The 54,442-nt window shown below is 72.5% G+C and carries 60 protein-coding genes and 3 pseudogenes (2 of these 63 only partly in view); 33 read left to right on the top strand and 30 right to left on the bottom strand.

Annotated features, from left to right (window positions below):
- On the bottom strand, positions 1-484 hold the 5' portion of the coding sequence (locus tag RCO28_RS15945) for a LysR family transcriptional regulator (protein ID WP_308941780.1). 431 nt of this gene lie to the left of the window's left edge; only the first 484 of its 915 coding nucleotides appear in the window; it begins with the start codon at positions 482-484; its stop codon lies off the left edge, out of view.
- Between the two features lie 73 nt (positions 485-557).
- Here RCO28_RS15945 and RCO28_RS15940 point away from each other — a divergent pair, with 73 nt between their 5' ends.
- Positions 558-1,844, top strand: coding sequence for an MFS transporter (locus RCO28_RS15940; protein WP_308941779.1), 1,287 nt, complete (start codon positions 558-560; stop codon positions 1,842-1,844).
- 108 nt (positions 1,845-1,952) lie between these two features.
- Entirely contained in the window at positions 1,953-2,753 is an 801-nt protein-coding gene (locus RCO28_RS15935; protein WP_308941778.1) for an IclR family transcriptional regulator, read from the top strand.
- 182 nt (positions 2,754-2,935) lie between these two features.
- On the opposite strand, the pseudogene RCO28_RS15930 reads toward RCO28_RS15935, so the two are convergent.
- From RCO28_RS15930 to RCO28_RS15915, 4 genes and pseudogenes are all read right to left on the bottom strand, one after another.
- Positions 2,936-3,553 (bottom strand): annotated as a pseudogene (locus RCO28_RS15930) (MFS transporter); the annotation flags it as partial.
- Between the two features lie 130 nt (positions 3,554-3,683).
- A pseudogene (locus tag RCO28_RS39355) lies at positions 3,684-4,205 on the bottom strand (MFS transporter); the annotation flags it as partial.
- A 480-nt stretch (positions 4,206-4,685) separates the two neighbouring features.
- A complete protein-coding gene (locus tag RCO28_RS15920) occupies positions 4,686-5,312 on the bottom strand; it encodes a histidine phosphatase family protein (protein ID WP_308941776.1) in 627 nt (208 codons plus the stop codon).
- A 32-nt stretch (positions 5,313-5,344) separates the two neighbouring features.
- Positions 5,345-5,743 carry a DUF1801 domain-containing protein gene (locus RCO28_RS15915; protein WP_308941775.1) on the bottom strand — a complete coding sequence of 133 codons (399 nt, stop codon included), beginning with the start codon at positions 5,741-5,743 and terminating at the stop codon, positions 5,345-5,347.
- A 119-nt stretch (positions 5,744-5,862) separates the two neighbouring features.
- Here RCO28_RS15915 and RCO28_RS15910 point away from each other — a divergent pair, with 119 nt between their 5' ends.
- Entirely contained in the window at positions 5,863-6,945 is a 1,083-nt protein-coding gene (locus RCO28_RS15910) for an aminoglycoside phosphotransferase family protein (RefSeq protein ID WP_308941774.1), read from the top strand.
- Between the two features lie 86 nt (positions 6,946-7,031).
- Positions 7,032-7,409: a hypothetical protein gene (locus tag RCO28_RS15905; protein WP_308941773.1), complete on the top strand. Its 378-nt coding sequence runs from the start codon at positions 7,032-7,034 to the stop codon at positions 7,407-7,409.
- Positions 7,410-7,530: 121 nt separating this feature from the next.
- On the opposite strand, the gene RCO28_RS15900 is transcribed toward RCO28_RS15905, so the two are convergent.
- Both RCO28_RS15900 and RCO28_RS15895 read right to left on the bottom strand, forming a co-directional pair.
- A complete protein-coding gene (locus RCO28_RS15900) occupies positions 7,531-7,689 on the bottom strand; it encodes a hypothetical protein (RefSeq protein WP_308941772.1) in 159 nt (52 codons plus the stop codon).
- Between the two features lie 2 nt (positions 7,690-7,691).
- Positions 7,692-7,823 carry a transposase gene (locus tag RCO28_RS15895; RefSeq protein ID WP_308941771.1) on the bottom strand — a complete coding sequence of 44 codons (132 nt, stop codon included), beginning with the start codon at positions 7,821-7,823 and terminating at the stop codon, positions 7,692-7,694.
- A gap of 197 nt (positions 7,824-8,020) precedes the next feature.
- On the opposite strand from RCO28_RS15895, the gene RCO28_RS39350 reads away from it, so the two are divergent.
- The 4 genes and pseudogenes from RCO28_RS39350 to RCO28_RS15880 all read left to right on the top strand — a co-directional run bounded on the left by RCO28_RS39350 (position 8,021) and on the right by RCO28_RS15880 (position 8,959).
- Positions 8,021-8,134: an NmrA family NAD(P)-binding protein gene (locus tag RCO28_RS39350; protein ID WP_374991171.1), complete on the top strand. Its 114-nt coding sequence runs from the start codon at positions 8,021-8,023 to the stop codon at positions 8,132-8,134.
- A gap of 62 nt (positions 8,135-8,196) precedes the next feature.
- Positions 8,197-8,373, top strand: a pseudogene (locus RCO28_RS39345) (NmrA family protein); the annotation flags it as partial.
- A gap of 71 nt (positions 8,374-8,444) precedes the next feature.
- Positions 8,445-8,723 (top strand): hypothetical protein, encoded by a 279-nt coding sequence (locus tag RCO28_RS15885; protein ID WP_308941770.1) that lies wholly within the window; start codon positions 8,445-8,447, stop codon positions 8,721-8,723.
- Between the two features lie 47 nt (positions 8,724-8,770).
- Positions 8,771-8,959, top strand: a complete 189-nt coding sequence (locus tag RCO28_RS15880) for a hypothetical protein (protein WP_308941769.1) — start codon at positions 8,771-8,773, stop codon at positions 8,957-8,959.
- Positions 8,960-8,979: 20 nt separating this feature from the next.
- Here the strand turns inward: RCO28_RS15880 and RCO28_RS15875 are convergent, their stop codons facing one another.
- The 5 genes from RCO28_RS15875 to RCO28_RS15855 form a co-directional block, all read right to left on the bottom strand.
- Positions 8,980-9,915, bottom strand: a complete 936-nt coding sequence (locus RCO28_RS15875) for an aldo/keto reductase (protein WP_308941768.1) — start codon at positions 9,913-9,915, stop codon at positions 8,980-8,982.
- 193 nt (positions 9,916-10,108) lie between these two features.
- A complete protein-coding gene (locus RCO28_RS15870; RefSeq protein ID WP_308941767.1) occupies positions 10,109-11,866 on the bottom strand; it encodes an AMP-binding protein in 1,758 nt (585 codons plus the stop codon).
- Positions 11,867-11,925: 59 nt separating this feature from the next.
- Positions 11,926-12,159 (bottom strand): hypothetical protein, encoded by a 234-nt coding sequence (locus RCO28_RS39340; protein ID WP_374991170.1) that lies wholly within the window; start codon positions 12,157-12,159, stop codon positions 11,926-11,928.
- Positions 12,159-12,923: a crotonase/enoyl-CoA hydratase family protein gene (locus tag RCO28_RS15860; RefSeq protein WP_308941766.1), complete on the bottom strand. Its 765-nt coding sequence runs from the start codon at positions 12,921-12,923 to the stop codon at positions 12,159-12,161. Before RCO28_RS15860 ends, RCO28_RS39340 begins: the two co-directional genes overlap by 1 nt.
- Positions 12,924-13,085: 162 nt before the next feature.
- A complete protein-coding gene (locus RCO28_RS15855; RefSeq protein WP_308941765.1) occupies positions 13,086-13,847 on the bottom strand; it encodes a 3-hydroxyacyl-CoA dehydrogenase in 762 nt (253 codons plus the stop codon).
- A gap of 217 nt (positions 13,848-14,064) precedes the next feature.
- Here RCO28_RS15855 and RCO28_RS15850 point away from each other — a divergent pair, with 217 nt between their 5' ends.
- From RCO28_RS15850 to RCO28_RS15835, 4 genes are all read left to right on the top strand, one after another.
- Positions 14,065-15,099 carry an MBL fold metallo-hydrolase gene (locus RCO28_RS15850; protein ID WP_308941764.1) on the top strand — a complete coding sequence of 345 codons (1,035 nt, stop codon included), beginning with the start codon at positions 14,065-14,067 and terminating at the stop codon, positions 15,097-15,099.
- Between the two features lie 45 nt (positions 15,100-15,144).
- On the top strand, positions 15,145-16,302 hold the full coding sequence (locus RCO28_RS15845) for an acyl-CoA dehydrogenase family protein (protein WP_308941763.1): 1,158 nt from the start codon (positions 15,145-15,147) through the stop codon (positions 16,300-16,302).
- A gap of 366 nt (positions 16,303-16,668) precedes the next feature.
- Positions 16,669-17,850, top strand: a complete 1,182-nt coding sequence (locus tag RCO28_RS15840) for a M20 family metallopeptidase (RefSeq protein WP_308941762.1) — start codon at positions 16,669-16,671, stop codon at positions 17,848-17,850.
- A 106-nt stretch (positions 17,851-17,956) separates the two neighbouring features.
- Entirely contained in the window at positions 17,957-18,571 is a 615-nt protein-coding gene (locus RCO28_RS15835) for a TetR/AcrR family transcriptional regulator (protein ID WP_308941761.1), read from the top strand.
- 93 nt (positions 18,572-18,664) lie between these two features.
- Here the strand turns inward: RCO28_RS15835 and RCO28_RS15830 are convergent, their stop codons facing one another.
- Positions 18,665-19,462 carry an enoyl-CoA hydratase gene (locus RCO28_RS15830; RefSeq protein WP_308941760.1) on the bottom strand — a complete coding sequence of 266 codons (798 nt, stop codon included), beginning with the start codon at positions 19,460-19,462 and terminating at the stop codon, positions 18,665-18,667.
- Positions 19,463-19,707: 245 nt separating this feature from the next.
- Here RCO28_RS15830 and RCO28_RS15825 point away from each other — a divergent pair, with 245 nt between their 5' ends.
- Positions 19,708-22,521 (top strand): SpoIIE family protein phosphatase, encoded by a 2,814-nt coding sequence (locus RCO28_RS15825; protein ID WP_308941759.1) that lies wholly within the window; start codon positions 19,708-19,710, stop codon positions 22,519-22,521.
- Between the two features lie 82 nt (positions 22,522-22,603).
- Here RCO28_RS15825 and RCO28_RS15820 read toward each other — a convergent pair whose 3' ends face one another.
- Positions 22,604-23,074 (bottom strand): SRPBCC family protein, encoded by a 471-nt coding sequence (locus tag RCO28_RS15820; protein WP_308941758.1) that lies wholly within the window; start codon positions 23,072-23,074, stop codon positions 22,604-22,606.
- 49 nt (positions 23,075-23,123) lie between these two features.
- Here RCO28_RS15820 and RCO28_RS15815 point away from each other — a divergent pair, with 49 nt between their 5' ends.
- The gene (locus RCO28_RS15815; protein ID WP_308941757.1) at positions 23,124-23,654 is read left to right on the top strand and encodes a hypothetical protein; all 531 of its coding nucleotides are present in this window, start codon (positions 23,124-23,126) and stop codon (positions 23,652-23,654) included.
- A 153-nt stretch (positions 23,655-23,807) separates the two neighbouring features.
- Here the strand turns inward: RCO28_RS15815 and RCO28_RS15810 are convergent, their stop codons facing one another.
- The 3 genes from RCO28_RS15810 to RCO28_RS15800 all read right to left on the bottom strand — a co-directional run bounded on the left by RCO28_RS15810 (position 23,808) and on the right by RCO28_RS15800 (position 24,815).
- A complete protein-coding gene (locus RCO28_RS15810) occupies positions 23,808-24,098 on the bottom strand; it encodes a hypothetical protein (RefSeq protein WP_308941756.1) in 291 nt (96 codons plus the stop codon).
- A gap of 135 nt (positions 24,099-24,233) precedes the next feature.
- On the bottom strand, positions 24,234-24,422 hold the full coding sequence (locus tag RCO28_RS15805; protein ID WP_308941755.1) for a hypothetical protein: 189 nt from the start codon (positions 24,420-24,422) through the stop codon (positions 24,234-24,236).
- Between the two features lie 66 nt (positions 24,423-24,488).
- A complete protein-coding gene (locus RCO28_RS15800) occupies positions 24,489-24,815 on the bottom strand; it encodes a plasmid stabilization protein (RefSeq protein WP_308941754.1) in 327 nt (108 codons plus the stop codon).
- Between the two features lie 355 nt (positions 24,816-25,170).
- On the opposite strand from RCO28_RS15800, the gene RCO28_RS15795 reads away from it, so the two are divergent.
- Positions 25,171-26,415, top strand: a complete 1,245-nt coding sequence (locus tag RCO28_RS15795) for a cytochrome P450 (protein ID WP_308941753.1) — start codon at positions 25,171-25,173, stop codon at positions 26,413-26,415.
- 87 nt (positions 26,416-26,502) lie between these two features.
- Here RCO28_RS15795 and RCO28_RS15790 read toward each other — a convergent pair whose 3' ends face one another.
- The 6 genes from RCO28_RS15790 to RCO28_RS15765 form a co-directional block, all read right to left on the bottom strand.
- The gene (locus RCO28_RS15790; protein WP_308941752.1) at positions 26,503-26,733 is read right to left on the bottom strand and encodes a hypothetical protein; all 231 of its coding nucleotides are present in this window, start codon (positions 26,731-26,733) and stop codon (positions 26,503-26,505) included.
- Positions 26,734-27,029: 296 nt separating this feature from the next.
- Positions 27,030-27,494 (bottom strand): N-acetyltransferase, encoded by a 465-nt coding sequence (locus RCO28_RS15785; RefSeq protein WP_308941751.1) that lies wholly within the window; start codon positions 27,492-27,494, stop codon positions 27,030-27,032.
- 366 nt (positions 27,495-27,860) lie between these two features.
- Positions 27,861-28,301 carry a tetratricopeptide repeat protein gene (locus RCO28_RS15780; protein ID WP_374991169.1) on the bottom strand — a complete coding sequence of 147 codons (441 nt, stop codon included), beginning with the start codon at positions 28,299-28,301 and terminating at the stop codon, positions 27,861-27,863.
- A gap of 32 nt (positions 28,302-28,333) precedes the next feature.
- Complete coding sequence (locus tag RCO28_RS15775; RefSeq protein WP_308941750.1) at positions 28,334-28,954, bottom strand: CE1759 family FMN reductase; 621 nt, start codon at positions 28,952-28,954, stop codon at positions 28,334-28,336.
- The gene (locus RCO28_RS15770) at positions 28,951-30,099 is read right to left on the bottom strand and encodes an LLM class flavin-dependent oxidoreductase (RefSeq protein ID WP_308941749.1); all 1,149 of its coding nucleotides are present in this window, start codon (positions 30,097-30,099) and stop codon (positions 28,951-28,953) included. Before RCO28_RS15770 ends, RCO28_RS15775 begins: the two co-directional genes overlap by 4 nt.
- Before the next feature lie 128 nt (positions 30,100-30,227).
- Positions 30,228-31,136, bottom strand: coding sequence for a LysR family transcriptional regulator (locus RCO28_RS15765; protein WP_308941748.1), 909 nt, complete (start codon positions 31,134-31,136; stop codon positions 30,228-30,230).
- Between the two features lie 84 nt (positions 31,137-31,220).
- On the opposite strand from RCO28_RS15765, the gene RCO28_RS15760 reads away from it, so the two are divergent.
- Both RCO28_RS15760 and RCO28_RS15755 read left to right on the top strand, forming a co-directional pair.
- The gene (locus RCO28_RS15760) at positions 31,221-31,982 is read left to right on the top strand and encodes a sulfite exporter TauE/SafE family protein (RefSeq protein WP_308941747.1); all 762 of its coding nucleotides are present in this window, start codon (positions 31,221-31,223) and stop codon (positions 31,980-31,982) included.
- 8 nt (positions 31,983-31,990) lie between these two features.
- Positions 31,991-32,461: a hypothetical protein gene (locus RCO28_RS15755; protein ID WP_308941746.1), complete on the top strand. Its 471-nt coding sequence runs from the start codon at positions 31,991-31,993 to the stop codon at positions 32,459-32,461.
- Between the two features lie 61 nt (positions 32,462-32,522).
- On the opposite strand, the gene RCO28_RS15750 is transcribed toward RCO28_RS15755, so the two are convergent.
- The 6 genes from RCO28_RS15750 to RCO28_RS15725 form a co-directional block, all read right to left on the bottom strand.
- Complete coding sequence (locus RCO28_RS15750) at positions 32,523-33,002, bottom strand: GNAT family N-acetyltransferase (RefSeq protein ID WP_308941745.1); 480 nt, start codon at positions 33,000-33,002, stop codon at positions 32,523-32,525.
- Positions 32,999-33,400, bottom strand: a complete 402-nt coding sequence (locus RCO28_RS15745) for a VOC family protein (protein ID WP_308941744.1) — start codon at positions 33,398-33,400, stop codon at positions 32,999-33,001. The genes RCO28_RS15750 and RCO28_RS15745 overlap by 4 nt, the downstream gene beginning before the upstream one ends.
- A 55-nt stretch (positions 33,401-33,455) precedes the next feature.
- Positions 33,456-34,220 (bottom strand): GNAT family N-acetyltransferase, encoded by a 765-nt coding sequence (locus RCO28_RS15740; RefSeq protein WP_308941940.1) that lies wholly within the window; start codon positions 34,218-34,220, stop codon positions 33,456-33,458.
- A 181-nt stretch (positions 34,221-34,401) separates the two neighbouring features.
- The gene (locus RCO28_RS15735; protein ID WP_308941743.1) at positions 34,402-35,157 is read right to left on the bottom strand and encodes a sulfite exporter TauE/SafE family protein; all 756 of its coding nucleotides are present in this window, start codon (positions 35,155-35,157) and stop codon (positions 34,402-34,404) included.
- A 97-nt stretch (positions 35,158-35,254) separates the two neighbouring features.
- On the bottom strand, positions 35,255-36,595 hold the full coding sequence (locus tag RCO28_RS15730) for an enolase C-terminal domain-like protein (RefSeq protein WP_308941939.1): 1,341 nt from the start codon (positions 36,593-36,595) through the stop codon (positions 35,255-35,257).
- A gap of 74 nt (positions 36,596-36,669) precedes the next feature.
- Positions 36,670-38,010 carry a gluconate:H+ symporter gene (locus tag RCO28_RS15725; protein WP_308941742.1) on the bottom strand — a complete coding sequence of 447 codons (1,341 nt, stop codon included), beginning with the start codon at positions 38,008-38,010 and terminating at the stop codon, positions 36,670-36,672.
- 214 nt (positions 38,011-38,224) lie between these two features.
- On the opposite strand from RCO28_RS15725, the gene RCO28_RS15720 reads away from it, so the two are divergent.
- From RCO28_RS15720 to RCO28_RS15700, 5 genes are all read left to right on the top strand, one after another.
- A complete protein-coding gene (locus tag RCO28_RS15720) occupies positions 38,225-39,028 on the top strand; it encodes an IclR family transcriptional regulator (protein ID WP_308941741.1) in 804 nt (267 codons plus the stop codon).
- 370 nt (positions 39,029-39,398) lie between these two features.
- The gene (locus tag RCO28_RS15715) at positions 39,399-40,004 is read left to right on the top strand and encodes an ankyrin repeat domain-containing protein (RefSeq protein WP_308941740.1); all 606 of its coding nucleotides are present in this window, start codon (positions 39,399-39,401) and stop codon (positions 40,002-40,004) included.
- On the top strand, positions 40,001-41,128 hold the full coding sequence (locus RCO28_RS15710; protein WP_308941739.1) for a hypothetical protein: 1,128 nt from the start codon (positions 40,001-40,003) through the stop codon (positions 41,126-41,128). The genes RCO28_RS15715 and RCO28_RS15710 overlap by 4 nt, the downstream gene beginning before the upstream one ends.
- Positions 41,129-41,196: 68 nt before the next feature.
- Positions 41,197-41,508 carry a metalloregulator ArsR/SmtB family transcription factor gene (locus tag RCO28_RS15705; RefSeq protein ID WP_308941738.1) on the top strand — a complete coding sequence of 104 codons (312 nt, stop codon included), beginning with the start codon at positions 41,197-41,199 and terminating at the stop codon, positions 41,506-41,508.
- Complete coding sequence (locus tag RCO28_RS15700; protein WP_308941737.1) at positions 41,505-41,897, top strand: VOC family protein; 393 nt, start codon at positions 41,505-41,507, stop codon at positions 41,895-41,897. Before RCO28_RS15705 ends, RCO28_RS15700 begins: the two co-directional genes overlap by 4 nt.
- A gap of 79 nt (positions 41,898-41,976) precedes the next feature.
- On the opposite strand, the gene RCO28_RS15695 is transcribed toward RCO28_RS15700, so the two are convergent.
- Positions 41,977-42,420 (bottom strand): MarR family transcriptional regulator, encoded by a 444-nt coding sequence (locus RCO28_RS15695; protein WP_308941938.1) that lies wholly within the window; start codon positions 42,418-42,420, stop codon positions 41,977-41,979.
- Between the two features lie 206 nt (positions 42,421-42,626).
- On the opposite strand from RCO28_RS15695, the gene RCO28_RS15690 reads away from it, so the two are divergent.
- The 11 genes from RCO28_RS15690 to RCO28_RS15640 form a co-directional block, all read left to right on the top strand.
- Positions 42,627-43,385: a CoA transferase subunit A gene (locus RCO28_RS15690; RefSeq protein WP_308941736.1), complete on the top strand. Its 759-nt coding sequence runs from the start codon at positions 42,627-42,629 to the stop codon at positions 43,383-43,385.
- On the top strand, positions 43,382-44,029 hold the full coding sequence (locus RCO28_RS15685) for a CoA transferase subunit B (RefSeq protein ID WP_308941735.1): 648 nt from the start codon (positions 43,382-43,384) through the stop codon (positions 44,027-44,029). Before RCO28_RS15690 ends, RCO28_RS15685 begins: the two co-directional genes overlap by 4 nt.
- Positions 44,026-45,252, top strand: a complete 1,227-nt coding sequence (locus RCO28_RS15680; RefSeq protein WP_308941734.1) for a thiolase family protein — start codon at positions 44,026-44,028, stop codon at positions 45,250-45,252. Before RCO28_RS15685 ends, RCO28_RS15680 begins: the two co-directional genes overlap by 4 nt.
- Positions 45,253-45,264: 12 nt before the next feature.
- On the top strand, positions 45,265-46,083 hold the full coding sequence (pcaH, locus tag RCO28_RS15675) for a protocatechuate 3,4-dioxygenase subunit beta (protein ID WP_308941733.1): 819 nt from the start codon (positions 45,265-45,267) through the stop codon (positions 46,081-46,083).
- A gap of 1 nt (position 46,084) precedes the next feature.
- Positions 46,085-46,678, top strand: a complete 594-nt coding sequence (gene pcaG, locus RCO28_RS15670; protein ID WP_308941732.1) for a protocatechuate 3,4-dioxygenase subunit alpha — start codon at positions 46,085-46,087, stop codon at positions 46,676-46,678.
- A complete protein-coding gene (gene pcaB, locus RCO28_RS15665; protein WP_308941731.1) occupies positions 46,675-48,072 on the top strand; it encodes a 3-carboxy-cis,cis-muconate cycloisomerase in 1,398 nt (465 codons plus the stop codon). The genes pcaG and pcaB overlap by 4 nt, the downstream gene beginning before the upstream one ends.
- A gap of 89 nt (positions 48,073-48,161) precedes the next feature.
- Entirely contained in the window at positions 48,162-49,385 is a 1,224-nt protein-coding gene (pcaD, locus tag RCO28_RS15660; protein ID WP_308941730.1) for a 3-oxoadipate enol-lactonase, read from the top strand.
- Between the two features lie 223 nt (positions 49,386-49,608).
- Positions 49,609-50,985 carry an MFS transporter gene (locus tag RCO28_RS15655; protein WP_308941729.1) on the top strand — a complete coding sequence of 459 codons (1,377 nt, stop codon included), beginning with the start codon at positions 49,609-49,611 and terminating at the stop codon, positions 50,983-50,985.
- 155 nt (positions 50,986-51,140) lie between these two features.
- A complete protein-coding gene (locus tag RCO28_RS15650) occupies positions 51,141-52,013 on the top strand; it encodes a shikimate dehydrogenase (protein ID WP_308941728.1) in 873 nt (290 codons plus the stop codon).
- Positions 52,006-53,859: a TIM barrel protein gene (locus tag RCO28_RS15645; RefSeq protein WP_308941727.1), complete on the top strand. Its 1,854-nt coding sequence runs from the start codon at positions 52,006-52,008 to the stop codon at positions 53,857-53,859. Before RCO28_RS15650 ends, RCO28_RS15645 begins: the two co-directional genes overlap by 8 nt.
- Before the next feature lie 74 nt (positions 53,860-53,933).
- Positions 53,934-54,442, top strand: the 5' portion of a protein-coding gene (locus RCO28_RS15640; protein WP_308941726.1) for a TetR/AcrR family transcriptional regulator. It continues 175 nt past the right edge of the window; only the first 509 of its 684 coding nucleotides appear in the window; it begins with the start codon at positions 53,934-53,936; the stop codon falls past the right edge of the window.

Raw genomic sequence — 54,442 nt, 5'->3', positions numbered from 1 at the left:
GGTCGAATCGGCCGTCCGTCATGGGCGGCGAGTCGGCCGTGACGACGAGGAGCGCGAGGTCCGCCTCCTGCGACAGGAGCAGGTCGAAGCAGCGGTCCGGCTCGGCCTCCACGATCCGCACCGTGACATGCGGATGCGCGTCCCGCAGCGCCGCCGCGGCGGGAGGCAGCAGGGTGCTCGCCGCCGTGGAGAAGCCGCAGAGCGTGACCTGGCCGGTGGGCTCGGAAGCGGCGGCGGCCAGCTCGGCGCGCGCCAGCTCCCACTGCTCCTGCAGCCGCTCCGCGTGCCGGAGCAGGATGCGCGCCGCGTTGGTGAGCCGGATGCCCCGGCCCTGGTGGACGAGGAGTTCGGTGCCGAGGTCGGCGGCCAGCTGGCGCAGCTGGTACGAGACGGCGGACGGCGTGTAGTTGAGGGCCTGCGCGGCGGCCGTGACGGTGCCGTGCTCGGCGACCATCTGCAGGATCCGGATCCTGGGATCAATCATGCGAATAGTTTGCACGATCGACCGCGGAATTGTTTGATTCCCCTTGTGTTTTATTCCGTGCACACTGTCCGTCGTGACGGAGTTGAAGGTTTCTTGGGGGCGGGGGCTGCCGACGGAGTCGGCTGACCGGGACCGCGGGGCGGTACGGACCGCCGCACTGCTGCTGATCGTGCTCACGGCGGGCGCCTATCTGCCCAGCCCGCTCTATCCGGACTACCAACGCCTGTTCGGCTACGGCGACTTGACGATGACGCTGCTGTTCGCCACCTTCGCGCTGGTGAGCGGACCGGCGCTGCTCCTGTGCGGCCCGGCGGCCGACACGCTCGGCCCGCGCCCGCTCCTGCGCCTCAGCGTGCTGCTCGCCGCGGCCGGTTCCGCCTGCTTCCTTCTCGCCGACAGCCCCGCGCTCCTCTTCGCGGGGCGTGTCGGCCAGGCCCTCGCCCTGGGCGCGGCGACCGGCGCGGCGCAGGCCCTGATCGTCTGGCACCGCAGTACGGCCGCCAGGATCGGCGGCCCGCTCCTCGTGAGCCTCGCCTTCGCGGGCGGCACGGCCCTCGGCCCGGCGGTCTCCGGCGCCCTGGCCCGGTACGTATCCGGCCCGCTCGTCACCCCGTTCATCCTGCACCTGGCGCTGCTCGCCTGGGTCTGGACCCGCCTCGGCCGCGCCGTCCCCCCGACGGCGACCGGACCCGGCACCCGCCGCCCCCGCCTGGCCCGACCGCGCATCCCCGCCGCGCTGCGCCCGCTCTTCCTCGTCGCCGGGTTCAACGGCTTCCTCGCCTGGGCCGTCGTCGGCATCTACCTCGCCCTCGTACCGGCCCTCCTGGAGCGGAGCCTGCACAGCAACAACCCGGCCCTGTCCGGTGGAGTCCTCGCCGCGGTCCTCGGCTGGTCGCTCATCGCCCAACTCGCCGCGGCCCGTTGGAGCACCTGGACCACGCAGCGCGTCGGCGTCGCCGCGCTCACCGTGAGCCTGCTGCTGCTCGCCGTCACCGGCGCCACGTCCCTGCCCGCCACGATCGGCTCGGCCCTGCTCGCAGGCGCCGGGCACGGCCTCGCGTTCAGCGGAGCCACCGGAGCCGTGGACGCCCGCACTCCCGTCGGTCACCGCGGCGGCGTCGGCTCCGCCCTGCACCTGCTGTTCTACCTGGGCTCCGGCACCCCGGCCGTCGCCGTCGGCCTCATGACCGCCTGTATGCCCCTGACCGCCGCGGTCACCACGCTCAGCTGGACCGCCGCAGCCCTCGGCACGCTCGCCCTGGCCCTCACGTACGGGCTCATCTCCCGTGAGCGGCGGGCGATTCGACCGGACTGTCCGCTCGGCACCCCGGCGCCGGCGAACAGCGTGGCGTGCCCCTGAGGCAGGGCCCGCACCGCTCCCGACGGTCCGTGCGGCCAGGTCAGGGCCTGACTACGTGCTAGTAGGATCGGGGCAATTCTTGACCGGCTGGAAAGGTGTGTGGGCGCGGTGCCCGAGGCAGAGGGACTTACCAACAGGTCGGTCATCAGGGGCGTTCTGCTGCTGCGGGAACTGGCCCGGCACGAGTCGGGTGCGACGGTGACCGAACTCGCCGCCGCCGTGGGGCTCGCGCGGCCCACCGCGTTCCGGCTCCTGAACAGCTTCGAGCAGACCGGTTTCGTCGACCGCGTCGATTCCAAATACACGCTCGGCTGGGAATTCGCCCGGCTCGCCCGGCACGCGGACCCGTACGACGGTCTCGCGAGCCGCATCCAGCCGGCCCTGGACGAACTGGCCCTGGCACTCGGGGAAACGGTGACGCTCTCGGTGCCCACGCCCAGCCATGAACTGGAACTCATCGCCGCCGCCACGGGCTCGCAGGTCGTAGGCGTCTCGGTGGAATCCCTGGTCGGCCAGCACTGGCCTTTGCACGCGAGTTCCACCGGAAAGGTCGTCCTGGCCGAAATGCCGGCGAAGCGGCTCCAGGAAAGGCTTCCGGACGAGCTGGAGGCCTTCACCCCGGACACCATCACCGACCGGAAGGTACTGCTCAAGGAATTGCAGCAGGTCAGGGAGCAGGGCTATTCGGTGATCGACAACGAACTGGAAGAGGGCCTCCTCTCGCTCTCCCGGCCGGTACGGGATTCCGCGGGCGCCCTGGTCGCGATTCTCACCGTGGACGCCCCGCGCTACCGCTTCGGCCGGGACCGCATTCCCGCGACACTGCAGCACATGCAGCAGGCCTCCGAGAAGCTGAAGCAGCTCATGTGGCCGGGTTGGGAATCCTCGGAGTCTCCGGAACTTCCGTAATCTCCGCAATCTCCGCAACCTCTGGAATCTCCCTGTGGTTTTCCCTGAGGTTCTCCCCGCGAGGCTCCGTCTCCCGGGGCGGGGCGGGGCGGGGCGGAGCGGTTCGTTCGCCTTCGGCCGGTGAGGAGACGCAGGGTCCTCGCACCGGCCGAAGGCTCTCGCCGTAGTGGGGCTTCGGGCTCCTACCGGTTCATCCGCTGCGCGTCGCGGGCGGAGCGGTGCGGGGCCGAGGTCTCGCTCAGGGGGCGGCCCATCGTCTCGGGGGCGAGGGCCTGGGAGACCAGGGCGCCGACGACGCACACGCCCGCGGCGATGAGCATGCTCGGTCCCGCGCCGAGGTGCTGCATCGACCAGGGCAGCAGGAACGTACCGAGGGCGGCCCCGACGCGGCTGAACGCGGTGGCGAAGCCGGTGCCGATGCCACGTATCTCGGTGGGGAAGATCTCGCCGGGGTAGACGCCGGTCAGGGCCGTGCACATGGCGTTGGCGAAGGCGAAGACCAGGAAGCAGGCCAGGATCACGGCGGGCGGCGCCGAGGTCCACAGGCCGATGACGACGAGGACGACCGCGCACACCCACTGCTGCGGGATCGTGAGCTTGCGTCGGCCGATCCGCTCGATGAGGAGCAGCGAGGCCAGCACGCCGAGCAGCGCGAGGCCGTTGACGCCGATGGCGCCGCCGAAGCCGTCGCCGAGGCCGTAGTCGGCGAGGACGCTGGCCGCGAAGGTGGCGATGGCGAAGTACGGGGTGACGGCGCAGAACCAGAAGACGGAGATGAACGTGGTCGCCCGCCAGTAGTCCCGCGAGAAGAGCCATGCCGAAGGTGCCCTTGCGGGTGGACTCGGCCGACAGGTCGAGGGCTTCGGCGGGGGATTCGAGGTAGTCGTGGGCGACCTGCTCGGCCTCCTCGGTCCTGCCCTGGTTCATCAGCCAGCGCGGGGACTCCGGAAGGCCGAGGCGGGCCAGGAACAGGATCACCGCGGGCACCGTGCTGGAGCCCAGGACGATCCGCCAGTCCAGGGAGAACGCCGAGGTCATCACGTAGCCGAGGGCGAAGGCCAGCATGAACCCGAGGTACCAGGCGACCTCGGAGAGCGACATCAGCTTGCCGCGCTTGCGGGCAGGGGCGAACTCGGCGAGCAGCGGCCAGCCGACGGAGTAGTCGGCGCCGATCGCGACCCCCATCAGGAGGCGTACGGCGAACAGCTGCCAGGCCGAGTCGACGAAGAACTGGAGGAACGAGCAGACCACGAACATCGCGAGGTCGAGCGTGAAAGTGGGCTTGCGGCCGAACTTGTCGGCGAGCCAGCCGCCGAGCGGCCCGCCGATGAAGATGCCGATGAGGGCGGACGCCCCGATCAGGCCTTGCCAGAGCAGGGACATGTTCAGCTCGGCGGTGGCGGCACCGATGGCCGTGCCGATGATGCCGAGGATGTATCCGTCGATGAACATGCCACCGACGATCACCGCGGTCATCCTGACCATGAATCGCTGTTTGTCGACCGGCGGCCGGGTGCTCTGCGATCGCGTCGCAGCGGGCTCGGGAGTGCTGGTGAGGGTCACACTTCAGTCCTTCCTGAGGTGAGCGGTGCGGGCCTGCTCGCCTGGATGACTGCGACGCGGTGCGCGGACGGAGGGGTGTCCACGCTGGGCGTCGCGGTCGTGCGGGGGGAAGTGGTGCTTGTACGCGGCAGAGGGCACGGCAGGGCGCATTGGTCGGGCACCGTGGGCCGGTCGGCCCGGGAAGAGCGCGTTCGTTAAGTGAGCGCCGCGACCAAAATTTTCGGAAGCGTGACACGATGACCAGGGGGCGTCAAGGCGTCGCGTGGTTGCCGGGTGGCTCTTTACTTGAACGTGACGTTCATTAAGTGGACGCCATGGAACGCGCGACGGTTAGGCTCCCTCACGTCCCCCCACGTCCCCCCACGTCCCTCACGGCATGTGGAACTCGGGAGGAAAGCCAGTCCAGCGCAGCTCGGCGGGCAGGTGTCGCATGTCGTTGGCGAGGAGTACGGAGGCCGGCCGGGCGGGGGCGTAGCGGATGACCGTCAGGGAGCTGTTGCCGTAATGGAGGCCGAGCCAGCGCCACTTCGGCGCGTGCATGGCATCCCGGACGAGCCAGGCGACCAGGAAGTTGTGGGTGACGACCAGCTCGTGCCGGTCCTCCTCGCCCTGTGCCGGTCCGGCAAAAAGTTCCAGCGCCTGTTGGGCCAGGACCGGTCCGCGCTCGCGTTCGTCGTCGGTCGTGTCGGCGAGGAAGCGCAGGTAGAACTCCGCTGATTCCGGGGGGAGTTCATCCTTGGGCGGCAGGTACGGGACGTAGTCGCCGGTGACATCCGAGGTGTACAGAGGCGCGTGCCTCAACTGCTCGCCGACCAGGCGGGCCGTCTCCGCCGCTCTGGGCAGCGGTCCATGATGAACGGCCGCGAAGGGGACGTCCCGGAGGCGTTGCCCCAGCAGCGAGGCCTGCCGACGGCCGCTCTCCGTCAGCGCGCTCTCGTCCGCCGACGCCTCGCCGTGCCGGACGAGATAGAGGTACCGCGTGGCTGTGCCGGTCATGTCGATTCCCCCCGTGCGTGCTTCATGTCCGCCTACCCGTCGGTCAGTTGGGCGCGGCGTCGTGCAGCGGCGGCGCGTACCAGCTCCGCCACGCGTGGATCCTCCGGATCCTCAGGGGCGTGGAGCTTCACATGGCGGGCCTTCTTGCCCGTGCCGGTGAGCAGGCCGTCCGGATCGTGCGCGGTCAGCTCAACTCCCTCGCCGAACTGCAGATTCACATGTCTGGAGTGCAGGACGAGGCCCACCGCGATGCCCTTGTACGTGCCGGGTGCGTAGGTGAAGGCGAGGAGTCGCGCCGGTACGTCGACCTCCTCCACGGCGTCCGGGACCGCGTCCCGGACCACCTCGCGGGCCCGGCGTGCGATCGCGGCCACTTCCGCGCTCGCCGCTTCGAGACAGGACTGCCATGCCTCGGGCACATCGTTCGTCATGCCCCCGACTCTAGGCGGGGCCACTGACAACCGGCCGCGCCAACTGGCCGCCCCCGTCCGTGAGTCACGAGCCACGAACCATGAGTCACGAGCCATGAGCCATGAGCCACCATGAGTTCATGACGCCGCCAACCCCGCTGAACGAACCATTACGGCTCCGAGCCGGCCTCGCCCCCGTCGTGCACACCGACCCCCTGGACAGCAGCCCGCGCTCGCGCGTCTGGCGGGTGGTGACGGTGGCCGGAGACACCGCGGTCGTGAAGCAGCTGGTCGACGCCCCGGAGGCGGACGAACGGTACACGCGCGAGGTGACCGCGCTCCGGCTCGCCGCCCGCGCCGCCCCGCCCGTAGCGCCCGCCCTGCGCGCCACCGACCCGCACGAGCGCGTCCTGGTCCTGGAGGACCTGCGGCACCGGCGCCGCCTCCCCGCCGACTGGACCGTCGACTACGCGGCGGCCCTCGCCCGGCTGCACGCCACCGCCCGCCCGCAGGACACCGGAACCCTGCCGCGGTGGTCAGGCCCGGACGAGCGAGACGTCACCGCCTTCCTCGGGCTCGCCGACGTACTCGACGTCCCCGCCCCGCATGGAGTCCGCGACGAGCTCGACGCGCTCCTCGACCGGCTCGACCGGCTCGACCGCCTCGACCGGGCGCCGGGTCAAGCCCTGCTGCACGGCGACCCGTGCCCCGGCAACGACCTGCACACCGCCGACGGCGTCCGGTTCATCGACTTCGAACAGGCCGCACTGGGCAGCGGCCTGATGGAACTCGCGTACCTGCGGATCGGCTTCCCCACCTGCTGGTGCGTCACCGCGGCCCCCGCCCCGCTCCTCGACCGGGCGGAGTCCGCGTACCGCACAGCCTGGCGCGCGGCGACCGGCACCGATCTCGGCGACGGGCGCGAGGACAGCCCCAAGGCCGGTCTCGTCGACGCCTGCGCGGGGTGGCTGCTCCGCGGGGACGCGCTGGTCGAGAAGGCCCGTCGCGGTACGGGCGACCACCTGGTGCGGATCGCCGACGAGGACTGGGAGTGGGGCACCGCCACCGCGCGGGAACGGCTCGTGCACCGGCTCGGCGTCGTCGCCGGGATGACGGCCGACCGGGCCGATCTGCGCCGACTCGGCCGACTCAGCACGGACCTGCGCCAGCGCATCCGCGCCCGCCGGCCCGACCTGAGGCCGGTCCCCGCACGGCGCCCGTGACGCCCGAACGGCGCAATGGCCCGGCACCCGCCTACGCTGGAGACACAGCCCCTCGTGCGAGCGAGCCCAGCGGCGGGAGGCACGCCATGGCCACGGCTCAGCGCTTCCACATCGACCAGAACGGCCACTCCGTGACGGTCCAGGTCGCCGGTGTCCACGGCGCGGTCGAACTCCTCGTGGACGGCAAGGTTGTCGCGTACCGCCGTGCACTCGGCCGGGAGACCGCCGTGCTCGACGCTGAACTCCCGGACGACCCGCCGCGCCCCTTCCGCATCCTGCTCGCGCCCGTGGCGCACGGGGGCGAGCCGCCCCTGTGCCTCCTGGAGAGCGACCGCACCCGCTACCTGCTGCCGCTCACCCCGCAGCCGGACCGCCGCGACCACGCCCTCGGAGCGGCAGACGCGGTACGGATCCTGCGGCGCCGGATCCGGCGGATGCGGCGGGTGGCGATGCGGCAGCTGTGAGCGGCCCCGGCTCGGCTCGGCTCGGCTGATCAACCCTCGGGCCTGATCAGCCCGCGCTCGTACGAGGGCTCCTCGGCCATGTCTCAGTTGGTGAATTTCGCGCGCCCGCGGCGCCGCCACCTCAGGCGTCGACGCCCTGGACGTACACGCGCCGCTCCGCGCACTCGTGCAGCGCGCGCGTCCACGCCGCGAGCGCCGGGGCGGTGGCCGTCGCCGCACGCAGGTCCCGCCAGAAGCCCGCGCGGGTCCAGCGGCTGAACCAGCGGTGTGCCGTGGGCACGGTCAGCCGAAGGCCGGCGGGAGGAGCTGCCAGGCGCAGCCGCTCGTCAGGACGTACACCACCGCGACGAGCACCTGGCGGCGGTCCGCGGCGGACCTGCCGCTGCCCTGGCTGCGGGGGCGCGGCGCCGACATGAGGGCTCGGCCACCGCCCACAGTTCGTCCGGTACGAGCCGGTCAGCGAGCGCCTCCATGGGGCGAATCCTACGGTCGGAAGCGGTGCCCCGACGGCCGTCAAACGAGACATGAGCCGAGGTGCGCGTACCACCGCGAGCTGCTTAACCTCTGCGCCACGCCGAGGAGTTCGGCGTCCAGAACGAAGGGGCAGAGGCATGACGATCCTGGTCACCGGAGCGACAGGCACGGTCGGACGCATCGTGGTCGACCGCCTGCTCCACGCGGGCCGCAAGGTACGGGCGCTCACCCGCGACCCGGCGGGCGCGTAGCTCCCCGAGGCCGTCGAAGTGGTGGCGGGACCCTCACCGAACCCGGCGCCGCCCTCCACGGCGTGGACGCCCTGTACTTCCTGGCCGGGGCGCTCGACCCCGCCGCGGCGGCCGAGCAGGCCCGCGCCTTCGTGGAGCGGGCGGCCCGCGGCGGTGCCCGGCGCATGGTCACGCCCACCAGCAGCGCCGTCGCGGTCCGGCGGCCCGGCAGCTACGAGATGCTGCTCGCCGCCGAACAGGCCGTCGAGGCCTCGGAGTTGGAGTGGACGCATGTACGGCCGGGGGAGTTCGCCACCAACAAGCTGTCCCCGTGGGCGAGTCGATCCGCACCGAGTCGACGGTACGGAGCGCCTTCCCGGACGCGATCGGCGTACCCGTGCACGAGGCCGACATCGCCGAGGTGGCCGTCGCCGCGCTCCTGGAGGACGGCCACGCCGGGCGCGCCTACTCGCTCAGCGGGCCCGAGGCGCTCACCCACCGCGAGCAGGCGGCGGCCATCGGCACGGGGCCAGGCTGTCTCCTTCGGGCCTTGCCGGGGTCGACCACCTCCGCCGACCGGGTCCGGCCTGACCCGAAGGAAACGGCCTAGGCCGCGAGCTGCGTTTCGAGCCGCTGACGTACGGCCAGGCCCGCGCCATGTACACCACGTCGGGCATCCCGGGGGAGATCGCCGAGTACCTCCTCGGCTACCAGGCCGAGTACGCGGAGGAGCCGCCGCAGGTCGACCCGGACACGGAGCGGGTCCTCGGGCGGCCGGGCCGCACCCTGGCGCGGTGGGCGGCCGATCACGCGGACGAGCTGACGCCGGGTGGCGCGTCCGGCTGAGCCCAGGCGGCCCGGCCTCCTCAGGGCAGCGGCGTTCCTCGGGCCGTGATCCACAGCTCGTACCACTCGTCGTGGGAGAGCCGGGGCTCGCCGGTGGCGTCGCGGCAGGCGCGGATGCGGGCCGGGTTGGCGGTGCCGATGACCGGGACGATGCCGGCCGGGTGGCGGCGGAGCCACCACAGCACGATCGTCTCCGACGTGGTGCCCTTCCGCTCCGCCAGCTCGCGGACCAGAAGGGCCGTCGCCCGGTCGGCCGCCGTCTCGGGGCGGTCGCTGTAACGACCCTGGGCGAGGGCGCCCCAGGCCTGGAGCTGTACGGAGTGCGACCGGCAGTGGTCCAACGTGCCCTCCGGGAAGCCGAGTTGGGCTGCCCCGGGAGTGTTGACCAGAACCTCGGACTCCAGCCAGTCCCTGCGGTGCAGGCTCATCTCCAGCTGATTCACGACCAGCGGGAGATCCAATGGGCCCTGCAGCCGGGCCAGTTGATGTGCACTCATGTTGGACACGCCGAACTGCTTCACCAGACCCTGCCCGTGCAGGGACGTCAGGGCCTCGGCGATGTCCTCCGGGTCGGCGAGCGGGTCGGGGCGGTGCAGCAGCAGCGTGTCCACGTGGTCCGTGCGCAGCCGGGTCAGGCTCTCCTCCACGCACCGCACGATGCTGCTGCCTCGCAGGTCGTACGTGCCGGGCCGGTCACCCTCGGCGAGCCGGATGCCGCACTTGGTCTGCACTGTGATCCTGCCCCGCAGCTCGGGCGCGCGGGCCAGTACCTCCCCGAAGACCGCCTCAGCCTTGCCGTGCCGGTAGATGTCGGCGTGGTCGAACGTGGTGATGCCCGCGTCGAGCGCCGCTTCGACCACGGCGTGCGCGTGCTCCACGTCCGCCGCGCCGTACGGCTCGCGGTCCCAGCTTCCGCCCAGTCCCATGCAGCCGTGGATCAGCCGGTCCTGTGCCATCTCGCCCCGTTCTGCTGCCGGTTGACGGCGCGCGGCCGGGCGGGCCGGACGACGCCGAGGGACGGCTCACGATAGCCAAGGCGTCCTGCACCGGGCTCGCCGGGCTCACCCGGGCTCACCGGGCCGGTCCGGGGCGACCGGGTCGACCTTCGGTCTCCTTGAAATCCCGCCGTAGCTCAACGTCATGCGATCCTCACCGGTCTCCCTTCGTCGTGACCCCGGCCGCCGTCTCGGCGGTCAACTCCCCATGCCGTGCGCGGAGTTCGGTCTTGAGGATCTTGCCCGCGGCGGACACCGGCAGCGCGGGTACGAAGTGCAGCTCCCGCACCCGCTGGTACGGGGCGACGCGCTCGGCCACGTACGCCATCAGCTCCTCGGCGCTCGCCGTGGCCGAGGGGCGGAGCACCACGTACGCGGCGGGGATCTCGCCCGCCTCCGGGTGCGGTACGCCGATGACCGCGGCGGCGGCGACCGCCGGGTGTCCGGCGAGTACGTCCTCCAGGTGCAGGGGATAGACGTTGTAACCCTTGTAGATCAGCATGTCCTTGGCCCGGCCGGACAGGAACAGGAAGCCGCGCTCATCCACCCGGCCCACGTCGCCGGTGCGCAGCCAGCCGTCCCGGAACTGATCCGCGGTCAGGTCGTCGCGGCCGTGGTAGCCGTCGGTGATCTGCGGGCCGCGGGCCCAGACCTCGCCGGTCCCGCCGACGGGCAGTTCCCGCTCGGGGTCGGTGAGGTCGCGGATGCTCAACTCCGTGCCGGGGACGGGGAGTCCGACCGACCCCGGCGGCGTGCCGAGGGCCGGGTCCACCGGGTGCAGGGTGAGGGACATGGTCGCCTCGGTGAGCCCGTACCCCTCGGTGACCAGCGCGTTGGGGAACAGCTCGCCGAGCCGTCGTACGGTCTCCGGGTCGATGGGCGCCGCACCCGAGAGGACGTTGGAGACGGACTCGACGCGGAGCCCCGCGGCGGACGGCGCGGCGAGCAGGGCCCGGTACATCGCCGGGGAGCCGCCCAGCCAGGACACCTGGTGCTCCACGACATCCGCGAGGAACCGCTCGGGGTCGAAGCGCGCGCACAGCACCACCGTCGTGCCGACCAGTGTGTTGCCGACGAGCCCGATCAGGCCCATGGCGTGGAACAGCGGCGCCACCGCGAGTGTGGTCGCCGTGCCGGGCGCGTGGTGGTGGGCCGTGGCGCGCTCCTTGTCCTGCTCGGCGCCGAGCAGCCCGTCGACGAGGACGGTGCGGGCGGCGCCCCGGAACCAGGCGACCTGTGCGACGTTCGCGAGGAGGTTGCGGTGCAGCACACGCACCGCCTTGGAGCGGCCCGTGGTCCCGCCCGTGTACGCGAGGTGGGCCAGGTCGTCCGGGCGGCGCACGACCCGCTCGGCGCGCCCGTACCGGAGCAGTGACTCGGCGGCGAGCACGGTCCGGCCCGCCGGTGGGGGCGGCGCCTCGGCGGTCGGTCCCTCGGCGGTCGGTCCCTGCGCGGCCGGTCCCTCCGCGGTCGGTCCCTGCGCGGTCGGTCCCGCGGCGCCGGGGACGACGACGGTGAGGTGCGGCGCCGGTGCGTCGGCCGCGTATACCGAGGCGAGCGACGCGGGGTGGGCGACCACCGCGCGCGCACCGGAGTCCGCGAGTTGAGCGGCGAGCGCGGCGGGCGGCAGCGCCGGGTTGGCCGGGCTGGCCACGGCGCCCGCGTACAGCGCACCCCAGTAACTCACCGGAAACCAAAGGCAGTTGGGGATCAGAAGCAGGACCGTGTCGCCCGGTGCGATGCCGTGCTCGTGCAGGCCGCGCGCGAACTGCCGTGCCTGCTCGTGCAGTTCGGCGAAGGTGAGGAACTGCTCGCCGTCGCGTACGGCGACTCGGTCGGGGAAGTGATGGGCGGCACCGGCCAGGACGGCGCCCGCGTCGACGGCCGGGAAGGTCAGCGTGGTACCGGTCAAGAGATCACTCCTCGGGTCACTCCTCGGGTCACTCCTCAGATCACTCCTCGGGTCACTGTTCAGGTTGTCTCCCGGATCACTCCTTGCCTGGTCAGACGGTCGAGTTCGGCCCCCGCCAGGCCCGCTTCGGCCAGCACGCTCCGGGTGTCCTCGCCCGTCCCACGCCCGAGCCCGGTGAGTACCATCCCGGCGAGCGGTCCGGGCCCGATGCCGCCGAGCTCCACGATCCGTACGCCGGTGAGCGGTCCCGTACCCCCGGATCGCGGCGGGGGACTGGCGGGACCGGCCGTCATCAGCGGCCCGTCCAGCGCGGTGCGCGCTTCTCGGCGAAGGCGCGCGACCCTTCCCGGGCATCGTCGGAGACGAACACCGGCTCCACCACAACCTTCTGACGCTCCCTCGCCTTCTCGGCCGACCACTGCAGGGACCCGACGACGACCTCCTTGCTGACCCGGACCGCGAGCGGCCCGTTCGCAGCGATGGCGGCGGCCAGCTCCCGCGCTCCGTCCAGGGCGCCGCCGGGCGCGGTGAGCCGGTTGACCAGGCCGTACGCGTGTGCCTGCGAGGCGTCGAGGAAGCCGCCGGTCAGGGCGAGTTCCATGGCGATCTGGTACGGCAGGCGCTGCGGAAGCCGCAGCAGCCCGCCCCCCGCCGCGACCAGTCCGCGCTTCACCTCGGGCAGCCCGAACCGGGCGTCGTCGGCGGCCACGATCAGATCGCAGGCGAGGGCGAGTTCACAGCCACCGGCGAGCGCGTACCCCTCGATCGCCGCGATCAGCGGCTTGCGCGGCGGCGCGTCGGTGAGCCCGCCGAAGCCGCGCCCCTCGACGCTGGGCAGCTCGCCGCGCAGGAAGGCCTTGAGGTCCATCCCGGAGCAGAACGTGCCGCCCGCCCCGGTGAGGATGCCGACGCTCAGGTCGTCACGCCCGTCCAGCTCGTCGAGCGCGGCGGCGACCCCCTCGGCGACGGCGAGGTCGACGGCGTTGCGGGCCTCGGGACGGTCGAGGGTGATGACGGCGACGCTGTCGGAGAAGTCGGTGCGGACCACGTCGGACATGGGGCGACTCCGTAGAGGGTGGGTGGGTGGGTGCGAGGTGCGGAAGGACGGGACCGGTTGGTGGGTCGGCGGATCGGCGGGGCGGCGCGGGCAGGGCGACAACTCGCCGACTTGTCAGCCAAGTTGAGGCACCCCGCGTACACCGCGTACACCAAATACGTCCTACTTCGGCGCCATCCGGATCGCCCCGTCCAAGCGGATGACCTCGCCGTTGAGCATCGGATTGGCCACGATGTGCCCGACCAGGGAGGCGAACTCGTCCGGAGTGCCGAGGCGCGGCGGGTGCGGCACCTGGCGGCCGAGCGAGTCGCGCACCTCCTGCGGGGCCTTCCCGAGCAGCGGGGTGTCGAAGATGCCGGGCGCCACCGTCGACACCCGGATCTGCCGGCCGGCCAGGTCACGCGCGATGGGCAGGGTCATGCCGACGATGCCGCCCTTGGACGCCGAGTACGCGGCCTGCCCGATCTGTCCGTCGAAGGCCGCGATCGAGGCGGTGTTGACGATGACGCCGCGGTCGCCGTCCAGTGGTTCGTTGTCGGCCATCCGCGCCGCGGCCAGGCGGATCACGTTGAACGTGCCGATCAGGTTGACCGTGACCACCTTGGTGAACTGCTCCAGCGGGTACGGGCCGTCCCGGCCGACCGTACGGGCCGAGCCGCCGATCCCCGCGCAGTTGACGACCACGCGCAGCGGGTCCTGCGCCACCGCTGCGTCGACGGCCCGCGTCACGTCCTGCTCGTCGGTCACGTCCCCCGCGACGAACTCGGCCCGTTCGCCCAACTCCTTGGCCACGGACGGGCCTTCGGAGCTCGGCAGGTCGAAGAGGACCACGTGGGCGCCGGACGCCAGGAGCTCGCGTGCGGTGGCCAGACCGAGGCCGGAGGCGCCACCGGTGACCAGAGCCGAAACACCTTCGGTACGCATGGACTTCCCCACTTTCTGCCCGGTCTTCCCGGTGGCGAGAGCCAGTTCTTCGCGGTGAGTGCCTGTGCTTATCGCGGTGGTGAGTACCCCCGGCGGCCCCTGTCGGCGCCGCACCCGATCTGTTAACTTAACGATCGTTCAGCAAATGTCGTCCTCAGGCAACCACAGGCCCCAGAGGGTGTCAACGGGCCGGACGACGCGTACGGAAAGGACGACCGTGACTCTCGAGATCACCGGCACGACGCAGTGGCAGGCCTGGCAGGACCGCGTCCTTCCCCCGGTCGAGCGCGTCCGCGACGGGCTCTGGTCCATCCCCGTCCCGATCCCGGACAACCCGCTGCGCTACGTCCTGGTGTACGCCCTGGAGTCCGGCGACGGCGTCGCCCTCGTCGACGCAGGCTGGCCCGCCGAGACCTCCTGGCAAGCCCTCTGCGACGGCCTCGCGCAGATGGGCACCGCCGTCGAGCACGTCAAGGCCGTCCTCGTCACCCACAACCACGCCGACCACCTGGGCCTCGCCGGCCGGGTCCGCGAGGCCTCCGGCGCGTACGTCGCCCTGCACGCCCTGGACGCCGCCCCGTTGGGCGCCCGCGAGGTGTGGCGTACCGACCTGCTGCACCACCTCACCCGCCACGGCATGCCCGCACCCGAGGCCGCCGGCACCGTGGACGCCCTGAACGTCGACCTGCTCTTCGGCGCACCCGAACCCGATGTACTGCTGCAGGACGAGGAGCGCGTCAGGCTGCCCGACCTGGACCTGACCGTCCTCTGGACCCCCGGCCACAGCCCCGGCCACTCCTGCTTCCACGAGCCGCGCCGCCGCCTGCTGTTCTCCGGCGACCATGTGCTGCCCCGCATCACCCCGGCCGTAGGCGTGTACGCGCGGACCGTCGGCGACCCGCTCGCGGACTTCCTGGCCTCCCTCGACCGGCTCGAACGGTACGAGGTGGAGGAGGTGCTGCCCGCCCACGAGTACCGCTTCCGGCGCCTCGACCAGCGGCTCGTCCAGATGGCCCGGCACCACACCGAACGCCTCGCCGAGACGTACGCGGCCGTGCGCGCGGCCCCGGGCGCCACCGCCTGGGAACTCGCCGCCGAGCTCGAATGGTCGCGCCCCTGGGGGCGGTTCGGCATCCAGCAGCGCCGCTTCGCCCTGGGCGAGACCCTGGCCCATCTCACCCTCCTGCGGGCCAGGCGGGAGATCACCGCGAGCGACAGCGAACCGACACGCTGGCACGTGGCGCTAGCTTAACGATCGTTCGACTCGGTGTCTGACCACTCTCGAGAAGAGGCTGCCGTGCGCCGTTCGGTGTTCGACGAGGATCACGAGGCGTTCCGCGCGACACTGCGGGACTTCATCGCGAAGGAGGTCGTGCCCGTCCACCACGAGTGGGAGGAGCAGGGGCATCCGCCACGGGACTTCTACCGCAGGCTGGGCGACCTCGGTGTGCTCGGCGTCCAGGTGCCCGAGGAGTTCGGCGGCGCCGGGCAGGCCAGCTTCAAGTTCGCGGCCGTCGCCACCGAGGAGACCACCCGCGCCGGGGTGTCCTTCGGCAACTACTCGGTGCACACCAATCTGATCCTGCCGTACCTCATGGCGTACGCGAACGAGGAGCAGAAGCGGCGGTGGCTGCCCGGCTTCGCGAGCGGCGCGCTCATGACCGCGATCGCCATGACCGAACCCGGCACCGGCTCCGACCTCGCCAACATCCGGACCAGCGCCGAGCTCTCGCCGGACGGCACGCACTACGTCCTGAACGGCGCCAAGACGTTCATCACCGGCGGCGTCCTCGCCGACCTCGTGCTCGTCGTCGCCCGCACCACCCCGTACGACCCGGAGAACCGCAGGGCGGGCCTGTCCATCCTCTGTGTGGAGTCCCGCAGCGAGGGGTTCGCGGTCGGGCGGAAGCTGCGGAAGATCGGGCTCAAGGCCTCCGACACCGCCGAGCTGTCCTTCACCGACGTCAAGGTGCCTGCCCGGAACCTGCTCGGCGAGGAGGGCGCGGGCTTCTCGTACCTCTCGCACAACCTGCCGCAGGAGCGACTGACCATCGCGCTCGGCGGGGCCGCGACCGCCGCTGCGGCGCTGCGCTTCGCGACCGGCTACGTGCGCGAGCGCACCGTCTTCGGCAAGCCCGTCGCGCACTTCCAGAACACCAAGTTCGTGCTCGCCGAGTGCGCCACCGAGGTCACGGCCGCCCAGCTCATGGCGGACCGCGCCCTGGAGCTGCACGACGAGGGCGAGCTGACCGTCGCCGACGCGGCCAAGGCCAAGCTGTTCTGCACGGAGACGGCGGGCCGGGTCATCGACAAGTGCCTGCAGCTGCACGGGGGTTACGGGTACATCACCGAGTACCCCATCGCCCGGCTCTACGCCGACACCCGGGTCTCGCGCATCTACGGCGGGACCAGCGAGGTCATGAAGACCATCATCGCCAAGTCCCTCGGCCTCTGAGGGCCGCGCCCGCCCCCTTCTCCTTGTCCGGCATTCGCAGGTCCGACGCCTGAGGAGAGCCCCATGCGTGACGCGGTCATCGCCGAGAGCACCCACATGAAGGACCACGGCATCCGCTACGGACCGCAGTCCACGTACGAGGGCGGCGGCATGGCCAACGCGACGGTCCCGGAGCTGATCTGACGGCTCCTCCGTCGGTGGCGTGCGGTCTGACCAGGCCGTACGTTGGCGAATCGGGCGGTGAGCGGGTACACCTGGGGAAGCGCAGAGGGGTCCCGAGGATCCCCTCCGGCGCCCCGGCCCACGGTTTCCCGATGCGCACCCCCGCACCCGCGCGGCGCGCCCCGCCCTGAGTGGAGGACCCTCATGCCCGCCGCCCCCACCCCGCGCGACCGCGTCGCCGCCCGGATCGACGCGTACAAGGACCGGCTCGTCGAGCTCAGCCACGCGCTGCACGACGACCCGGAGACCGCCTTCGAGGAGGCCCGCGCCGCCGAGCGCGTCGCCACGCTCCTCGAGGAGGCCGGTTTCACCGTGCGGCGCGGCGCCTGCGAACTGCCGACCGCGCTCACTGCCACGTACGGCGTCGGCGACCTGACCATCGGCGTGTGCGCGGAGTACGACGCGCTGCCGGAGCTCGGCCACGCCTGCGGGCACAACGTGATCTGCGCGGCGGGCGTCGGCGCCGCGATCGCGCTCACGGCCGTCGCGGACGAGCTGGGGTTCCGCGTGAAACTCCTCGGCACCCCGGCCGAGGAGGAGGGCGGCGGCAAGGTGCTGATGCTGGAGCGCGGCGCCTTCGACGACGTCACCGTGGCGATGATGGTGCACCCCGAGCCCGGGGACACCGTGGACCCGCGCGGCTCCAGCACCGCCGTCGGCCGCTTCGAGGCCACCTTCACCGGCCGTGCCGCGCACGCCGCGTCCGCGCCCGAGGCCGGGCTCAACGCCGCCGACGCGGCCGTCGTCGCCCAGGTCGCGATCGGTCAGCTCCGCCAGCAGCTCCGCGACGGCGACCGCATCGCCGGGATCGTCCGCAACGGCGGCGAGCGGACCAACATCATCCCGGAGCGCACGGTCCTGGAGTACGAGGTGCGCACCCCCACCGGCGAAGAGCTGCAGACCCTCCGCGAACGCGTCCTCAACTGCTTCCGCGGCGCCGCCCTCGCCACCGGCACCACCCTCGACGTACGCCCCACCCAGCCCGACTACGTGGAGCTGCGGCACGACCCCGCCCTGATGGAGGCGTACGCGCGCAACCTGCGGGCCACCGGCCGTGACGTGCCCGAGCCGGGCCCCGTCCCGCGCGGCACGGGCGCCTCCACCGACATGGGCAACGTCACCCACGCCCTGCCCGCCATCCACCCCGGGATCGGCATCGACGGCGCCGAGGGCACCCCGCACACCCGGCAGTTCGCCGTCGACGCCGCGAGCCCCGCCGCCGACGAGGCCGCCCTGACCGGGGCCCTCGCGATGGCGTGGACGGGCCTCGACCTCGCGGCCGACCCGGACTGGCGAGCCCGCGCCCTGGCCGCACGCCGGGCCTGAGCCCGCGTCCCGGCGCGTCCGACGACAGGAAGCCGACCTTGATAGAACGATCGTTCAGGCGGCTAGGATGCCCGGTGACCGGATCCGAGACATGAGGAGGACACCGGTGCGAGGAACAGGCCGGCAGGCCATCCTGGACGCCGCCCGGGAGGAGTTCGGGGAGCGCGGGTACGCCGCCGTGTCCATCCGCGACATCGCCCGCCGGGCCGGCGTGAGCCTGTCGGCGATGTACCACTACTACACCGGCAAACAGGACCTGCTGCACGCCCTCGTGAACGGCAGCGGCCAGGCCTACTTCGACTCCTGCCGCAAGGAGTTGGAGTCCGCGGGCGACGACCCGGGCGAGCAGCTCGCCGCGGTGGTGCGGGCCACCGTGCGCTACCGCGCGGAGTACCGACTGGAGAGCAGTCTGACGCTCGCCGAGTGGCGCAGCATGTCCGAGGAGCAGGTGGAGGAGTTCCGGGGCCGGCAGTTCGACGGCACGCGGATGTTCAAGGAGATCATCGAGGACGGCGTGGAGCAGGGCGTCTTCCGCACGCCGCACCCCCAGGACGCCCGCCGCGGCGTCATCGCGATGTGCAACGCCGTCGCCCAGTGGTACCGCGAGAGCGGCGAGGAGAGCGTGGCCGACCTCGCCGAGCGCTACGTGGAACTGGCCCTGGTCCTCGTCGAGTACCGCCCGGCGGCCCGCCGCTCCCGCCCGGCCAGGTCATCCTCCTGACATACGGTCAGAAACGGTCAGAACCCTTTCGTACGCAGGGAATTGCGCCGGGAGGGAACGTGGAGGGACGGTGGAGGGGCGCTGGAGGGGCGGTCACTTCACGGCCCACTCGCCCGTGAACTCCGGCTCCCGCTTCTCGTTGAACGCCGCGAGGGCGGCCGGTGCGTCCTGCGTGGCGAAGTTGACGGTCTGGGCGCGCGCCTCGTTCGTGAGGGCGTCGCGCAGAGTGCGGTCGACGCCCTCGTTGAGCAGGGCCTTGTTCTGGGCCTGGGCGACCGGCGGCCCCGCCGCGAGCCGACGCCCCAGGTCCGCGACGAACGCGTCCAGCTCCTCGGCCGCCACCAGCCACGTGACCAGGCCGAGCCGCTCGGCCTCCGCCGCGTCGATCATCTCGGCGAGCAGCGCCAGGCGTTTGGCCTGCTGGAGCCCGACGAGCCGGGGCAGCTGCCAGGACCCGCCGAAGTCGACGGAGAGGCCGCGGCGCGCGAAGATCTGCGAGAACCGGGCCCGGGGCGACGCCACCACCAGATCGCAGCCGAGCGCCAGATTCCACCCGGCCCCGACCGCCACCCCGTCCACCTTCGCGACCGTCGGCTTGGGCAGCTCGTGCAGCAGCAGCGCGATGTCGTTGATCTTCCGCATCCGGTGCAGGGGATGCGGCGGCGCACTCTCCCCGGCCCGGGCGGACAGGTCGGCCCCGGCGCAGAAATCGCCGCCCGCGCCGGTCAGTACGACCGCCCGTACGTCCGGATCCGTGCCCGCGCCGGCCAGCGCCTCCCCGAGCGCGGACCACAGCACGGGGTCCAGGGCGTTCTTCCGCCGAGGGCGGTTCAGGGTCAGCGTCAGGACGCCTTCGGTGCGTTCGCTCAACAGAACGGGCTCGTCGGACACGACCCCCACCCTTCCCAACGCGGCAGAAACGCTCGCAAGTTATCGAACAGTCGTTAAGTAGGTCAACGGCCAGGACCGAAGCGCGCACCCCGGCACCCGCACCAGAGGGAAGGAGGCCGCACGAGGGGGCAGGTCGGGGCCGGGACGCGACGGCCGGGACGGCATACTGCGGTGGCGGGCCGCCAGGCCCGCCACCGGGGTCGCCCACACGTCAATCACCACCGGGGTCGGGAAGACTGGGACACATGGCTATGCACGGATCCGCGCGCCGGGGGTCGAGTCCGCCGGCCCAGCCGCGGGGACAGAACGAGCCGCCGGTACGGGCCTCGGGGTGGCGCCGGCGCCTGCTGAACGCACGGAGCGTCGCCAGTCAGGTCTTCCTGCTGCAGCTCGCGATCGTCGTGATCCTCGTCGTCGCCACGCTGCTCGTCATCGTCGTCCAGGTCCGGAACCAGGCCAACGACCAGGCCCGGGACGAGGTGCTCGTCTCCGGTGAGACGTTCGCCAACGGTCCGGGCATGGTGGCGGCCCTGGAGAGCCCCGACCCCACGGCGGTCCTGCAGCCCCGCGCCGAGGCGGTCCGTGAGCGCTCCGGGCTCGACGCGGTGGTGGTGACCGACACCGACGGCATCCGCCTCACGCACCCCGACCCCGAGCAGATCGGCAAACCGTTCATCGGCACCATCGAGCCCTCGCTCGAAGGACGCACCACCGTCGAGAACGCCGAGGGCCCGATGGTGCCCGGGGGAGACACGGACGTCGTCCAGTCGGTGGTGCCCGTCCTGCGGGCGGACGGCTCGGTCGCCGGGATCGTGTCCACCTCCGTCACCGTCAAGCACGTCAACCGGGACGTGGCGGGCCGCCTGCCCGTGCTGCTCGGCACCGCGGGCGGCGCCCTCATCGTGGCGGCCGGCGGCTCGGGCCTGGTCAGCAGGCGCCTCAAGCGCCAGACACACGGGCTCGGACCCGCCGAGATGACGCGGATGTACGAGCACCACGACGCGGTCCTGCACTCCGTCCGCGAAGGCGTCCTGATCGTCGGCGCCGACGGCCGGCTGCTCCTCGCCAACGACGAGGCCCGCCGGCTCCTCGACCTCCCCGCCGACGCGGAACGCCGCCGGACCACCGACCTGGGCCTCGCCCCCGCCACCGCCCGGCTCCTCACCTCCGGCGAGTCCGTCACCGACGCCGTGCACCGGGTCGGCGACCGGCTCCTCGCCGTCAACGTCCGGCCCGTCGGCCGCCACGGCGGCCCGGCCGGCAGCGTCGCCACGCTGCGCGACTCCACCGAGCTGCGCGCCCTCGCCGGCCGCGCCGAACTCGCCCGGGAACGCCTCCAACTCCTCTACGACGCCGGGGTGGGCATCGGCACGACCCTCGATGTGGCCCGCACCGCCGAGGAGTTGACCGAGGTCGCCGTGCCCCGGTTCGCGGACTTCGCCACCATCGAGCTGCTCGACGCCGTGATGCGCGGCGACGAACCGGACGACACCGACGCCCCCATGCGCCGGATCGCCGTGCGCGGCATCCAGGACGACCCGCCGCTGTACCCGGCCGGCGAGTCCATCCGCTTCGTGCCCGGCAGCCCCATGTTCCAGGGGCTCGCGACGGGGCACGGTGTGCTCGCCGCGGACCTCGCCGCGTCCGAGGGCTGGCGCGCCCAGGACCCGGAGCGGGCGCGGCGCGTCCTGGACCACGGCATCCACTCCCTGATCTCGGTGCCGCTGCGGGCCCGCGGGGTCGTCCTCGGCTCGGCCAACTTCTGGCGCTCCGAGCAGGAGTCCTTCACGCCGGACGACGTGTCGTTCGCCGAGGAACTCTCCGCCCGCGCCGCCGTGTCCATCGACAACGCCCGCCGGTACGCCCGCGAGCACACCGTCGCCGTCACGCTGCAGCGCAGCCTGCTTCCGCACGCCCTGCCCGAGCAGTCCGCGCTGGAGGTCGCCCACCGCTATCTGCCCGCCGAGGCCGGGGTCGGGGGTGACTGGTTCGACGTGATCCCGCTGCCCGGCGCCCGCGTCGCGCTCGTCGTCGGCGACGTCGTCGGCCACGGCCTGCACGCCGCCGCCACCATGGGCCGCCTCCGTACCGCCGTGCACAACTTCTCCGCCCTGGACCGCGCACCGGACGAAGTCCTCGGCCACCTCGACGAGTTGGCCGCCCGCATCGACGCCGACGAGACCGACCCCGAGGGCGTCGGCGCGGGCATGATGCTCGGCGCCACCTGCCTCTACGCGATCTACGACCCGGTCAGCGGACGCTGCACCCTCGCCCGCGCCGGACACCCAGGCCCCGTCGTCGTCCACCCCGACGGCCGGTCGGAGTTCCCCGACGTACCGGTCTCCCCGCCGCTCGGCCTCGGCGCAGGCATGCCCGTCGAGACCGCCGAACTCCAGCTCGCCGAGGGCAGCACCCTCGCCCTCTACACCGACGGCCTGGTCGAGGACCGCCGCCGCGACCTGGAGATCGGCTTCGACCTCCTGCGGGGCGCCCTGGCCGAGACCGTGGACCGCAGCCCGGACGAGGTCTGCCAGGTCGTCCTCGACACCGTCCTGCCCGAGCAGCCCGCCGACGACGTCGCGCTCCTCGTGGCCCGTACGCGCCGGATTCCACCGGAACGCGTCGCCGAATGGGACGTACCCGACGACCCCGCCGCCGTCTCCCGCGTCCGCGCCGACGTCACCCGCAAGCTCGCGGACTGGGGCCTGGACGAGGCCGCGTTCGCCACCGAACTGATCGTCAGCGAACTCGTCACCAACGCCATCCGCTACGGCACCGAACCGATCAGTCTGCGCCTCCTGCACGACCGCAACAGCCTGATCTGCGAGGTCTCCGACGGCTCCAGCACCTCACCGCACCTGCGCCGCGCCAAGAGCACCGACGAGGGCGGCCGCGGCCTGTTCCTCGTCGCCCGCTTCGCCCACCGCTGGGGCACCCGCTACACCGGCCGCGGCAAGGTCATCTGGACCGAGCAGTCCCTCCACCACGCGAACCACGCCGCGGCGACGGACTCGGAGGAGACCCTGCTCGACCAGTGGGGGGACGACTCGGGGTTCTGACTCGGGGTTCTGATTCGGGGTTCTGACTCGCGGTTCTTAGGGGAGCAACGCATTGGCCCGTACGGAGATGAGGCGCGCCCGACTACCCCACGAACCGCGCCAGTTGGGCCAACGACGACGCGATCCCCGCCTCGTGGTCGGCCCGCTCGATCCCCGGCGGCACGTCCGTCGCGGTGACCGTCACCTCCGTGCCGCCCGCCGCCTCCACGCACTCCCAGGTCATTGTCATGGTGCCCGCGTACGACGGGTCGTCGGACGTGAACTCCACGCGCTGCACGACGCGTTCGGGCGGCACCAGATCGGCGAACGCGATGTCCGCCACGTCCGTCGCCGCTGTGGTCTTGCCGGCGGGCCTGCCGGGGCTGCCGCTCGCGTCGAGGTAGGTGAGCACCATCCGGAAACCGCCGCCGGGGCGCGGGTCCCAGTGCTCGATGCGGCCGCTCATCCCCTCGGGCGGCAGCCACGTCTCCAGCGCACCGCGGTCCACGAGCGCGTGGTAGACGGATTCCCGTGGAGCGTCGATCCAGCGGCCGACACGGTCAGTTCTGGTCATGGTCCGAGATTATGGGTACGTCCCCGCCCGTACGTACGAAGGACCCCGGATGTCCGACAGCGCCCCGCCGCACCCCGAACGCTGGCTTTACCTCGGCAGCCTCGCGGCGCTCGCCGGCTTCGCCGTGTTCGCGTTCGGCTGGGTGTTCGCGGTGTGCGCGGGCGGGCTGATCGGCGGTGGGCTGCTCGTCGTGTCCGCCGTGCGACGCGGCGCGTCCGCCCTACGGGAAGGGCGGACGCGCCGCGCCCGGCTGAGCTTCGCCGTGGCGACGGCACCGGTGGCGTTCCTCGGGCTGCTCGTCTCCTGGAGCGTCGGCGCGTTCTCCGGCGCCCTGGACGTGGGCGAGGCCTGCGTCACGCAGCAGCAGCACTACGACTCCGCGTACCGCGCGCAGCACGCGGCCGAGATGAACCAGCCGTTCCCGCTGCGCAACGCCTGCAACGCCGACTACGACCTCGTGCCCGGCTGGGTCAACCCGGCGGTCGTGCTCTTCGCCGCACTTCTCGTGGCCTCCCTCTCCGTCCTGGCCGCCGGGTTCGTCCGCCTGCTCCTCAACAGGCGCTCACATGCGATCAGTTGAGGCGCGAGCGACCCTCACCTGCCCTTGGCCCGGCGCGACCAGCTCCGCGAACACCCCGCCCGCGGCGACCAGTTCGTCGTACGTGCCCTGCTCGGTGACGTGGCCGTCCTGCATCAGCGCTCGGCCTGACTCGGTGTGGATCGAGGTACCCGCTCAGCCGGACGGTTCCTGCGGCTCCGGGTGGTTCGAGAGCTGTTGCTGCTGTTCGCCCCTGCGGCCGGTGCCCGCCTCGTCGGTGTCCGGCACGTCCTCGTGCGACGCCTCCGAGTCCTCGTCCTCCGGGTCGCCGTCCGGTGTCGGGACGTCCCAGTGGTCGGCCTTCTCTTGGCCGGTCTCGTGGCCGGTCTCGTTGTCGTCCGGTGCGGCCTGCTGGTCCTGCGGGTCGTGCGGTACGGCGTCGGGCTCGCGCGCCGAGGTCTGCGCGGGCTCCCGGTCGACGGGCATGGGGACTCCCTTCAGGGCCCGGGCTGTACGTGCGCCGGGCTTCACGGCCCGGGGTGTACGTACGCCGGGCTCACGGTGCGGTGAGGTGCGGTGCGGTGCTCGGGCGGCTGCGGTCAGTCGGCGGTCAGTCTGCGGTCAGTGGCCCTTTTCCCGGCGGCCGGCCTTCGCGGCCTTCGCCGCCGCCTCCGCCTGACGTGCGGCCTCGGACTCCCGGCGCCCCTGCTCCTTCAGCTCCTCGCGGTGGAGCGCGACACCGTCGGTGTGCTTCTTCGCGGCCTTGATCCGGGCGAGCTTCGCCCGGACGACGTCCATCTGGTTACCCATCGTGCTTCCGACTCCCTCTGCTTCGTTCCCGCGCGTACGGCGGGGGCGCCCCCGAGGCGACGGGGGTCAGCGCCCGAGCGCGCGCTTGAGTTCCTGCTTGTTCATCGAGGAGCGGCCCTCGATGTTCTTCTTCTGGGCCTCGGCGTAGAGCTGGTCCTTCGTCGGCCCCTGCGCGCCGGAGTGCGAGCGCTGTCCGCCTCGCTCCGGGGCGGACTTGGGGTCCTGGGTCGAGGTCCGGCTCGCCGTACGGGACTCGCCGGAGCGGGCCCGCTCCTTGTTCACGGTGCGGGCGGCGATCTCCTCGGCCCGCTTCTCCGAGACTCCGTGTTCCTTGGCGTTCTCCTTGATGTGCTCGTACTGTCGCTCGCGTTTCGCGCTCGAACCTGCAGGCATGCCGTTCTCCTGACCTGTTGATGAGACTGCGCGGCGGGGCTGCGACGGATCTGCTCTCGCCGGACGGGTCTCCTCGTACGGGTCTCCTCCGCCGCGCCGGGTACCCCGCGCAGGCAGGGCCAACCAGCCCTGGCCCATGCGGACCGGCACGGACGCGCACGGATTCCGCCTGCGGCTGAGGCGTGCCGTAGTTCTGCTGTTCCCGGGTTCGCATCCCACTGTGCGCTTCTGTGTCCAACGCAGCAAACGCGCGCCAAAACCGCTGGTCACAGGCGTACGCGCGACGGTCGCAAGCGGTCCTGCCTACGGTGGAAGGGCGGGGCGGGCATCCACACCACACGAAGGGTGGTCCCCCATGTTCGACGAGTCGCTCGCCCTGCTCCGCCACGGCTACGCCTGGCTCCCCGACCTCACTCGCCGTCAGGCGCCGGGCCCCGTCCGCACCCGGCTGCTCGGCAAGCCCGCCGTCGCCCTGCGCGGCCCGGAGGCGGTGCGGTTCTTCTACGACGAGGACCATGTACGCCGCCGTACCGCACTGCCCGAACCCGTCCTGAGCACCCTCTTCGGCAAGGGCGCCGTGCACACCCTCGACGGCCCCGAACACCGCACACGCAAGGAACTCTTCGTCGGCCTGCTCAAGGAACGGGCCGCCGTCAAGGACCTGACCGAGCACGTGACCGTCGAGTGGGAGCGCGCACTCGGCGAGTGGCGCGCCCGCTCCCGCGTACACCTCTTCGACGAGGCCGGCCTGCTCCTCACCCGAGCCGTCTGCACCTGGGCGGGCGCCCCGCTCGCCGACCAACCGGAGCGGGACGTACGGGAGTTGGCGCGCGATCTGGCCGCCATGGTCGACGGATTCGCCACGCCCGGCCCCCGGCACTGGCGGGCCAGGCGCGCCCGCAGCCGCCAGGAGGAACGCCTCGCCACGCTCGTCGACGAACTGCGCCGCAGGGCCCTGGCCGAACAGGCCCCGGCCGTCACCTCCTCCCACGAGGTCGTACGGGCGGTCGCCGCCCACCGGGACGCCGACGGCGCACCGCTGGACGCGCGCACCGCGGCCGTGGAGATCCTGAACGTCCTCTGCCCCACGGCCGCGATCGCCTGGTACGCCGCCTTCGGCGCCCACGCCCTGCACCGGCACCCCGAGCTGCGCGAGCCGCTGGCCCGCGACCGCGACGGGTACGGCCGCGCCTTCGCCCACGAGGTGCGCCGCTTCTACCCCTTCGCGCCGTTCGTCGCCGGTATCGCACTGAGCCGCGTCGAGTGGCACGGCGAGCCCGTCCCCGAGGGCGCGCTCGTCCTCCTCGACCTCTACGGCCAGAACCACGACCCCCAACTCTGGCAATCCCCTTACGTGTTCGACCCCACACGCTTCACCGGCCGCGAACCGGCCCGCGACGAGCTCGTCCCGCAGGGCGGCGGCGAGGCGACCACCGGCCACCGCTGCCCCGGCGAGGACATCACGGTCGCCGTGCTCGCCGCCCTACTGCCCCGCCTCGCCCGGCTCGACTACGACGTACCGGCCCAGAACCTCCACATCCCCCTGCACCGGATACCGACCCGACCGCGCAGCGGATTCGTCATGGCCCATGTGAGGTGAGAACACCCGGCCCTCTCCGGGGACTGATGCCCGGAACCCCTCCCGGCCCTCCTGCGCCCACGCCCTCGGCGCGGCGAACCAACCGCCCTACGTGCGACGACGTACGACCAGCGGCGGGCGGTCGATGATCTCGACGTACACGATCCGCCCGTGCACCACGTCGAGGGTGAGCATCCCCTGTTCCGGCAGGAGCGGCACGCACCGGTGCCCGGCTCCGAACGGCTGCCCCGCAGGGTGGTCCGAGGTGCGGATGCTCTGACCCAACTCCCCGATGAGCTCAGGGTGGACGTCGCGGACCAGGGGTGGTTCCTCAGGCATGCGGGGAAGGTAGCCGGGACGGCGGCCGGGGGGCGCCGGATTTTCGTCGGCGCGGCGCGCCAGGAGTTCTGGTCGGACACCGTGATCCCCAGGTCGCCCTACAAGACGTGGCGCATGTGCCACAGCGACTCCCACAGCTTGTCCAGGCTCTCCCGCGGGCCACCTCCTCCTCCTCCTCGCCCTCCTGAGCCATGCCACCGTCCAGCCGCCCGACGCTCCAGGTGGCAGGCGGCGGTGCGCCCAAATCCGGCACGGAGGCCGGCAGACCCGAGACGTGAGCGACGGAGGAGGGGCCCTCAGGCGGACTCGGAACCAGCAGCCCCGGATGCCCCGGAAGCCCCGCTCTCCAAGGCCCCGCTCATGTGCGCGCACCGCTTCCCCCGCTCGGTGAACTCGATGCCCGTCTCCTCGGAGAGCGCGGCGAAGAACCCCCGCCCCTGGGCGGACTGCCGTGACGTGGACCAGTGGTAGCCGGGGGCCCGGTCGGCGATGAGGGTGAGGGCCTCGCGCCCGACGCCGCGGCCCTGCCAGTGCGTGGCGACGGCGATGTTGGCGACGAACACGGCCGCGCAGACCGCGCACGTCTGGTGGTCGAGCTGTCCCACGGTCCGTTCGTCCGCGTCGAGGAACATGAGCACGCGCGGCCCTGCCGGGGCACCGGCGGTCACCGTGAGGCGGAAGTGCACGGTGCCGCACGCGGGGGCGTGTGCGGTACGTACCGAACGGAAGCGCCGGTGCAGCCGCTCGCGGAGGGTGCTCATCTCGTACGCCTCGAAGGCTCGTGGAAGCAGTCGGGTCGACCGGCCGGTGGCTCCCGGGAGGTGAGGCCGGTGGCCGTCGGGCGGTGTCCTCGGCAGCCTACGCGCGCCGTGCCGCCGCCGGGCAGGACTTGCGGGTCTTCGTCGCGCCGCCGCGCGGTGCGACGGCGAGCCCAACTCCGGCCGCTGCTCCTGAAGTTCGTGGCCGAACAGCGGCGGAGCCAGGGTGCACCGGCCTGAAGCTGCCGGACCGCCCCCGTACGCCCACGGACGATCCCCCCCCGATGGACCACCGCCGAGCGGCCTCGCAGACCGTACGACGACGGCCGGGTGCGCGACCCGCGCACCCGGCCGTCGGACGCGCCGGGGCTACTCCGCGGCGAACGCCCCCGCCATCCGCAGCCACGGCTCGGCCTCCTCCTTGCGGCTCTGCCGCTCCAGGGTGCGGCCGAGCATCAGATGGGCGTACGCGTCGACCGGGTCCCGTTCGATCACAAGCCGCAACTCGGCCTCCGCGCGGCCCAGTTGCGCCGAGTGGTAGTACGCGCGGGCGAGGAGCATCCGGGCGGCCGTGTGCTCGGGGAACTCCTCGACCACCTCGACGAGCAGCCGCGCCGCCGCCGCGTACCGCTTCTCCCCGAAGAGCAGCCCGGCGCGCTCCCAGCGCTCCACCGTCGACTCCTCGCGGCCGACGGCGCCCTCGGGCCCGTCGTCGAAGAGGTGCAGCGCACCGGCCCAGCGGTCCTCGGTCGCCCGCCCGTCGGGGCGCACGCTGTCGAACCTGTCGAACCTGTCGATCCGGTCGGTCATGGCGGTTCCTCCTGTACGTCGCCGCCTGCGGGCTACTCGGCCTGGAGTGCGGCGAGTTGCTCCTCGAACGGCACCACCTGAAAGTCGTCTCCCGTACCGCCCGAGCGCGGCGCGTGGTGCACGGCGCCGCCCGTCATGAGGCCTGCCAGCTCGCCCGCGGCCCGCTGGATCCGGCCGTCGAGGCCCGCCGCGCCCCAGTCCTCGGAGGCGGCGTACACCGCGGTCGGCACGGTCATGGCCCGCAGATACCCGAACAGCGGGCGCAGCGCGTGCTCCAGGACGAGCGAGTGCCGCGCGCTGCCGCCGGTCGCGGCGAGCAGCACCGGCTTCCCGCTGATGGCGTCCTTGTCGAGCAGGTCGAAGAACGACTTGAACAGCCCGCTGTACGAAGCGGAGAACACGGGCGTGACCACGATCAGGCCGTCCGCCGACGCCACCGCGTCGAAGGCGTCCGACAGGGCCTTCCCCGGGAAGCCGCTGGTGAAGTTCTGCGCGATCTCCCTCGCGAGCTCCCGCACCTCGACGACCTCGACGTCCACGGCGGCCTCGACATCCACGGCGGCCTGCGCGCCCACGGCCGCCGCGAGCCGGTCGGCGAGCAGCCGGGTCGACGACGGGACGCTCAGCCCGGCCGATACGACGGTCAGCTTCATGCGACGGTCACTCCTTCTTCGGCCGATTCCTCGACGGATTCCTCGACGGATTCCTCGACGGTTTCCTCGGCGGCTTCCTTGGCGGCGAGCAGCGAGGCGTGGGTCGGCGCGTCGGGCACGCCCGCGGGCCGCAGCTTGGCGAACTCCTCGCGCAGGACCGGCACGACCTCCTCGCCGAGCAGGTCGATCTGCTCCAGGACGGTCTTGAGCGGCAGCCCCGCGTGGTCCATCAGGAACAGCTGGCGCTGGTAGTCGCCCGCGTACTCCCGGAACGACAGGACCCGCTCGATCACCTGCTGCGGGGAGCCTACGGTCAGCGGTGTCTGCCGGGTGAAGTCCTCCAGGCTCGGCCCGTGTCCGTACACGGGCGCGTTGTCGAAGTACGGGCGGAACTCCCGTACCGCGTCCTGCGAGTTCTTGCGCATGAACACCTGGCCGCCGAGGCCGACGACGGCCTGCTCGGGGGTGCCGTGGCCGTGGTGCGCGTACCGCGTGCGGTACAGCTCGATCATCTTCTTGGTGTGGCTCGCCGGCCAGAAGATGTTGTTGTGGAAGAACCCGTCACCGTAGTACGCGGCCTGCTCCGCGATCTCCGGCGAGCGGATGGAGCCGTGCCAGACGAACGGCGGTACGTCGTCGAGGGGGCGCGGCGTGGACGTGAAGCCCTGCAGCGGCGTGCGGAACCTGCCCTCCCAGTCCACCGTCTCCTCCCGCCACAGGCGGCGCAGGAGCGCGTAGTTCTCGATGGCGAGCGGGATGCCCTGCCGGATGTCCTTGCCGAACCACGGATAGACCGGGCCGGTGTTGCCGCGCCCCATCATCAGGTCCACGCGCCCGTCCGCGATGTGCTGGAGCATCGCGAAGTCCTCGGCGATCTTCACCGGGTCGTTGGTGGTGATGAGGGTGGTGGAGGTGGAGAGGATCAGCTTCTCGGTCCGCGCCGCGACGTACCCGAGCATCGTGGTCGGGGACGACGGCACGAACGGCGGGTTGTGGTGCTCGCCGGTCGCGAAGACGTCGAGGCCGACCTCCTCGGCCTTCAGCGCGATGGCGATCATCGCCTTGATCCGCTCGCGCTCGGTCGGCGTGCGTCCCGTGGTCGGGTCCTGCGTGACGTCTCCGACAGTGAAGATCCCGAACTGCATGGGAGCCACCTCCGTGTGGGTCGGCATCGGCTATTAGTTGATTATTCAACTAGCACGCTCAGCGTACCAGTCCGCGGAGATATTCCCTGGGTCGGGGCGCTGGAGAAAACCCCAGGTCAGCAGCTATGTCAGGTCGAGCCGGCCGGTTCTGCCCCAGCCGCCCGCCGCAGGTGCTCGGCCAGCGCCTCGACCGCCTCCGGATGCGGGCTCTCGCCGACGCCCCGGGCAAGGAGATGGGTGCGCCGGGCCCAGGGCTCGCGCAGCTCGCACACGTCGAGGGGGAGCCCGGGGTCGACGGCGCGACGCGGCACCACCGCGAGGCCGACGCCCGCCGCGGCCAGCGCGATCAGGGTGTGCAGGCTCGCGACCCGCGTCCGGTGCCGTACCGCCGGGGCGTGCGGGCCCAGGTGCTGGTCGATCCAGCGCTGCAGCGACGACCCCGAGTCGAGCCCGACCAGCGGATGCTCGGCCACCTCGCTGTACGTCACCGACGTACGGCCCGAGAGAATGCCGTCCGCCTGGCCCGCCACCACCAGGGAGTCGTCCCCGAGCGGTTCGAGCCGCAGCCCGCAGTCCCGCGCCTCGTCGTCCACGACCACCCCGAGGTCGCCCTCGCCGTCGGCGAGCAGCCGCACCGTCTCCGGGGTGCGGCACTCGCGCAGCGTCACGTCCACGTCCGGGTGCTCCCGCAGGAACGACACCAGGGCCTGCGGCACGAGCCGGTGCATCGCCGAGCCGCCGCTGAGCAGCGTGAGCGGTGCGGTGGGCGTCCGGCTATAGCTGGCGACGGCGCTCTCCAGGCGGGCCGTCCGGTCGAGTACCTCGCGCGCGTGCCGGGCGAGCGTCGCGCCCGCGGGCGTAGGGCGTACGCCGCGGCGGCCGCGCTCCAGGAGCGTCACCCCCGCGTGATGCTCAAGCGCACGCACCCGCGCACTCGCCGACGGCAGGCTCAGATGCATCCGCCGCGCGCCCGCTGTGATCGAGCCCTCCGTCACGACGTGCAGAAACAGGCGGAGGTCGTCGAGGTCGTAGCGCATGCCGGGCAGCCTAAGGCTGAGCCTTAGGCTGCGTACAGCGATCACGCATTGTGCACGCACCCGTCGCCGGGCGATGCTCGGGCGATGTCCGAGACGCTGCTCGTCCTGCTCGCCGGTACGGTCGCCGGAATGCTGAACTCCGTCGGTGGCGGCGGCACCTTCGTGGCGCTGCCCGCCCTCGTCGCCGTCGGCCTCGCCCCGGTGACCGCCAACGCGGCCTCCACCATCGCGCTCGTGCCCGGGGCGGTGGCGAGCGCCTGGGTCTACCGGCGCGAACTCGCCCCTGTCGGACCTGCGTCCACCCGGACCCTCACCGCGATCAGCGTGCTCGGCGGCGCACTCGGCGCCTTGCTGGTCCTCACCCTGCCCTCGGCGTCCTTCGAGGCGGCCGTGCCCTGGCTGCTCGCCTTCGCCACGCTCGTCCTGGCCTTCGGCAGACGCCTCGCGGGACTGGTGAGCGACGCGCTCGGCAGGCCGCTCGGCATGAGCGCGCGGGCCGTCCTGATCGGTCAGTTCTTCCTGGCCCTCTACGGCGGATACTTCGGCGGAGCCGTAGGCATCATGATGTTCGCCCTGTGGGGCATCGGTCTCGGCCTCGACACCGCGACCAGCAACCCGATGCGGGTCGCGCAGCTCGCCGCCGTCTATCTGAGCGCCACCGGCCTCTTCCTGATCGCCTCGGACGCCCTCGACACCCCGCTGATCCTCGCGGCGATGCTGGTCGGCGCGGTCGCCGGCGGCTTCACCGGCGCCCACATCGCCCGCCGCCTCCCGGACCGCCTGCTGCGCACAGTCATCCTCACCATCGCGATCACGATGACCGTCCTCTACTTCGTACGGGGGTGAGGGCGGGCATGACGCGGTACGAGGAGTACGGGGGGTACGAGGGATACGAGGAGTACGAGCAGCCGGTGTCGAGCGCCGCCGGACCGTGCCAGGACGCGTCCCCGGACCCCCTGCGCGCCCGCCTCGCCGTGGCCCAGGCCGCCTGCGAACTGGCCGAACTCGCCCGCGCCGCCGTCCCGGTGGGCCGCGGCACCCTGCATGCCGACGGCAGCCCCCGCACCCCGGGCGCGACCCTGGCCGAGGCCGCCCGGGTCCTGGACGCGGCCCGCCGGTACGTGACGGCGGCCGAGCGGTACGAACGCCTCGGCGGCACGGGGGCGTGCGTGGACGCATGGTGGCGTACGTACACCGACCTCGCGCCGCACGAGGCCGCCGCCGACCTCGACGACTGGGTGCTGCGGCACGGCGACGGAGCCGAGAGCCATGGCCCGGCACCGGTGTCCGCCGCACTGTGGCCGACGGACACTGGGCGGACGTAGGTTGTGGCGTGGTCTGCGCGAAGGGGCTCCCGGGGGAGGGGAGGGGCGCTAGGCCGCGCCGTCAGGTCGGGGTGGGAGTGACGGCACGGCGGTAGACCTGCCGCGATCCGCCCTCGGGGCCCGGGTCGGCGGCCTCGCCGGGGACGAAGCCGAGCCGCTCGTAGAAGACCCGCGCACCGCTGGCGACGGCCCCGGGGTGGTCGGCGCCGAACGTGACCACGTCGAGGGTCCCCGGCTCCCGTACGAACCTGCGCAGCGCGTCGGCCAGCAGCGCCGAACCGACTCCCTGCCCCCGCACGCGCGCCGAGACGATGAGCCAATCGACGTGGTACGTGGGGGAGTCGGGGCCGAAGAGCAGTCCGCCGACGATCTCCTGGCCGTCGTCGGCGTCGGCGACGAGCGCGGTGGACCGGCGGAGGTGCTCGGTCAGGGCGCGGTGGAATCCGGGCTCGTCGACCATCGGCCCGAACCATCGCTCCACCTGGGCGGCCAGGGAGAGCAGGCCGGGCAGGTCCGGCTCGTACGCGAGTCTGACCCTCATGCGCCGCGGGGGCGATGGGCCCGTACGTCGACGGGGCGGCCGTCGGGGTCGCGCGCGGTCATCGTCCACTGCGCGGGCAGCGTCTCGATCTCGCCGACCGGCCACTCAGCCGCCAGGAGGCGCTCGCGTACCTCGCACAGCTGGGCGTACGTCCCGACGCGCAGTCCCCAGCCCGCCCCGCCCAGGGGATCGGGGCCGGTCGTGGCGGCGGCGGGTGTCTCGACGACCATCAGGTGGTCGTCCCCGCCGACGTCGAGGGCGGCGATCCGGGGGTCGGACGGGGTAGCCGCACGCTCGAAGGCGACTGCGGCCCCGAGGAGTTCCGTGTAGTACGTGACGAGCCGGTCGAGGTCGTCGGTCGCCAGTGTCAGGTGATTGATTCCGAGGAGAACGGCCATGGTCGGGCAACCCTAGTGCAGTCGCGTGCCGAACCACCCGGGAAATAGGGGGAGTTCAGGGGGTGAGGGCGTGTTCGGTGAAGCGGCCGCAGGAGCGGAAACCGAGGCGGCGGTAGACGCGTTCGCCGTCGGTGGCGGCCTGGAGGACCGCGAAAGGGTGGTCCTGGTCGCGGGCCGTCTGGAGGGCGGAGAGCGTGATGGCCGTGCCGTGGCCGCGTCGGCGGTGTGAGGCCAGGGTGCAGATGTTGTAGATACCGGCCACGCCCGCGTGCGAGAGCACTTCGGCCGAGCAGACGGGACGGCCGTCCACATAGCCGACCAGGTAGGTGGCCGGGCAGCGCGCGGCGAGGGCCTGCGGGGCGGCCCGGGTGAAGAAGGTGCGGACGGTGTCGGCGGGCGGGGTCCAGTTCGCGGCGAGCACTGTGGCGTAGTCGGCGAGCTGGTCGGGCGTGGTCACCGCCTGGATGTCCAGTCCCCGGGCGGTGGGCGGCGGCAGGGTGTCGTCGAGCTCGGCCCACATGGCCGTCTCGTGCTCGGACGCGGGCAGACCGGCGGCCGTCAGGCGGGCGGCGAGGTCCGTCGGGGCCGAGGCGGGCCCCACCCACCAGGAGAAGCGGCGGCCGGTGCGCGCCACCGCCCGCGTGGTCTCGGCGATCCGTGCCGCGGCGGTGCCGGGCGTGAACCGTGCCGAGGCGACGATGTTGAAGGTGTCGTCGTCCAGGCCGCTGTCGGCGATCAGGAGGTCACCGCTGTCGGTGACGCTCGCACCGGTCATGTGCCGATGCAGATGACAGGCGTGTTCGGCCAGATTCCGTTCCATCCGGTCCGTCAGGTCGGCTTCGCCGAGGAGAGGGGTGCTCATGGGCCTGATCTCAGCAGTCCCGGGTGCGGGCCGCACGTGGTTTTGGGCCGATCCAGGCCGATTCGTGACGATCCAGGCTGATCCGTGCCGATCCGGGCCGATCCGGGCCGATCGCGCCGTTCGGGAAGAGCCCTCGCCACTACGCCTGGTACCAGAGGGAGACCGCAAGTCCCAGGCCCGCCAAGGCGATTCCGATCCGCAGCGGCTTCTCCGGGAGGCGGCGGACGACGACCGGTCCGAGGCGGCTCCCGGCCAGGCAGCCGAGGCCGAGGGCCGCGGCGGCGGCCCAGTGGACCGGGGCGAGGAAGGCGTAGGCGACCGCGGCCGTGATGTTGGCGGCGCCGGTCGCGATGTTCTTCACCGCGTTGGTCACCGGCAGCGGCTCGCTCGCCGAGAGGGACAGGACGGCGAGCATCAGCACCCCGGCGGCGGCGCCGAAGTACCCGCCGTACAGGCCGACGAGGAGCACCGCGCCGGTGAGGACGTACGACGAGCGGTCGGAGCGGTCCGGCAGGCGCTCGACCAGCCGGCGCAGTGGCTCTCGGACCAGGATCAGGACCGAGCCCAGAGCGATCAGCCACGGCACGGCCGCCTCGAACGCCGACGCCGGGGTGGTGAGCAGCAATACGGCGCCGAGCGATCCGCCCGCGGCGGCGAGCACGCCGAGGCGGATCAGGCGCCGCCGCTGGCCGCGCAGTTCGGGGCGTGAACCGGCGGCGGTGCCCACGGTGTTGGTGAACAGGGCCACCGTGTTGGTGACGTTCGCGGCCACCGGCGGCAGACCCGCGGCAAGGAGGGCCGGGTAGCTGAACAGCGACGCGAGCCCGGCGATCGACCCGGCGAGCCCCGACGCCACCCCCGCCGCGACAAGGAGTGCCGCCGAGCCGCCGTCCACGTCCGTACCTCCCGTTCCCCTCGGTCGATCTTCTCGTACGCGATCCGCCGCGCTGCTCCTGGAGCCGGTCAGGCCGGTCAGGGCCGGTCAGGGCCGGTCAGCGCACCAGGCAGGGCCGCTTGGGGTCGAACTTCCAGTCGGGGACGAGGAATTGCATGGCGGTGCTGTCGTCCCGCGCGCCCAGGGCCTTCTCCAGGTACAGCTCGTGGGCGGCGGCGAGGCGGTCCCGGTCGAGGGTGACGCCGAGGCCGGGCGCGTCCGGCACCGCGATCTCGCCGTCGACGATGCGCGGCGGCGCGATGGTCAGCCGCTCCAGGCCCTCCTGCCAGATCCAGTGGGTGTCCAGGGCGTTGTACGCGCCGGGGGCCGCGGCACCGCAGTGCGTGACCATGGCGAGCGAGATGTCGAAGTGGTTGTTGGAGTGGCAGCCCCAGGTCAGGCCCATCGCGTGGCACAGCTGCGCCACCCGCACGGAGCCGCGCATGGTCCAGAAGTGCGGGTCGGCGAGGGGGATGGAGACGGACTGCAGGGCGAGGGCGTGCGTCAACTGCCGCCAGTCGGTGGCGATCATGTTGGTGGCGGTGGGGAGCCCGGTCGCGCGCCGGAATTCGGCGAGCACCTCACGCCCCGAGTAACCGTCCTCGGCGCCGCAGGGGTCCTCCGCGTACGCGAGCACGTCGGTCAGCGGGGCGCACAGCTCCACGGCCTCGCGCAGCGACCAGGCGCCGTTCGGGTCAAGGGTGATCCGCGCCTCGGGGAAGCGTTCCTTGAGGGCACGGACCGCGGCGACCTCTTCCGCGCCGGGCAGCACACCGCCCTTCAGCTTGAAGTCGCGGAAGCCGTACCGCTCGTACGTGGTCTCGGCCTGGCGGACGATCGCCTCGGGGGTGAGCGCCTCCTCGTGCCGGATGCGGTGCCAGGGGTCGGCGGCTTCGGGCTCGCCGGCGTACTCCAGGTCGGTGCGGTCCGGGTCGCCGACGTAGAAGAGGTAGCCCAACACCTGTACGGCGGCGCGCTGTTGCCCGTCGCCGAGGAGGGCGGCGACGGGCACGTCGAGGTGCCGGCCGAGCAGGTCGAGCAGGGCGGACTCGACGGCGGTGACGGCGTGCACGGTGGTGCGCAGGTCGAAGGTCTGGGCGCCGCGGCCGCCCGCGTCGCGGTCCCGGAAGCGGTCGCCGATCTCGCGCAGGACCCGCTGGTAGTCGCCCACCTTCGCGCCCACGACCAGGGATTCGGCGTCCCGCAGCGTCTGCGTGATCTTCTCCCCGCCGGGCACCTCACCCAGGCCCGTACGGCCCTCGGAGTCGGTGAGGACGACGACGTTGCGGGTGAAGTACGGGCCGTGGGCGCCGGACAGGTTCAGCTCCATGCAGTCCCGGCCGGCGACGGGGACGACGGAGAACGCGGTGACGGTCGGCTGCGAGGGGGTGCGGCTCATGGGGTCCTTCGGTTGTTCGGTGTGGCTGCGCATGGGGGCGAAGTCCCTTACGGGAGCGGGGAGTTCGGGGGAGGTCACAGGCTGAGCGCGTCGAGTACGCCCTCCATCGCGAGGACGCCGCCGAGGCCGAGGACCGCGAGGGTCGTGGTGTACGTCGTACGGGCCTTGATGGCGTCGATCACGGAGAGGTTGAAGTACTCCTTGAACATCCAGAACCCCGGGTCGTTCACATGCGAGAACGCGATCGAGCCGCAGGAGACCGCGAGGACCATCATCTCGGGGTGCGCGCCGCTGCCCGCGAGCAACGGGAGCACGACGCCGGAGGCGGTGACGACGGCGACGGTCGCGGAGCCGAGCGCGATGCGCAGGATCGCGGCGATCAGCCAGGCGAGGAGGAGCGGGGAGATGTCCCAGCCGTCGGTGGCGGCCTTGATGTAGTCGGAGATCCCGCCGTCGATGAGGACCTGCTTGAACGCGCCGCCCGCGCCGATGACCAGGAGGATCATCGCCATGGCCGAGGCGGCGGACTTGCAGGAGTCGGCGACCTCGCCGAGGCTGCGGCCGATGCGCGGCCCGAACACCCACATCGAGAGGAGCAGGGTGAGCAGCAGCGCGATGGGCGCGGAGCCGATGAACTCGACGGTGTGCAGGACCGGGCTGTCGCTGCCCGCCCACACCATGTCGGCGACGGCGGCACCGGCGATCAGGACGACGGGGAACAGCGCGACGAACAGCGACCAGCCCATGCCGGGCATCTCGTCGGCCTCGAAGACCCGCTTGCTGACCAGGCCCTTGGGGAGTTCGGGGTTCATCCTGCGGACGAACGGCAGGCGCGGCCACAGCAGGGCGATCAGCGCGCCGGCCGGAACGGCGATGAACAGGCCGTAGAACAGGGTGAGTCCGGAGGAGGCGTCGAAGGTGGCGGCGACTGCGGTGGGGCCGGGGTGCGGCGGCAGGAAACTGTGCATGGTGGACAGCGCGATGGACATCGGCAGTCCGACCCAGAGCAGATTGGCGCCGGTGACCCGGACCAGGGTGAACGCGACCGGGACGATGATGACGAAGGCCACCTCGTAGAACATCGTCACGCCGATGAGCATCGCCGCGACCACCATCGCGACCTGCACCCAGCGCGGCCCGAAGGCGGCGAGCAGCCGGTCGGCGATGCGCTGCGCGGCGCCGGAGTCACCCATGACGCGGCCGACCATGGCGCCGAGGCCGATGGTCAGCATGGTGTCGCCGATCTGTCCGCCGATGCCCTCGGAGAGCACCTCCGGAATCTCGGCGACGGGTATGCCGCGGACCAGGGCGACGCCGACCGCCACGAGCAGCAGGGCGGCGAAGCCGTTGAGTTTGAGTCTGGTCATGAGCAGCAGCAGGACCAGCACGCTGATGCCGACGACGAGCAGAGGCACCTCTAGTTCTCCTTCAGGAGCGGGCCGTTCGGGCGGGTCGTTCAGAGCAAGCCGTGGGGGAGCCATGGGGAGTCATGGGGAGTCATGGGGAGCCATGGGGAGTGATCCGAGCGTCATCCGGATATCCAGATGACGTCCATGTATGAGAACGCAGGTTAGGTTCGTGAATCGAACCCGGTCAATGGGCCTGCGGTGACGAATTACGATCGGTGCCATGGCGGAAAGCGGCGGTGAACAGGGCAGGGGAGCACGCGGCGTGAAGTCGGCGGCCCGTACCGTGGCGCTGCTCGAACTCCTCGCGTCACGCGGCGAGGAGCCCTCCCGCCTCGACGAACTCGCGGCCGAACTCGACGTGCCGCGCAGCAGCATGTACGAGCTGCTCCGCACCCTCGCCGACTGCGGCTGGGTCCGCACCGACAGCACCGGCTCGCTCTACGGCATCGGCATCCGCGCCCTGCTCACCGGCACCGGCTACCTCGACAGCGACAAGCACGTCCGGACGATCCGGCCCTTCCTCGACGAGGCCTCCGAGGCGCTCGGCGAGACCATCCACCTGGCCCGGCTCGACGGTCACGACGTCGTGTACCTCGCCACCCGTGAGTCGCACGAGTACCCGCGCACCCTCAGCCGCGTCGGCCGCCGCATCCCCGCGCACGCGACCGCGCTCGGCAAGGCCCTGCTCGCGGAGCGCGCCGACGCTGAACTCCCGCTCCCCGCCGAGCCGTTGGCCGCGTACACGGAGAACACGCTCACCGCCCGCGCCGCCCTCCTCGCCGATCTGGAGCGGATCCGGGAGCGCGGCCACTCGGTCGAGCGCGAGGAGACCGTGCCCGGCATCGCGGGCTTCGGCTTCGCCCTCCGCTACGCCGACCCGGCGGTGGACGCGATCAGCTGCTCGGTGCCGATCGCCCGGCTCACGGGGGACCACGAGGTGCGGATCGTGGCCGTCATGCGGGAGATCCGGGCGAGGATCGAGGGGCGGCTGCCGCTGGCGCCGGGGGCGCCGGATTGGCGGTGAGGGTGCGCTCCGCGGGTCATCCAATCCTCAACGGGACGGCTCCGGGGGCTGCGTCCCCAGGCCCCGCTTCGGGGCTGCGTCCCCGGCCCCCGCTTCGGGGCTGCCGCCCCTGGATCCCGCTTCCGAGGCCTTCGTTCGGCTGCCGCGCCGTCGTGGCTGGTCGCGCAGTTCCCCGCGCCCCTTAAAAGACCCAGCCCGTCCGGCGTTGGAGGGGAGAAGCACGCGGCGCCAAGCCCCCGCATCCACCGATCGGTCGACCCCGTCATCCCCCGTCCCGCCCGCACCCCGCAGCCGGTACGTCGACCACCCCAGGCCCCCCGCGCCCCCAGGATGGACACCGCAAGACAGGACCGAGGAGCGTGGGACGACCGTGACCAGAACGACCGCACAAGACCGCGCCCTGCTGAGCGCCGCCGCGCAGGGCGATCCCGAAGGCGTGCGGGCCGCGCTCGCCGCCGGGGCGCAGTTGGAGGCGCGCGACGCCCAGGGCCGTACCGCCCTGCTGCTCGCCGCGAGCGCCGACCACGTCGGGGCGGCCCGCGAGCTGGTCGCCGCGGGTGCCGACCCGAACGCGCAGGACGCCCGCGACGACAGCCCGTGGCTGGTCACCGGCGTCACCGGCAGCCTCGCCATGATGCGGCTGCTGCTCCCGGCCGGCGCCGACCTGACCCTGCGCAACCGCTTCGGCGGCATCGCCCTGATCCCCGCCGCCGAACGCGGTCACGTCGACTACGTACGAGCCCTGCTGCGCGAGACGGACATCGACGTCGACCACGTCAACCACCTCGGCTGGACCGCCCTGTTGGAGGCCGTGATCCTCGGCGACGGCGGCCGGGACCACGAGGAGATCGTCGAGCTGCTGATCACCGCGGGCGCCACCCCGGGCCTCCCGGACGGCGACGGCGTCACCGCCCTGGAGCACGCCGAACGGCGCGGCTTCGACCGCATCGCCGGACTGCTGCGGGCCGTCCGATGAGCCGCGCGAGGCGCCCGCGCCGTACCGGCCTCGTCGTCGCGGCCGCAGCCGTCGCCCTGCTCGCCGGATGCGGCCCCACGCAGGCCGCGGGACCGGGCGAGGGTGACGCGCCCGCGCAGGTCGCCCCCGGCGCCGAACCCGGCGGGCGTACCCCCGAAGGCACCCTGCTCGTGGCCGACTTCGGCGGCGAGACCGTGACGTTCGTGGACCCGGAGAAGGGCCCGGTCGACACGGTCGAGGTGGGCACCGCCCCGTACGGCCTCGTCGTCGGCGAGGACGGCCGGGCCTGGGTCGCGACCGCCGAGGGCGTCGCCGTCGTCGACACCCGCAAGCGCGAGCGCCTGGCGCTCATCCCGTACGAGACGGACTCCGGGCCGCCCGCGACGGGTGAGTACCGCGGTGGCGGCATGGGCATCGCGCTCGCGCCGGACGGCGAGCAGGTGTACGTGGGCGTCAACGTGCCCGGCGGGAACGGGGTGTTGGAGACCATCGACACCCGGACCCGCGAGGTGACCGACACCGCGCCGGTGGGCCGCCGCCCCTTCGACGTGGACGTCTCGCGCGACGGCCGCGAGGTGTACGCCACCGATCACGACTCCTTCGACGTGACCGTGGTGCGCGCCGACGGCGAGGGCGAGCCGCGCCGTATCGAGGTCGCCCCGTACGGTACCGAGGGCGGCCTCGGCTCCTGGCTGAAGCCGCACTACGCGGTCGTACGGCCCTCCGACGGGAAGCTGCTCTTCCCGTTCGAGGGCGAGAGGCTGGTCGTGGTCGACCCGAGGACCGGTGCGTCCCGCATCGAGCGGATGACCGCGAACACGCATCAGCACGGGGCGACGATCACCGACGACGGCACCCTCTTCGTCGTCGGCACCGGCCCCATCGGCTCGTCCGACGAGGACCCGTCGCTCACGATCCGTACGAAGGACGGCAAGGAGCGGGTGGTCCCGCTGGCCGGACCGCACGAGGACGTCGCCGTCTCCCGGGACGGCCGCACGGCCTACGTCAGCGGCGGCTTCACGCGCGACGGGTACTGGCACGGCATCACGATCGTCGACGTCCCGAGCGGCAAGACTTCGCGGCTCACCGCGGGGGAGCGGCCGTTGGGCATCGCCGTGCTGTGAGGCGGCGCACGGAGAGGGTGTGGGCGGCCAGGTTGATAGGCAAGTCGTCACTTGCCTATGCTGAGGGTGTGGCCGATGACCTGTTCAAAGCCTTGGCCGACCCCACCCGTCGCACCATCCTCGACGAGCTCGCGGACCGCTCAGGGCAGACACTGTTCGAGATCTGCGGGCGGCTGAGCATGAAGCACCAGCTCGGCCTCTCGCGCCAGGCGGTCTCCCAGCACCTCGCCGTGCTCGAGTCCGCGGGGCTCGTCGAGACGAGGCGGGAGGGCCGCTACAAGTACCACGACCTGAACACGGCCCCGCTGCGGCAGATCACCGAGCGGTGGCCCGTTCCCGAGCCGCGCGTCCCCTCAGGACCGGAGGAGAGCACCCCATGAAGATCCATCTGACCAGTGTCTTCGTTGACGACCAGACGAAGGCCGAGCGCTTCTACACCGAGATCCTGGGCTTCGTGAAGAAGCACGACGTCCCGGTCGGCGGAGAGGACCGCTGGCTGACCGTCGTCTCGCCCGAGGACGCCGAGGGCACCGAGCTCCTCCTGGAGCCCGCGGGCCACCCGGCCGTCAAGCCCTACCGCGACGCCCTCGTCGCGGACGGCATCCCGATCGCCCAGTTCGCCGTCACCGACGTGCGGGCGGAGCACGAGCGGCTCACCGGCCTCGGCGTCCACTTCACCCAGGAGCCCGTGGAGATGGGCCCCGTCACGACGGCCGTCTTCGACGACACCTGCGGCAATCTCATCCAGATCGCCACACAGCCGAAGTAGCCACAGCCGAAGTAGCCACAGCCGACGTAGCTACAGCCGAAGCGGCGGCCTCCGGGCGCTGGGAGCAGGACGAGCGGAGCTAGAGGGTGCCCCGCAAGCCCTCCGCCGAGTCCGCCACCCGTTGCAGCAACTCCAGGAACGTGGACTGTTCCTCCGGATTCAGCGGGGCCAGGAAGATCTGGTTCATCCGGGCCGTACGAGGGGACAGGCGCCGGTGGACGCGCCGCCCCTCGTCCGTGGCGTGCAGGACCGAGCGGCGGCCGTCCTTCGGGTCGCGGACCTTGTCGAGCAGGCCGCGGTCGACCAGGCGGCGGATCACCTCGGCGACCGTGGAGCGGTCCAGGCCGACACGCTCGCCCACCGACCGCTGATCCATGCCACCCTCGCCCACCAGCGCGTTGAGCACCGCGAACTGCGGCGAGGTGACGTCCTCCGAGACGACCGTGTGCCACAGCAGGGTGTGCGCCTGCTGCAGCCGGCGGGCCAGATGGCCGGGATGCGTACTGAGGTCGAGCGCGGGCACGTACGTCCTTCCGTCGGCGGCGAGGTGCTCCTCGTACTCCTCGTACCGAGATGCTCCTTGCACTGAGGGTCTTGACCCAGGCCAGACATGATGCCACGCTTCGGACTCATACAGAGATAGTCAGTGCACTGATTAATTCCGCTGGATTGATTCCGCTGGATTGATTCGCGTGCTGACGGAACCTGCATGAAGGCGGGAGCGTACGGATGGACAAGGTGGTGGACACGGCCGCCGAGGCCGTGGCCGACGTCCGGGACGGGGCGTCGTTCGCGGTCGGCGGCTTCGGCCTGAGCGGAGTGCCGAACGCGCTGATCGAGGCCGTGCACGCGCGCGGCGTCGGCGGCCTGGAGGTCGTGTCGAACAACTGCGGAGCCATGGACTCCGGGCTCGCCGTGCTGCTCGCGGCCGGCCGGATCGCCCGCGTGACCGGCTCGTACATCGGCGCCAACAAGGAGTTCGCGCGCCAGTACCTCGCCGGTGAGCTGGAGGTCGAGCTGATCCCGCAGGGCACGCTCGCCGAGCGGCTGCGCGCGGGCGGCGCCGGGATCCCGGCGTTCTACACCCCGGCGGGGGTCGGCACCCAGGTCGCCGAGGGCGGACTGCCGTGGCGGTACGACGGCGACGGCGGCGTCGCGCTCGCCTCGCCGCCGAAGGAGGTGCGGGAGTTCGACGGCACCGAGTACGTCCTGGAGCGCGGCATCCGCACCGACTTCGCCCTCGTACGGGCCGCGAAGGGCGACCGGCACGGCAACCTCGTGTTCGCCAAGTCCGCGCGGAACTTCAACCCGCTCGCCGCGATGGCCGGACGCGTCACCGTCGCCGAGGTGGAGGAGCTGGTCGAGCCCGGCGAGATCGACCCGGACCAGGTGCACGTGCCGGGCATCTTCGTGCAGCGCGTCGTCGCGCTCACCCCCGGGCAAGCGGCCGACAAGCGGATCGAGCAGAGGACGGTGCGGACCCGATGAGCTGGACCAGGGGCGAGATGGCGGCCCGCGCCGCCCGTGAACTGCGGGGCGGCGAGTACGTCAACCTCGGCATCGGACTGCCCACGCTGATCCCGGGCCATCTGCCGCCCGGCGTCGAGGTCGTCCTCGAATCGGAGAACGGCATCCTCGGCACGGGCCCGTACCCGTACGAGGACGAGGTCGACCCGGACCTCATCAACGCGGGCAAGGAGACGGTCACCGTCCTTCCCGGGGCGTCGTTCTTCGACTCGGCGCTTTCCTTCGGGATGATCCGCGGCGGCCACATCGACGTCGCCGTGCTCGGCGCGATGCAGGTGTCCGCGCGCGGCGACCTCGCCAACTGGGCCGTGCCCGGCAAGCTCGTCACCGGCATCGGCGGCGCCATGGACCTGGTGCACGGCGCCCGCCGGGTGATCGTCACCATGACCCACACCGCCAAGGACGGCAGCCCCAAGCTCGTCGAGGAGTGCACGCTGCCGCTCACCGGGAAGGCCTGCGTCGACCGGATCGTCACCGACCTCGGCGTCCTCGACGTGACCGAGGACGGCCTCGCCCTGATCGAGACCGCGCCCGGCGTCACCGCCGACGAGATCGTCGCCCGCACCGCCACCAAGGTGCACATCCCCGAGGAGGTCGTCCGATGAAGAACGCGTACAAGAACGCGTGCAAGGACGTGTACGTGGTCGACGCGGTGCGCACGCCCGTCGGCAAGTACGGCGGCACTCTCGCCGGGGTCCGCCCCGACGACCTGGCCGCCCATGTCATCCGTGAACTCCTCGCCCGTACACCGGAGTTGGACCCGTCCCGGATCGGTGACGTGTACGTCGGCAATGCCAACGGCGCCGGCGAGGAGAACCGCAACGTCGCCCGCATGGCCACCCTGCTCGCCGGGCTGCCCACCTCCGTGCCCGGCGCCACCGTCAACCGGCTCTGCGCCTCCGGCCTCGAAGCGGTGATCCAGGCGGCCCGCGCCATCGCCGTCGGGGACGCCCACCTCGCCCTCGCGGGCGGCGTCGAGTCGATGAGCCGCGCGCCGTACGTGCTGCCCAAGAGCGAGCGGGCCTTCCCGGCCGGGCACGCCGAGCTGTACTCGACGACCCTCGGCTGGCGCATGGTCAACCCGAGGATGGCGCCCGAGTGGACCGTGCCGCTCGGCGAGTCCGCCGAACTCATCGCCGACAAGCACAAGATCAGCCGCGAGCAGCAGGACGCGTACGCCCTGCGCAGTCACGAGAAGGCCGCCGAGGCCTGGGAGAAGGGGCTGTTCGCCGACGAGGTCGTGCCCGTCCCCGTGCCCGCGCGCAAGGGTGGCCCGGTGCCGTTCGAACGCGACGAGTCGCTCCGCCCCGACACCTCCCTGGACGCCCTCGCCCGCCTGAAGCCCTCCTTCCGCCCGGACTCAGGCACCGTCACCGCGGGCAATGCCTCGCCGCTCAACGACGGTGCTTCCGCGCTGCTCCTCGCCGACGAGGAGGGGCTGCGCGCCACCGGACGCACGCCGCTCGCGCGGATCTCCGCGACCGGGGTGGCCGCGCTCGACCCGCACTACTTCGGGCTCGCCCCCGTCGAGGCCGTCAACCGCGCCCTCGGCAAGGCGGGAAAGAGCTTTGCCGACCTGTCGACCCTGGAGCTGAACGAGGCCTTCGCCGCGCAGGTCCTCGGCTGTGTCGCCGAGTGGCCGGAGTTCGACCCGGCCGTGCTCAACCCGCAGGGCGGCGCCATCGCCCTCGGCCACCCCCTCGGTGCCTCCGGCGCCCGGCTCGCCGGGACCGTCGCGCACCAGCTCGCCCGCAAGGGCTCCGGGGTGGGCGTGGCCACCCTGTGCATCGGTGTCGGCCAGGGCCTCGCCCTCGTACTCGAACGCTAGGAGTTGACGTCCATGACCGAGACCACCCGCACGGTCCCCGAACAGGCCTCCCCTGCACGGGAGTTGACGCAGGCGGACATCGACCGCCAGATGGCGCGCGAGCGCGAGGCGTACGAGAAGGGCCTCGCCGAGGGCGCCGAGCCGAGCCACCACCCGCGGCGCGACTACGCCCCCTACCGCTCCAGCGCGCTGCGCCACCCCACCCGGCCGCCCGTAGCCATCGACACCCGGCTCGACCCGGAGGCCATCGAGCTCTCCTCGCCCGCCTTCGGCGAGACCGACGTCACCGAGCTCGACAGCGACCTCACCCGGCAGCACCAGGGCGAGCCGCTCGGCGAGCGCATCACCGTCAGCGGCCGGCTCCTCGACCGCGACGGGCGGCCCGTGCGCCGCCAGCTGATCGAGCTCTGGCAGGCCAACGCCTCCGGCCGCTACGCCCACCAGCGCGACCAGCACCCCGCGCCCCTCGACCCCCACTTCACCGGTGTGGGGCGGGTGTTGACCGGCGACGACGGCTCGTACCGCTTCACCACCATCAAGCCCGGCGCCTACCCCTGGCGCAACCACACGGGCGCCTGGCGGCCCGCCCACATCCACTTCTCGCTGTTCGGCTCGGCCTTCACGCAGCGCCTCGTCACCCAGATGTACTTCCCGGGCGACCCGCTCTTCGCGTACGACCCGATCCTGCAGTCCGTCACCGACGAGGCCGCCCGCGCCCGCCTCGTCGCCGCCTACGACCATGACCTGTCCAAGCCCGAGTGGTCCCTCGGCTACCGCTGGGACATCGTGCTCGACGGCCCCGCCGCCACCTGGATCGAGGAGGGACGCTGACATGAGCAGCCACACCCGGCCCGCGCCCACCCCGTCGCACACCATCGGCCCGTTCTACGGCTACGCCCTGCCCTTCCCCGGCGGCCCCGACGCCGCCCCGCACGCCCACCCCGACACGGTCACCGTGCACGGCCGGGTCCTCGACGGCGCGGGCGCACCCGTACCGGACGCGCTCCTGGAGTTCTGGGGCCCGGACGCGGAAGGCCAACTCCCGCAGCAGGGCGGCTCGTTGCGGCGCGATCCGGTCACCGGTGGCTTTCTCGGCCGCAACGGCGTCGACTTCACCGGTTTCGCGCGCGTCGCCACCGACGCCGACGGCCACTGGGTGATCCGCACCCTGCGCCCCGGCGCCCGCGGCGGCCACGCCCCGTACCTGAGTGTCTGCGTGTTCGCCCGCGGCCTCACCCACCACCTGTTCACGCGCGTGTACGTGCCGGACGCTGCCGGAAGTGGGGCCGAGGCCGATCCGCTCCTCGCCGCGCTCCCCGCCGAGCGCCGGGCAACGCTCCTCGCCACCCCCGAACCGCACGCCACGTACCGCTTCGACCTGCGCCTGCAAGGGCCGGACGAAACGGTGTTCCTGGAGTTCTCATGACGTACGAGGAGGGTACGGGCGGCGGGTTCGACGTCGGGTTGCTCGCGCCCGGCCGGGTGGCATCGCCCGCCGAACACGCCACCGGTGACCGGGAGTTCCTGCGGGCCATGCTGGACGCGGAGGCGGCCCTGACGCGGGCCCAGGCCGAACTCGGCCTCGCGCCCGACCTGGCCGCCGATGCCGTCACCGAGGCCGCGCGCGCCGAGCGGTTCGACGTCCGCGACCTCGCGGTGCGCGCCCGCGCGGGCGGCAACCCGGTGATCCCGCTGGTCGCGGACCTCACGGCGGCGGTGCCTCAGGAGGCCGCGGAGTATGTGCACCGGGGTGCGACGAGCCAGGACATCCTGGACTCGGCGGCGATGCTGGTCGCCTCCCGCGTCCTTGACCTGCTCGTGCCCGAACTCGACCGGACAGCACAGGAGTTGGGCACGCTCGCCGCCGCCCACCGCGCCACCCCGATGCCGGGTCGCACGCTCACCCAGCACGCCGTGCCCACGACCTTCGGCCTGAAGGCGGCGGGCTGGCGCTCCCTGACCCTCGACGCCCGGGACCGCCTCATGGCCGTACGGGCAGGCCTGCCCGCTCAACTCGGCGGTGCGGCGGGCACGTTGGCGGCGTTCGGGGAGTTCGGGGAACTCGGGGAGTTCGGGGGAGTGGGGGGAGTGGGGGAGGGGGCCTCGGGGCTTGCGTTGCTTCCCGTGTATGCCCGTCAACTCGGCTTGGCAGAACCGGAGTTGCCCTGGCATACCTTGCGTACACCGGTCGCGGACCTGGCCGGTGCGCTCGCGTTCGCGGCGGGCGCGCTCGGAAAGTTCGCCGCCGATGTGCTCGTGCTCTCCCGCACCGAGATCGGCGAGCTCGCCGAGGGCGGCGGGGGAGGCTCGTCGGCCATGCCGCACAAGGCCAACCCGGTCCGGTCCACGCTGATCGCCGCCGCGGCCCGCCGCGGCCCGGCCCTCGCGGCCACGCTGTACGGCAGCGTGGCGGCGGAGGACGAACGGCCCGCCGGGGCGTGGCACGCCGAGTGGGAGACGCTCCGGGAGCTGCTGCGTACGGTGGGCGGAGCCGCGCGTGACGCCGCCGAACTCGCCGCCGGGCTGCGGGTGTACCCCGACCGGATGCGGGCCCACCTGGACCTCACGGGCGGCCTGATCGTGACGGAACGACTGGCCGCCGCCCTCTCCGGCCCGCTCGGCCGGGCTCGGGCCAAACAGCTCCTGACCAAGGCCTCCGCCAACGGCCTTGCGGAGGAGTCGAGTTGGGCCGAACTGCTGCGCGCCGAAGGTCTCGACGAGGAGGCCGTCGCCGCCCTCGACCTGGCCGAGCTGACCGACCCCACCCGCTACACCGGCGCCGCCGCGGCGCTCACCGACCGCGCCCTCACCCGGCGCTGAGCCCTCCTCTTCAGCCACGCATGAGTCAGCAACGAATGGTCAGCCACGAATGGTCAGCCACGAATGAGTCAGCAACGAATGAGTCCGTCATGAACGACACGCTGCACCACCACTCCGCCGGCCCCCCGACCGCCCCCGCGCTCCTCCTCGGGCCCTCCCTCGGCACGTCCACCGCCCTGTGGGATGCCGTGGCGCCCGAGTTGAGTTCGGCGTTCCGTACCGTCCGATGGGACCTTCCGGGGCACGGCCGGTCGCCCGCCGGGCTGATCGGGCCCGACGCCACTGTCGCCCAACTCGGCGCCCTGGTACTGGAGTTGGCTGACCATCTCGGCATCGACCGGTTCCACTACGCGGGCGTCTCGCTCGGCGGGGCCGTCGGCCTGTGGCTGGCCGTGCACCATCCCGAGCGGGTCGACCGGCTCGCCGTCGTCTGCTCCTCCGCGCACTTCGGGCCGCCCGAGCCGTGGCACGAGCGGGCCGCCCTCGTCAGGGAGTCGGGCACGGGAGCGGTCGCCGGAGGGGCGCCGGGGCGGTGGTTCACGCCGGGCTTCCTTGAGGGCCGGGAGGGACAGCTCGGGCACACGCTCGTCGACGACCTGCGGCGCACCGACCCGCAGGCGTACGCGGCCTGCTGTGACGCGCTCGCCGTGCTCGACCTGCGTCCCGACCTGCCGTCCGTCACCGCGCCCACGCTGGTGCTCGCCGGGCGGGACGACCCGGCCACGCCCCCCGCGCACGCGCGGGAGATCGCCGACGCCGTGCCCGGCGCCCGGCTCACGGAGCTGGCGCACGCCTCGCACCTCGCGCCCGCCGAACAACCCGGCGCCGTGCTGGCCGCCCTGCGCGACCACTTCGCGGCACCCGGCCCCGGCCGTGGCATGGCGGTGCGCCGCGAGGTGCTCGGCGACGCCCACGTCGACCGAGCCCAGGCGCGCACCACCCCGCTCACGGCCGGGTTCCAGGACTTCATCGCCCGCTACGCCTGGGGCGAGATCTGGACCGACCCCACCCTGAGCCGCCGCGACCGCAGCCTCGTCACGCTCACCGCCCTCGTCGCCCACGGCCACCTCGACGAACTCGGCATGCACGTCCGCGCCGCCGTACGCAACGGGCTCAGGCCCGAGGAGATCGGTGCCGTGCTGCTGCAGTGCGGCGTGTACGTCGGCGTGCCCGCCGCCAATGCCGCGCTCGCGGTGGCCCAGGGGGTCCTGGCCGAGGACGGTCTGGACGGTTTGCACGGCCTGGATGGTTTGGACGGTCGGGACGGTCTGGGCGGTCTGGACGGTCCGCGGGGCGGCGACGCATCCGCCTGAGCTGGGCAGCCCGTACCTCCGGACGGATCTGTGCGGCGGAATGCCGCCGGACCTATTGACACCACCCGGAGGTCCGGGCAGCATCACAGCCAAGTTAATTAACTATCTAGTGCGTTAACTGCACGTGTCAGGGTGCGGTCGCACTTCCCGGAAGTACCTCCCCTCGGGCGCAGCCCTCCGCGAGCCGCCCGGTATATCCTGCCTCTCCCCCCGAGGAGCCCCCGTGTCCCACCAGGAAGCCGCCCCGGTGCCATCCGCCCCGTCGGCAGGCAAGCCGCGCAAGGCCGCCTTCGCCGCCTGGATCGGCAGCGCGCTCGAGTACTATGACTTCTTCATCTACGGCAGCGCCGCCGCCCTGGTCTTCCCGAAGGTCTTCTTCAACCCGGACGACCCGGCCACCGCCACGCTGATCTCGCTCGCCACCTTCGGCGTCGCCTACGCGGCCCGCCCCGTCGGCGCCCTCTTCCTCGGCCACATCGGCGACCGCGTCGGCCGCCGCACGATCATGGTGTGGACGCTCGTCCTCATGGGCCTGTCCACGTTCCTGATCGGCTGCCTGCCCACGTACGCCCAGGCCGGCACGCTCGCCCCCACGCTGCTCGTCGTGATGCGCGTCCTGCAGGGACTCTCCGCGGCCGGCGAGCAGGCCAGCGCCAACGCCATGACCCTGGAACACGCCCCGGAACACCGCCGCGGCTACTACACCAGCTTCACCCTCAACGGGACCCAGGCCGGTCAGATCCTCGCCACCCTCGCGTTCATCCCGGTCGCCGCGCTGCCCGACGAGCAGCTCTACACCTGGGGCTGGCGCATCCCGTTCCTGCTGAGCGCGATCGTCGCCGTCATCGGGTACGTCATCCGCCGCACCCTCGACGAGACCCCGGTGTTCGAGCAGGCCACCGCCAACGCGGCCGTCGCGAAGATGCCGCTCGCCGAGCTGCTCGTGAACCACTGGGCGAGCGTCCTGCGCGTGATCTGCGCGGCCCTGATCGCCACGGTCAGCACGATCTTCTCCGTCTGGGCCCTCGCGTACGCCACGAGCGACGCGGTCGGACTCGACAAGACCGGCATGCTCTGGGTCAACGGCTGCGCCAACGCCGTCGCCCTGCTCGCCATCCCGCTCTGGGCCAAGCTCTCCGACCGCATCGGCCGCAAGCCCGTCTTCCTCATCGGCGCGATCGGCTGCGCCGTGCTGATCTTCGTCTACCTGTGGGCGATCTCCCTCGGCAGCTACCCGCTGGTCTTCGCCGTCGGCGTGCTCTTCTTCGGCGTCGTCTACAGCGCGGCCAACGGGATCTGGCCGTCGTTCTACGGGGAGATGTTCCCGGCTCGGGTGCGGCTCTCGGGGATGGCTGTCGGCACTCAGATCGGCTTCGCGGTCGCCGGGTTCGCGGTCTCCATCGCCGAGCGGATCGCGGGTGGGGATGGGTCCAACTGGGTGGGGGTCGCGATCTTCTCGGCTGTCGTCTGTGTGATCTGTGCCGTGGCGGTGGCTACGGGGCGTGAGACGCACAAGGTGCCTACGGCTCAACTCGGCCTCAAGCAAGGTGAGTTCGCGGCTGGCCCGGACCTCGCCAAGGCTGAGTCGGCGGCCGTCTGAGCCGTGGCTGCGCGCCGCGTTCTTCTTCCCCAGCCCCGCCCCTTCCCGTAACTGGGGCTCCGCCCCAGACCCCGCTCCTCAAACGCCGGAGGGGCTGGATTTGCCCCAGTAGGGCTGAAAGTCCGCCCCGGCCCACCAGAAAGGCGCCCCACCCCGTGTCCTCGTACCTCACCGGACTGATCGGCTCCGGTATCGGGCCCTCGCTCAGCCCCGCCCTGCACGAACGTGAGGCGGCGCGGCACGGTGTGCCGCTGCTCTACCGCACCCTCGACCTCGACGTGCTCGGCACCCCGCCCGAGGAGGTGGGCGAGCTCCTGCGCGCCGCCCGCCTCCTCGGCTTCGACGGGCTGAACATCACGCACCCCTGCAAGCAGCTCGTCATCGAGCACCTCGACGAACTCGCCCCGGAAGCGGCCGAGTTGGGCGCCGTGAACACCGTCGTCCTGCGCGACGGGCGCGCCGTCGGACACAACACCGACGTCACCGGCTTTGCCAAGGCCTTCGCGCGCGGCCTGCCCGACGCGCCCACCGGACACGTCGTGCAGCTCGGCGCGGGCGGCGCCGGTGCCGCCGTCGCGCACGCCCTGCTCAACCTCGGCGTCGACCGGCTCACCGTCTGCGACACCGACCCGGCACGCGCCACCGCCCTCGCCGACGCGCTCACCCGCCGCTTCGGCGCGGGCCGCGCGGACGCCGGCCGGCCCGCCGACGTCACCACCGCCGACGGCCTCGTACACGCCACCCCGACCGGCATGGCCGCCCACCCCGGCCTGCCGCTCCCGGCCGAACTGCTCCGCCCCGAACTCTGGGTCGCCGAGGTCGTCTACCGGCCGCTGCGTACCCAACTCCTCGACACAGCAGCAGAGTTGGGCTGCCGCACCGTCGACGGCGGCGGCATGGCCGTCTTCCAGGCCGCCGACGCGTTCCGCCTCTTCACCGGGCTCGAACCGCACACCGAGGCCATGCTCACGGACTTCGCCCAGCTCACCGAACCCGCCGCCCCGTTCGCCGGAGGTCGCCATGGTTAGTCCCCAACTCGCCCCGTACAAACCGGTGTCAGCCCCCGATACGAGGCTCGGCGCCCGCAAGTCCATCGCCACCGTCTCCCTCAGCGGCCCGCTCTCCGAGAAGCTCACCGCCATCGCGGCGGCCGGTTTCGACGGCGTCGAGATCTTCGAGAACGACCTGCTCGGCACGCCCCTCAGCCCTGAGGAGATCCGCGCCCGCTGCGCCGACCTCGGCCTCGCCATCGACCTCTACCAGCCGATGCGCGACGTCGAGGCCGTGCCCGAGGACGTCTTCGTACGCAATCTGCGGCGCGCGGAGCGGAAGTTCGACGTGATGCGCAGGCTCGGCGCCGACCTGCTGCTCGTCTGCTCCAGCGTCGACCCGCGCGCCCTCGACGACGACGCGCTCGCCGCCGAGCAGCTGCACCGCCTCGCCGAGCGCGCCCATGAGCACGGCATCCGGGTCGCGTACGAGGCGCTCGCCTGGGGGCGGCACGTCGACACGTACGACCACGCCTGGCGCATCGTCGAACAGGCCGGTCACCCGGCGCTCGGCACCTGTCTGGACTCCTTCCACATCCTGTCGCGCGGCAGCGACGTCTCCGGCATCGCCGCCATCCCGGGCGAGAAGATCTTCTTCCTGCAGCTCGCGGACGCCCCGAAGCTGGCCATGGACGTCCTGCAGTGGAGCCGCCACCACCGCTGCTTCCCGGGCCAGGGCGGCTTCGACGTCGCCTCCGTCGTCTCGGCCGCCGCGCGGGCCGGGTACGACGGGCCGCTCTCCCTCGAAGTGTTCAACGACGTCTTCCGGCAGGCCGACGCCGCCCAGACCGCCGTGGACGCGCTGCGTTCGCTGCTCGTCCTGGAGGAGTCCGCCGGCCTCTCCGCGCCGCCCGTCCCGTCCCTGCCCACCGGCTTCGCCTTCGCCGAACTGGCCACGCCCGACACCGAACCCGTACGGGCCGTCCTCGACGCGCTCGGCTTCGCCCGCACCGGGCGGCACACCTCCAAGCCGGTCGAGCTGTGGGAGCAGGGCGCCGCCCGTCTTCTCCTCAACTCCGGTGCCGGGTCCAGGCGTTACGGGCCGACGCTCGCCGCGGTCGGCCTGGAGACCCCCGACCCGGCGCAGGCCGCACGCCGCGCCGAGGCCCTGCTCGCGCCCGTCGTGCCGCGCCGCCGCGCCCCCGGCGACGCGCCCCTCGACGCGGTCGCCGCACCTGACGGCACCGAGCTGTTCTTCTGCCGCACCGACCGGCCCGACCACCCGAGCTGGACCGGCGACTTCGAGCCCGTACCCGTAAGCCCGCAGGAGCAGCCCGGGCACGTCCAGCGCATCGACCACGTCGCGCTGACCCAGCCCTGGCACCAGTTCGACGAGGCCGTCCTGTTCCACCGGGGCGTGCTCGGGCTCACCGTGCACGAGAGCCTCGACCTCGCCGACCCGTACGGCCTGTTCCGCAGCCGGGCCGTCGCAGGACCGGGGGGCGGGGTGCGCCTCGCCCTCAACGTGGCGCCCGGGCCCGGGGCCGACGACCAGATGCTCCAGCACATCGCCCTCGCCACCGACGACGTGATCGCGGCCGCCCGCGCCGTGCGCGCCCGCGGCGCCGCCCTGCTCCCCATCCCCGCCAACTACTACGACGACCTGGCCGCCCGCCACGACCTCGACCCCCGGCTCCTCGACGAACTGCGGGAGTCGGGCGTCCTCTACGACCGCGACGAGCACGGCGAGTTCCTGCACTGCTACACCGCCGCTGTAGGCCGCGTCTTCTTCGAGCTGGTCCAGCGCACGGGCGGCCACCAGGGCTACGGCGCCCAGAACGCGGGCATCAGGCTCGCCGCGCAGTACGCACATCACCACCCGTGACACGGCCGCCCAGCGGGCGGTCCGGGCCGCGGAGATAGAATGACCGGCCCGGACCGCCCGCACCGAGGAGCCGCATGGCCGCCGTACCGCCGTCGACCGCCCCGTCGAAAGACCCCGCGCCCGGGAACGGCAAGCGCACCCGGGACAAGGCGCGCACGCAGGCGGAGATCCTCGACGTGGCCACGGAGGAGTTCGCGCGGCTCGGCTTCACCGGAGCCCGGGTCGACGAGATCGCCGCGCGAACGCAGACCACGAAGCGGATGATCTACTACTACTTCGGCAGCAAGGAGCAGCTGTTCACGGCCGTCCTTGAGCGGGCGTACGCGGTCATCCGCCGCCAGGAGCAGCAGTTGGACGTCGAGGGCCTGGAGCCGGTCGCCGCGATCCGCCGGCTGGCCGAGCTCACCTTCGACCACCACGAGGCCCACCCCGACTTCATCCGCCTCGTCTCCATCGAGAACATCCACGAGGCCGAGCACATCGCGTCCGCCCCGAGCCTCGGCGACCTCAACTCGCCCGCGATCGAGGTGCTTTCCCGCATCCTCGACGAGGGCCGGGCGCAGGGCGTGTTCACGGCGGAGGT

Source organism: Streptomyces sp. LHD-70, assembly GCF_031157275.1.
Lineage (GTDB): Bacteria > Actinomycetota > Actinomycetes > Streptomycetales > Streptomycetaceae > Streptomyces.
This window is presented reverse-complemented; position numbering and strand designations above follow the sequence as displayed.

Excerpts from the sequence above, each read along its gene's own strand:
- RCO28_RS15920 (WP_308941776.1), bottom strand. The coding sequence starts at position 5,312 with ATGACCGGCACAGCCACGCGGTACCTCTATCTCGTCCGGCACGGCGAG.
- RCO28_RS15915 (WP_308941775.1), bottom strand. The coding sequence starts at position 5,743 with ATGACGAACGATGTGCCCGAGGCATGGCAGTCCTGTCTCGAAGCGGCG.
- RCO28_RS15910 (WP_308941774.1), top strand. The coding sequence starts at position 5,863 with ATGACGCCGCCAACCCCGCTGAACGAACCATTACGGCTCCGAGCCGGC.
- RCO28_RS15905 (WP_308941773.1), top strand. The coding sequence starts at position 7,032 with ATGGCCACGGCTCAGCGCTTCCACATCGACCAGAACGGCCACTCCGTG.
- RCO28_RS15895 (WP_308941771.1), bottom strand. The coding sequence starts at position 7,823 with ATGTCGGCGCCGCGCCCCCGCAGCCAGGGCAGCGGCAGGTCCGCCGCG.
- RCO28_RS39350 (WP_374991171.1), top strand. The coding sequence starts at position 8,021 with ATGACGATCCTGGTCACCGGAGCGACAGGCACGGTCGGACGCATCGTG.
- RCO28_RS15880 (WP_308941769.1), top strand. The coding sequence starts at position 8,771 with ATGTACACCACGTCGGGCATCCCGGGGGAGATCGCCGAGTACCTCCTC.
- RCO28_RS15875 (WP_308941768.1), bottom strand. The coding sequence starts at position 9,915 with ATGGCACAGGACCGGCTGATCCACGGCTGCATGGGACTGGGCGGAAGC.
- RCO28_RS39340 (WP_374991170.1), bottom strand. The coding sequence starts at position 12,159 with ATGACGGCCGGTCCCGCCAGTCCCCCGCCGCGATCCGGGGGTACGGGA.
- RCO28_RS15860 (WP_308941766.1), bottom strand. The coding sequence starts at position 12,923 with ATGTCCGACGTGGTCCGCACCGACTTCTCCGACAGCGTCGCCGTCATC.
- RCO28_RS15855 (WP_308941765.1), bottom strand. The coding sequence starts at position 13,847 with ATGCGTACCGAAGGTGTTTCGGCTCTGGTCACCGGTGGCGCCTCCGGC.
- RCO28_RS15840 (WP_308941762.1), top strand. The coding sequence starts at position 16,669 with ATGCCCGCCGCCCCCACCCCGCGCGACCGCGTCGCCGCCCGGATCGAC.
- RCO28_RS15825 (WP_308941759.1), top strand. The coding sequence starts at position 19,708 with ATGGCTATGCACGGATCCGCGCGCCGGGGGTCGAGTCCGCCGGCCCAG.
- RCO28_RS15820 (WP_308941758.1), bottom strand. The coding sequence starts at position 23,074 with ATGACCAGAACTGACCGTGTCGGCCGCTGGATCGACGCTCCACGGGAA.
- RCO28_RS15815 (WP_308941757.1), top strand. The coding sequence starts at position 23,124 with ATGTCCGACAGCGCCCCGCCGCACCCCGAACGCTGGCTTTACCTCGGC.
- RCO28_RS15810 (WP_308941756.1), bottom strand. The coding sequence starts at position 24,098 with ATGCCCGTCGACCGGGAGCCCGCGCAGACCTCGGCGCGCGAGCCCGAC.
- RCO28_RS15805 (WP_308941755.1), bottom strand. The coding sequence starts at position 24,422 with ATGGGTAACCAGATGGACGTCGTCCGGGCGAAGCTCGCCCGGATCAAG.
- RCO28_RS15800 (WP_308941754.1), bottom strand. The coding sequence starts at position 24,815 with ATGCCTGCAGGTTCGAGCGCGAAACGCGAGCGACAGTACGAGCACATC.
- RCO28_RS15795 (WP_308941753.1), top strand. The coding sequence starts at position 25,171 with ATGTTCGACGAGTCGCTCGCCCTGCTCCGCCACGGCTACGCCTGGCTC.
- RCO28_RS15790 (WP_308941752.1), bottom strand. The coding sequence starts at position 26,733 with ATGCCTGAGGAACCACCCCTGGTCCGCGACGTCCACCCTGAGCTCATC.
- RCO28_RS15785 (WP_308941751.1), bottom strand. The coding sequence starts at position 27,494 with ATGAGCACCCTCCGCGAGCGGCTGCACCGGCGCTTCCGTTCGGTACGT.
- RCO28_RS15780 (WP_374991169.1), bottom strand. The coding sequence starts at position 28,301 with ATGACCGACCGGATCGACAGGTTCGACAGGTTCGACAGCGTGCGCCCC.
- RCO28_RS15775 (WP_308941750.1), bottom strand. The coding sequence starts at position 28,954 with ATGAAGCTGACCGTCGTATCGGCCGGGCTGAGCGTCCCGTCGTCGACC.
- RCO28_RS15770 (WP_308941749.1), bottom strand. The coding sequence starts at position 30,099 with ATGCAGTTCGGGATCTTCACTGTCGGAGACGTCACGCAGGACCCGACC.
- RCO28_RS15765 (WP_308941748.1), bottom strand. The coding sequence starts at position 31,136 with ATGCGCTACGACCTCGACGACCTCCGCCTGTTTCTGCACGTCGTGACG.
- RCO28_RS15760 (WP_308941747.1), top strand. The coding sequence starts at position 31,221 with ATGTCCGAGACGCTGCTCGTCCTGCTCGCCGGTACGGTCGCCGGAATG.
- RCO28_RS15755 (WP_308941746.1), top strand. The coding sequence starts at position 31,991 with ATGACGCGGTACGAGGAGTACGGGGGGTACGAGGGATACGAGGAGTAC.
- RCO28_RS15750 (WP_308941745.1), bottom strand. The coding sequence starts at position 33,002 with ATGAGGGTCAGACTCGCGTACGAGCCGGACCTGCCCGGCCTGCTCTCC.
- RCO28_RS15745 (WP_308941744.1), bottom strand. The coding sequence starts at position 33,400 with ATGGCCGTTCTCCTCGGAATCAATCACCTGACACTGGCGACCGACGAC.
- RCO28_RS15740 (WP_308941940.1), bottom strand. The coding sequence starts at position 34,220 with ATGGAACGGAATCTGGCCGAACACGCCTGTCATCTGCATCGGCACATG.
- RCO28_RS15730 (WP_308941939.1), bottom strand. The coding sequence starts at position 36,595 with ATGAGCCGCACCCCCTCGCAGCCGACCGTCACCGCGTTCTCCGTCGTC.
- RCO28_RS15720 (WP_308941741.1), top strand. The coding sequence starts at position 38,225 with ATGGCGGAAAGCGGCGGTGAACAGGGCAGGGGAGCACGCGGCGTGAAG.
- RCO28_RS15710 (WP_308941739.1), top strand. The coding sequence starts at position 40,001 with ATGAGCCGCGCGAGGCGCCCGCGCCGTACCGGCCTCGTCGTCGCGGCC.
- RCO28_RS15700 (WP_308941737.1), top strand. The coding sequence starts at position 41,505 with ATGAAGATCCATCTGACCAGTGTCTTCGTTGACGACCAGACGAAGGCC.
- RCO28_RS15690 (WP_308941736.1), top strand. The coding sequence starts at position 42,627 with ATGGACAAGGTGGTGGACACGGCCGCCGAGGCCGTGGCCGACGTCCGG.
- RCO28_RS15685 (WP_308941735.1), top strand. The coding sequence starts at position 43,382 with ATGAGCTGGACCAGGGGCGAGATGGCGGCCCGCGCCGCCCGTGAACTG.
- RCO28_RS15680 (WP_308941734.1), top strand. The coding sequence starts at position 44,026 with ATGAAGAACGCGTACAAGAACGCGTGCAAGGACGTGTACGTGGTCGAC.
- pcaH (WP_308941733.1), top strand. The coding sequence starts at position 45,265 with ATGACCGAGACCACCCGCACGGTCCCCGAACAGGCCTCCCCTGCACGG.
- pcaG (WP_308941732.1), top strand. The coding sequence starts at position 46,085 with ATGAGCAGCCACACCCGGCCCGCGCCCACCCCGTCGCACACCATCGGC.
- pcaB (WP_308941731.1), top strand. The coding sequence starts at position 46,675 with ATGACGTACGAGGAGGGTACGGGCGGCGGGTTCGACGTCGGGTTGCTC.
- pcaD (WP_308941730.1), top strand. The coding sequence starts at position 48,162 with ATGAACGACACGCTGCACCACCACTCCGCCGGCCCCCCGACCGCCCCC.
- RCO28_RS15645 (WP_308941727.1), top strand. The coding sequence starts at position 52,006 with ATGGTTAGTCCCCAACTCGCCCCGTACAAACCGGTGTCAGCCCCCGAT.